Genomic DNA, 56,850 nt, shown 5'->3' with positions numbered 1-56,850 from the left:
GCGCCGTGGCCGTGTTGCAGTTCCCGAGCGTGACGAGTCCGGCGGGCGGGTGGTACGTACCCGCGAAGCCCGGCAGGTCGACCCGGAGCGAGGGCAGCGTGATGCCGTGCAGGGCGAGCGCGGCGCGGAGTTCCTCGACGCAGAGGGTGACGTCGTAGGCGGTGGGGGAGCGGTCGGACATGAGCGGCGGCACCTTCTGTGCGGTGTGTGACGAACGCCTCACAGACTGTCGCCGCGCTCGCTACCGTGGAAGAGGTTTCGCGTTCGCGACCAGGGCAGCGGAGGAGAGTGAGCGGTGGCTCGGGGCAAGGACATTGACGGCTCGATGAGCGTCCCGACCTTCTACGGCAAGGAGTTGCGGTGGAAGCGGGAGGCGGCCGGCCTGTCGTTGGAGGCGTTCCTTGAGGGCAGCTTCTACGGCAAGACGTACCTCAGCGACATCGAGCACGGGGAGCGGAGGATGCCCATCGATCTGGCTCGCCACGCGGATCGTGTGCTCCGGACCGACGGCTTCTTCGAGCGCCGTTGCGAGGATGTGCGCATGGCCAAGAGGGGCGGGCATGCCGCGTACTTCGAGAAGGTCTTGGAGGCCGAGAAGTATGCCCTGACCATCGAGGAGTGGTGCCCGATCCTCATTCCTGAGCTGCTTCAAACTGCGGCCTATGCGCAAGCCGTGATCTTGGCGGGCTTCCCGCTGTCCCTTGACGAGGAGGTCGAGGAGAAGGTCAGCGGCCGAATGGCCCGTGCCGAGCTTTTCGATCTGGATCACCGCACCCCCGGGTACTGGGCGATCCTGCACGAGTCGCTGATCACCGACCCGATCCTGCCGCCGCCCGAGATGGCGGAGCAGCTCGACCGCATCGTGGAGTTGGCTGAACGTCGTCGGATCACTCCGCAGCTCATCCTGCGGAAGGTCGGTGCACATCCGCTCATGACTGGTCCGGCGAAGATCATGACCTTTGCCGATGCCCCGCCGCTGTTCTACACGGAGGCGCTACACAGCGGTGACACCATCGATGATCCGACCCTCGTGGCGCAGTACCGCTGGTCGTACGATCAGCTCAGGGCCGTCGCACTATCGCCGAAGGCGTCCCTGGCCATGATCAAATCAGCGGCAGAGGATTACCGAAATGGCAAGCAAGCGGATCGACTTGAGTGACGCGCTCTGGGTGAAGAGCAGCTACAGCAACGCGGGCGGCGGGGACTGCGTCGAGGTAGCCGACAACATCCCCGGAGTCATCCCCGTACGTGACTCGAAAACCCCCCGCGGCCCCGTCCTCCTCCTCGCCCCCGCCGCCTGGACCCCCTTCGTCGCCGCGCTCAAGTCCGCGTAACCAGCGACGCGAACGGGGCGTGGGGTGCCCGGCACCCCACGCCCCGTCAGCGGGACGACGAATCCGGCGACTTACCGCTGCCGGAACGACTCCACGTACCCGTTGGCCGGCGAGCCGACCCCCGTCACGTCGTCGTAGCCCTTCACCGCGGACAGCGAGCTGTCCTTGCCCAGGCTGCGGACCGACGTGAGAAGACCGTCCGCGGCGTCGAGGCCGTTGGCGAAGTCCACGCGCGCCACGGCCAGGCCCGACCCCGTCGGGTTGTCCGTGACGTCGTGGAAGACGCCCTTCTTGCCGTACTTGGCGTAGATCACCGGGTTGGCGAAGCCGAGGGGCTTGCCGCCGCGGGCCTCCTGGGCCAGGGCCTGGACCGCCGCGATGACCGGCGCGGCCAGCGAGGTGCCGCCGATGCGGTACTCGCTGTACTGCTCCGTGCCGTCGGGGAAGGTCTGGGTCTGGCCGACCAGGAAGCCGGTGTTCGGGTCGGCGATGGCCGCGATGTCCGGGACGACGCGGTTGCCGGCGGCGTTGTTGGCCGTGGCCAGCGCGTTCGGGACGACGCCCTTCTGGTAGTACGGCTGCGGCACCGTCTTGCTGGTGCCGCCGCCCGCGCCCGAGGTGAACGCGCCGGGGAAGCCGACCCAGCTCTTGCCGTCGGGGGACAGCGACGCCTTCTCGGTGCCCCAGCCGGTCTCCCACTGGTACTTGTCGCCCTTGCCGACGGCCAGTGAGGTGCCGCCGACCGCGGTGACCCAGGCGGAGTTCGCCGGGGTGTCGACCTGCTTCACACCGGTGTTGGCGACCTCGTCGCCGTTGTCACCGGACGAGAAGTAGAAGCCGATGCCCTGGACCGCGCCCAGCTGGAAGACCTGGTCGTAGGCGGCGGCGAGGTCCGGCGTCTGGTTGGCCTCGATGTCGCCCCAGGAGTTGGAGACGATGTCGGCCAGGTGGCTGTCGACGACCTTGCTGAGGGAGTCCAGCAGGTCGTCGTCGTAGCAGGAGGCCGCGCCCACGTAGGTGACGTCGGCGTTCGGCGCGACCGCGTGGACCGCCTCGACGTCCAGGGTCTCCTCGCCGTACCAGCCGGCGGCCCCGCACTCGTCGGTCTTGGTGTAGTTCTTCGGCAGCACCTGGTGCAGCTGGCCGGTCTTCCAGGCCGCGTCGCCGTTCTTCACGGCGTACTTGCCGGCGTCGTAGGCGATCGTCGGGGAGGCGTACGCGTCGGTGATCGCGACGCGGACGTTCTTGCCGGTGTACGTGCCGGCGCCGTACGCCGCGCGCAGCTGCTCGCCGGTGTAGCCCTTGATCGCGTACGGGATCTTCCGGCCGTAGGCGTCCGGGAGCGTCGTCGCGACGTTCGAGCCGTAGTACGACGAGAAGGGGCCCGCGTTCTTGAAGACCGCGTCCGGGGGCGGCAGCTGGTCGTCGTGGTTCGCCTTGTGCGGGGCGTTGTCCAGGCCGGTGACGGTGAGGACCGCGCCCTTCAGGGCGGCCGGGGCGGAGGCCGTGCGCGCCGGGGCGCGGTAGGTCTTGGAGCCCTTGGCGTAGTTGTGCAGCTGGGTGCCGAACGCCTTCTCGGCGGCGGCCACGTCACCGGAGACGGCGACGTAGTGCGGGGTGACCGCGGTGACCGTCAGGCCGGCCGACTTCAGCCAGGACGTGACGGCGGCCACCTGGGCCTTGGTGGCCCCGAAGCGGGCCTGCGCCTTCTTGGCGCTGAGGTACTTGCCGTACAGGGGCGAGCTGGGGTCGGACACCGCCTTGGCGTAGGCGGCGAGTCCGGCCGCGTCCCGGCCGGCCAGGTAGACGCGGGCCTTGACCTGGGCCTTGTCCGAGGTCGCGCCCTTGTCCGCCTTGGCCGTGGCCCACAGCGGCTTGGTGCCCTTCAGTACGTCACGAGCGGGGCTGTCCGCGGCGTGTGCCGCGGGTATGCCCAGCGCCAGCGCACCGGCGATCATGGGCAGTGTCGCTGCCATGCTCACACCGGCGCGCACGGTGGCGCGGTTGGATCTCATAGAACCCCCTGCGATGCGGTTCGCATGCATGTAGTGGTTGGCACGTCGTGGAGGCGCGCGCCGGCCCGCGGCGGTGTCGGCCGACGAGTGGATCACACGATGGGGGCCACTCTTGCGATGAACCGTTCATGCAAGGGGAACGTAAAAGTCAAGAGAAGCTCAAGTAACCGCCCTGCGGGGCGGTTTGACCGATTCATCCTTACGGCGGTGTTACGAACGGGCTTGCGCGCCCCGTTCCTTGAGCATTCCGGCCATCAGCTCGATCTCCGACTGCTGCGCGTCGACCATGCCCTGCGCGAGCCGCTTCTCCACGCCGACCGTGCACTTGGCGACACAGCCCTCGGCCATGTGGATGCCGCCCTTGTGATGGGCCGTCATCAGCTGGAGGTAGAGCACCTCGGCCTGCTTGCCGCTGAGCGACCCGAGCTTCTTCAGCTCGGTGTTCGTGGCCATCCCCGGCATCAGCGCGCCGTCCTTGCCGGAGGCCATGCCGCCCATGCCCATCCAGGTCATCGGCGGGTCGGCGGACACCTTGGGCAGGTTCCACAGGTCCAGCCAGCCCAGCAGCATGCCGCGCTGGTTGGCCTGCGTCTGCGCGATGTCGTAGGCGAGCCGCCGCACCTCCTCGTCCTTCGTGCGGTCGCGCACGATGTACGACATCTCGACGGCCTGCTGGTGGTGGACGGCCATGTCCCGGGCGAACCCGGCGTCCGCCGACTGTGCGCCCGGCGTCTTCGCATCCGGTCCGCCGGCCTCCTCGGCGACCGCGTAGGTGATCGCGCCGGCCGCGACGAGCACCGCCGCCGCGGTTCCGGCGACCCAGCCCACGTGCTGCCGCCTCACTTCATGACCCCGCCGGTGCACGAGGCGCCCGGCTCGGGCGTCTGCTGCCCCTGCACGTACGTGGCGAAGAACTTGTCCACTTCCGGGTCCTTGGCGCTCTTCACCGCGACCTGGTGGCCCCACGCCGACAGGATCAGCGGGGCCTCCTGGTTCTCGTACGGGCTCATCAGCGAGTACGGGGTCTTCTTCACCTTCGCCGCGAGCGCGTCGACGTCGGCCTTGGCCGCCTTGCCGGTGTACGTCACCCAGACCGCGCCGTGCTCCAGCGAGTGCACGGCGTTCTCCTCGGGCACCGCCTTGGTGTAGACGTCGCCGTTGCAGTTCAGCCAGACCGGATTGTGGTTGCCGCCGACCGGCGGGTGCATCGGGTACGACACCTTGGTCGTCACGTGCGTCCGGGACAGCTTGCCCGACCAGGTCTTCACCCCGTCCGCGCCGGTGGTGAACTTCCCGGAGTCCCCGGAGCCCTTGGCGTCGCCGCTCGGCGTGGCCTGGTCCTTGCCGGAGTCGTTCTGCGTCTTCACCAGGACCACACCGCCGACGACGAGACCGACGACGACCACCGCGCTGGCGGCGATGGTGAGCACCCGGTTGCGGCGCTCGCGGGCACGCTCGGCGCGCCGCATCTCCTCGATGCGCGCCTTGCGCGCCGCGGTGCTGCTGTTCTTGCCGGAACCCATGAGGCGTGTCCTTCTGCGGAAGGGGACGTGGACGGTGGGGCCCGCTGATCGTAATGCGGCGGGGCCGCGCTTGACGTGGGCAGGGCACAGGAACCGGAAATTTGAAGCGGGGATGCGCATTATCTACCCTCGCGGTATGCGGCTGCTGCGCTCCACCGACCTGGCCCTGCGCGTCCTGATGCGACTCGCGGTCGCCGACGCCACGCCCACGACCCGTCAGGTCGCCGCCGACATGGACGTGCCCTACACGCACGCCGCGAAGGTCGTCGCCGAACTCCAGCACCTGGGCCTGGTCGACGCCCGGCGCGGGCGGGGCGGCGGGCTTGCGCTCACGGAGCGGGGCCGCACCGCGTCGGTGGGCGCGGTCGTGCGGACCTTCGAGGGCGAGGGCGACGTGGTGGACTGCGAGGGGACGCAGGGGACGGCGGCCTGCCCCCTGCGCTCCGGCTGCCGCCTGCGGGGCGCTCTGCGGGGGGCCCAGGAGGCGTTCTTCGCCGCGCTGGACTCCGTCACCATCGGGGAGCTCGTCGCCGAGCCGACGGGGCCTTTGCTGCTGGGGATCTCCCGGCGGCCGGGGCCGGACTGAACGCGGTGCGACCGGTCGCGTGAGGTTGTCGGGCGTGTGCCGCGCCGTCGTGGCGGGTCGCGCAGTTCCCCGCGCCCCTTCGGGGCGCTCAGCCTTGGGATGGCCGCCAGGTCGGGGCCGTACGTCTCGTGGTGGGTGCCGGCCGGGGCTGGGCTGAACGCGCGCGCGACCGACCACGTGGGGTGGTCGGGTGTGTGCCCCCCGTGGCCGGTCGCGTCTCGCGGATGCTCAGCCCTGGGCCAGCCAGAGGTCGGGGCCGAAGACCTCGTAGTGGATGTCGGCCGGGGCGACGCCCTTCTCGATCAGCTGGGCGCGGATCGCGCGCATGAAGGGGAGGGGGCCGCACAGGTACGCGCGCGTGCCGGGGCGGACGTCGATGCCGGTCAGGTCGACCAGGCCGGTGCGGGTGCCGGGCTCGGCGTCGCGCTCGTAGAAGAAGTGCGCGGCGGCCTCGGGCAGCTTCTCCGTGTACGCCGTGTGGTCGGCGCGCAGGGCGTGGTCGGCGGGGGAGCGGTCGCCGTGGACGACGGTGACCGGGGCGCGGTGGCCGCCGGCGGCGAGGCCGGCCAGCATGGCGATCATCGGGGTCACGCCGATGCCCGCGGAGGCGAGCAGCAGGGGCGTGTCCGGGTCGCCGGCCGGCACGAGGTCGCCGTACGGCTCGGACAGCTCCAGGACGTCGCCGGGCCGCACGCGCGCGTGGAGGTGGTTCGAGACCTCGCCGTCCGGCGTCGCCCCGCCCCGCACGCGCTTGACGCTGATCTGGCGCACCGTCTCGCCCGGCGCCCCGGTCAGGCTGTACTGCCGTATCTGCCGGGCGCCGTCGGGCAGGGTGACGCCGACGGAGACGTACTGCCCCGCGCGGAAGCCGGCCACCGCGCCGCCGTCCGCCGGGCGCAGCCGGAAGGTGACGACGTCCGGGGTCTCCTCGAAGCGCTCGACGACCTCCCAGGCGCGCAGACCGGGGCCGCCGCTCTCCTCGTACAGCCGCTTCTCGATCGCGATGAGGGCGTTCGCCATCAGCCAGTACACCTCGTCCCAGGCGGCGGCCACCTCGGGGGTGACGGCCTCGCCGAGGACCTCGGCGATGGCGGCGAAGAGGTGCTCGTGGACGACGTCGTACTGCTCGGGTGCCACGCCCAGGGAGGCGTGCTTGTGCGCGATGCGGCCGAGCATCGCGTCCGGCCGCTGGTCCGGGCGGTTCAGCAGGTGCGTGGCGAAGGCGGCGATCGACCCGGCGAGGGCCTGCCTCTGGGTTCCGGCGGCCTGGTTGCCGCGGTTGAAGAGGTTGCGCAGCAGGTCGGGGTGGGCGTCGAAGAGGCGGGCGTAGAAGCGCTCGGTGATCTCGCCGATCGCCGCGCCGACGGCGGGCAGGGTGGCGCGGACGGTGGTTGCGGACTGCTCGGTCAGCATCGGGACCCCTCGGAGAACTCGGCTGATCAACACGCTATGAAAAGTTGCATCTGGAATGCAAATTTAACGGGCGTGGTGTCGGTCACGGAGGAAGCGGACCGGCCATTACGGATGCCGGCCCGAGCAGGCAAGATGGGGCGAGAGCGCACTACACCTGCCGTACGGGAGGCGTTCAGGGCGAGGACGCCCGGGCGATCAAGGTCCGCAACGCGCGTGAAACCGTGTTGTGGTGGGATGCTCAGGTGCCCGACCGCCTCCCGTGATACGGGGGACAGGCGGCCTGACCAGCAAGGATGGGGAAGCGGAAGATGGACAAGCAGCAGGAGTTCGTGCTCCGGACCTTGGAGGAGCGCGACATCCGGTTCGTACGCCTGTGGTTCACGGACGTGCTGGGCTTCCTCAAGTCCGTCGCCGTGGCCCCCGCCGAGCTGGAACAGGCCTTCGACGAGGGCATCGGCTTCGACGGCTCCGCCATCGAGGGCTTCGCCCGGGTCTACGAGTCCGACATGATCGCCAAGCCGGACCCGTCCACCTTCCAGGTCCTGCCGTGGCGCGCGGAGACCCCCGGCACGGCCCGCATGTTCTGCGACATCCTCATGCCGGACGGCTCCCCCTCCTTCGCCGACCCGCGGTACGTCCTCAAGCGCGCCCTCGCCCGCACCTCCGACCTGGGCTTCACCTTCTACACCCACCCGGAGATCGAGTTCTTCCTGCTGAAGGACCGCCCGCTGGACGGCTCCCGCCCCACCCCCGCCGACAACTCGGGCTACTTCGACCACACCCCGACCAACGTCGGCATGGACTTCCGCCGCCAGGCGATCACCATGCTGGAGTCGATGGGCATCTCGGTGGAGTTCTCCCACCACGAGGGAGCGCCGGGCCAGCAGGAGATCGACCTGCGCTACGCCGACGCGCTCTCCACGGCCGACAACATCATGACGTTCCGGCTGGTCATGAAGCAGGTGGCGCTGGAGCAGGGCGTGCAGGCGACGTTCATGCCGAAGCCCTTCTCCGAGCACCCCGGCTCCGGCATGCACACCCACCTGTCCCTCTTCGAGGGCGACCGCAACGCCTTCTACGAGTCCGGCGCCGAGTACCAGCTCTCCAAGGTCGGCCGCTCCTTCATCGCGGGCCTGCTGCGGCACGCGGCGGAGATCTCTGCGGTCACCAACCAGTGGGTGAACTCCTACAAGCGCATCTGGGGCGGCTCCGAGCGCACCGCCGGCGCCGGCGGCGAGGCCCCCTCCTACATCTGCTGGGGCCACAACAACCGCAGCGCCCTGGTCCGCGTCCCGATGTACAAGCCCGGCAAGACCGGCTCGGCCCGCGTCGAGGTCCGCTCCATCGACTCCGGCGCCAACCCGTACCTGGCCTACGCCGTCCTGCTCGCCGCCGGCCTGAAGGGCATCGAGGAGGGCTACGAGCTCCCGCCGGGCGCCGAGGACGACGTCTGGGCCCTGTCCAACGCCGAACGCCGCGCCATGGGCATCGAGCCCCTCCCGCAGAACCTCGGCGAGGCCCTGACCCTCATGGAGGGCAGCGACCTCGTCGCCGAAACCCTCGGCGAACACGTCTTCGACTTCTTTCTCCGCAACAAGCGGCAGGAGTGGGAGGAGTACCGGTCCGAGGTGACGGCGTTCGAGCTGCGGAAGAACCTGCCGGTGCTGTAGGCCCGGTCCGGGAGGGGCCGGCGGTCATCGATCGTCGGCCCACGGTCGTGAACACGCACCCGGGGTCGTCGATCCGGCGTTCGCCCGGTCCTAGCATGCGCCTGTGGCACCGCTGCTCGCCGTGTGCGCCGGGTACTTCATGGTCATCCTGGACGTCACGATCATCAATGTCGCCGTGCCCGCGGTGGGCCGTGAGCTGGCGGCCTCGCTCACCGGCATCCAGTGGATCACCGACGGCTACACCCTCGTCCTCGCCGGGTTCCTGATGACGGGCGGTGCGCTCGGTGACCGGCTGGGCAACCGGCGGGTCTTCTGCTCGGGAGTGGCGCTGTTCACGGTGGCGTCGGCCCTGTGCGCGGGCGCGCCCAGTGCCCCGGCCCTCGTCACGGCCCGGCTGGTGGAAGGGCTCGGCGCGGCACTGATCGTTCCCAGCTCGCTCGCCCTGCTCCAGGAGGCCTACCCCGAGCCGGCGGCGCGTTCGCGCGCCTTCGGGCTGTGGGGGTCGATGGCGGGGATCGCCGCCTCCGCGGGGCCCCTGCTGGGCGGGCTCCTGGTGTCCACCGTCGGCTGGCGGTGGGTGTTCCTCGTCAACGTGCCCGTCGGCGCGGCCTCCCTGGTCCTGACGGCGCGGTTCGTCGCGCCCTCGCCACGGCACCCGGACCGGGCCGTGGACTGGCCGGCCCAGGCCGCCGTGGCGGCGGCCGTCACCTTGCTGACAGCCGCCCTGAACGAGGCTGGACGGCGCGGCTGGTCCGACCCGGCCGTCCTCGCCGGACTGGGGCTGGCGGCCCTGGCCGTGGCCGGGTTCGCGCTGCGTGAGCGGCTCGCCCGGGCGCCGGCCCTGCCTCTGCGGCTGCTGCGCTCACCGGCGATGGGCGGAGCGGCCGTCGTAGGGCTCCTGTTCAACTTCGGCTTCTACGGCATGGTCTTCACCGCCAGCCTGTACTTCCAGCACCAGCGCGGCTTCAGCGCGCTGCGGACCGGGCTGGCGCTGTTCCCGGCCGTGGCGGTGACCATGTTCGCCTCCGTCCTGTCCGGGCGGCTGACCCGCCGTACCGGAGACCGGCCGCTGGTGGTCACCGGCATGCTCCTGGGCGCACTGGGGCTGGCCGGCTGGGCCGCCGCCGGGGCGGATGCGGCCTACCCGCTGCTGGTGGCGCCCATGATGGCCGCCGGGTTCGGTACCTCCTTCGCCCTGACCGGCTCGACCGCCACGGTGATGGGCGCCGCGCCGCGGGCGTACGCGGGAGCCGCCTCCGCCCTGTTCAACACCACCCGGCAGATCGGCGGCGCCACCGGCGTCGCACTCGGCGGCAGTCTGCTGGCGACCAGTGCCGGCTACGGCTCCGGGGTGCGCCTCGGCATGGCCGTCGGCGCCCTCGCCTACCTGCTGGCGGCGGGCCTGGCGTGGCGGTGCGTGCCGGCCGAGACGGCTCGGGCCACCGCCCCGTGACGCGTTCGACGGCCGGCTCAGTGCTCGCGCAGGCACTCGATCCCGTAGTCCCCGCTGTCCTCGTCGATCGTCACCCCGTGGGTCTCGCTGCGGAAGCCCGGGAAGTGGCGGTCGAAGGTCTCCAGGGCCGTCAGATAGCGCAGGAGGGGGCCGTCGGGGGCGCCCGTGGACTCGCCCGGCATGAGGACCGGGATGCCGGGCGGGGTGACCGTGACCATCGCCGCCGCCACCCGGTGCGCCGCGTCGGCGATCCGCACCCGTTCGGTACCGCCCCGCACCAGCCGCTGGTAGCAGTGCTGCGGCGGGTGGACCGGCTCCGGGAGCTGCTGGAACGCGGTGTCCAGCAGCTCCACCAGGCGCGCAGAGCGCAGCTGCTCGTGCATCTGCCGGCACAGCTCGCGCAGGGTCAGGCCCGAGTAGCGGCGAGGGTGCGCGGCGACCGCCCCGGGCAGGACCCGGACGAGCGGGGCGTCGGCGTCGTACAGGGCCTTGAAGTCCATCAGGGCGTCCAGCAGCGTGCCCCACTTGCCCTTCGTGATGCCCATGGAGAACAGGATCAGGGCGGTGTAGCTGTCGGTCTTCTCGACCACGATGTTCCGGGTGGCCAGATACGCGGTCAGCACGCGCGCCGGGATGCCCTCCTCGGCCATCTCCCCGGTCGCGGTGACGCCGGGGCAGGTCAGCGTGACCTTGACCGGGTCCAGCATGCAGTGGCCCTCGGTCAGCCCGGGGAAGCCGTGCCAGGCGGCGCCCGGCTCCAGCAGCCAGCAGGACTGCTCCGTGCGCAGCAGCTCCGGCGGGGCCTCGTCGAAGGGCAGGCGTGCGCCGGTCGCCGGGTCGGTGACCTCCTCCGGCTGCCAGACGCCGAAGAACCACGGCGGCCGGTCCCCGGCGCCCTCCACCCGCCGGCGCAGCCGGACCATCTCCTGCCGGAAGCGGACCGCCTCCGTCACCGCCTCGTCCACCAGCCACTCGCCCTGCGGGCCGTCCATCATCGCCGTCGCCACGTCCAGCGAGGCGATCATCGGGTACAGCGGCGAGGTGGTGCCGTGCATCATCAGGGCCTCGTTGAACCGGTCGTGCTCCACCGGCGCCCGGGGCGCGGGCCGTACGTGCACCATCGCCGACTGGGACAGCGCGGCCAGCAGCTTGTGCGTGGACTGGGTCGCGAAGACCGTCGGCCGGTCCGGCCCGGGGAAGGCGTCCGCGTCCACCGACATGCCGTACCGGCCCCGGTACAGCGGGTGGAACCGGGCGTACGCGAACCACGCCTCGTCGAAGTGCACCCGGGGCGTGCTGGCCGCGAGCGCCCGCGCGGCCGGTACGGCGGCGTAACTCAGGCCGTCGTAGGTGGAGTTGGTGAACACCGCGTACTGCGGCTCGCGGGACACGGCCCCCTCGGCCAGCGGGTGCGCGGCGATCCGGGCCGCGATCGAGTCCGCCGCCAGCTCCGCCGGGGGCAGCGGCCCGGCGAGGCCGTACCCGTTGCGGGTGGGCACCAGGTAGACGGGCCGGGCGCCGGAGACCACCAGCCCGTGCAGCACCGACTTGTGGCAGTTGCGGTCCACCAGCGCCAGTTCGTCACGGGTGACGCTGAAGTGGCCCACCAGGCGGTTGCAGGTGGAGTCGCCGTGCAGCACGAAGTAGCTGAGGTCGGCGCCGAAGACGCGGGCCGCGTTGCGCTCCGCCTCCCCGATCGGGCCGGTGTGCTCGAACAGCGAGCCCAGCTCCTCCACCGAGATCGACAGGTCGGAGCGGAGCAGCCGTTCGCCGAAGTAGTCGTGGAAGGCGCGCCCCGCGGGCGACTTGAGGAAGGCGACGCCGCCGGAGTGGGCCGGGGTGTGCCAGGAGTACTCGTGGGCGTCGTCGAAGCGCCGCAGCGCCCGGAAGAACGGCGGCAGCACGTCCTCCCGGTAGGCGCGGGCCGCACTGGTGATCCGGCCCGCGATGAACCCCGGGGTGTCCTCCAGCGGCCACACGTACCCGACGACCGTCTCCGACACCCACAGCGGCAGCTCCCGCACGCCCTCCTCGGCCATGACCAGGAACACCGGCAGGTCCCTGAACCGCCGCCCGATCCGGCGCAGTACGGCGGCCCCGCCCGGGTCCCCGCCGGGGGTGCCGCCCGCCGGGGCGGGCACGGCGCCGGGCAGGTCCCACGCGACCACGGCGGCGGCGAGGCCCGCCTCGGTCCGCAGCACCGCCTCGGCGTCCTCGGCGGTGACCGCCCAGCGCACCTCGAAGCCGTCCGCCTCCACGGCGTCCCGGATCTTGCGCAGCTGCTCGGCCCCGGCGCCCTCGGCCCGCGGGTGCTGCGGTACCGCGACCAGGATCCTGCTGTCGGCCATGGCGTGCCCTCGCCTCCCCGGCGGCCACCCGGCCACCCCGCCGGAAAGTCTCGGGCGCGACCGCGGACGACGACGGGGGCGGCGTACGGCAAACCACCTGGACGACGGAAAACCCGGGCTGCCGCGTTGACCCCGGCGCGGCTAGCCGAGGTACGCCGGTGACACCGCCGCCGAGCTGATCCGGTGGGGGCGGCCGGAGCCGTCCGCCGGGACCTCGTACAGGTCGGCGCCGTAGTCCCCGGGCAGCGCGTACACGAGCGTGCGGGCGTCCTTCCACACCGCCTGGTCGTCCACGCTGCGGGGCTCGGCGAGCGGGGTCTCGCGCAGCGTGCGCAGGTCCAGCACGTACAGCCGCCAGGGCGCGTCCTTCGGCAGCCCCGCGACCCGTTTCTTGTACGCGACCCGGGTGCCGTCCGGTGACAGGGACGGGCACTCCACGTTGGCGTGCAGCGTGGTGACGGTGCGGCGGCGCAGGTCGCCGCGGACCAGGTACGTCCGCCCCTTGGTGGCCAGCGTCGCGTAGAAGGTGCGGTCGTCGGCCGCGAACGTCACCCCCCAGAAGTTGACGTCCGCCGCCCGGTACGGACGGCCGTCCTTGACGATCCGGAAGGCCTCCAGGGACGGGATCAGCTTCCCGGTGCGGGTGTCCACGATGGACGCGCGCGTGGAGAAGTCCGTCCCGGCGTACGAGTCGCCGCCCACGAACGCCGTCCAGGCGGCGAAGTGCCCGGTGGGGGAGACCCGGGCGCGGGAGGGGATGCCCGGCACGTCGTAGCGGTCCACGGTCCGCAGGCGGGCGTCCAGGATCAGCGCGCGGTAGGTGTCCGAGACCGGCCCGTGCACGGCCTGGAGGCACACGCCGGTGCCCGAGGCGGCGTAGAACCGCAGGCACTTGAGGCCGGAGGCGGTGCGCGGCGCGTCCGGGGCGGAGGCCGGGACGCTGGTCAGCTCGTCGCGGTGCGGCCCCCACGCCATGTTGCGGAACACCAGCCGCCCCGGTTCGCGCAGCGTCACGGTCCCCGGCGTGACGCTCGGCCCGCCCGCCTGTACGCGGTCGCGGCGGTCCGCCCGCGCGGAGGCGTGCAGCACCGACGCCAGCCCGACCGCCGCCAGCACGCAGACCGCCGAGACGAGGATCAGGACGCGGGTGCGTACGGTCGTCATGCGGGCACCGTTCCCTTCGGGCGCAGGGTGAGGGAGGACGCGGCGCACACGGCCAGCGCCACCGCCGCGCCCGCCAGCGCCGCCCGGTCGCCCCACACCGTCCAGGCCGCGCCGAACAGCAGGGAGCAGGCGAACCGGGTCAGCGCCTGTCCGGTCTGCACGACGGCCAGCCCGGAGGAGCGCAGCCGTTCCGGCACGCTGTCCGAGGCGGCGGCCATCAGCACGCCGTCGGTGGCGGCGTAGAAGCAGCCGTGCAGGGCGAGCACGAGACACGGCAGGCCGGTGCCGTGCCAGGAGGTGAGCAGCAGCGCGTACACGACGAGCAGCGCGCCGTGGCCGGCCAGGAACACCGTCCAGCGGCCCACCCGGTCCGCGAGCCGGCCGAGCGGCACCGCCAGCAGCAGGAAGGCGGCGGCCGTGCCCAGCGGCAGCAGCGCGAACCAGCGGTCCGGGACGCCGAGGCGGTGCTGGAGCAGCAGGTAGACGAAGGAGTCGCTGACCGTGGCGAGGCCCAGCAGCAGCGCGCACACCGTGATCCGGCGCAGATCGCGGCCGCGCAGCAGGGCGAGGGCCGCCCGGACCGTCGGCCGTTCGGCCGGGACCGCGCCGCCCCGCCCGCCCGGCACGAAGAGCACCAGCACCAGGACGCCCAGCACGGCGACGCAGAAGCTCACGGTGAACACCGCGTCGTACCCGTCGACGGTGGCCCGCAGGATCAGGAACGCCGCCAGCGGCCCGAGCAGGGCCCCGGCCGTGTCCATCGCCCGGTGCACCCCGAAGGCCCGTCCGCGCGTCTCCGGCGTGCTGGCGAGCGAGATCAGCGCGTCCCGGGGCGCCGTGCGCAGCCCCTTGCCGGTCCGGTCGGCGGCGAGCACCAGCCCGATCGGGGTCAGCGTGTGCGCCACCAGCAGCAGCGGTTTGCACACGGCCGAGATGCCGTAGCCGAGCCCGGCGACCCACTTGTGCCGCCCGCCGCCCCGGTCGGCGAAGTGCCCGCCCACCAGGCGCACGAGCGCCGAGAACCCGTTGTAGACGCCGTCGAGCAGGCCGAAACCCAACGGCGACAGACCCAGGCCGGTCACCAGGTACAGCGGCAGCACCGCCGTCACCATCTCCGACGAGACGTCGGTGACCAGGCTCACCGTCCCCAGCGCGAGCACGGTCGGCGCGACCGCCGCACGGCGCCGCCCGGCCGCAGGCCGGACGGCACCCTGAGCGGACGTGCTCGCACGGCTGTCCGCTACGTACACGTCAGGACGCCCAGATCCCGGTGATGTCCTGGGCGGAGGCCGCGTTGCCCGCGTGCGTGGTCAGGCCCTGGGAGTCCTCCAGGGTGCGCAGCAGGTCATAGTGGTTGTACGTGGTCGAGGAGCTGGACCCGGCGGCGACGGGCTGCCCGTAGAACACGGTCGGGATCTTGTTCCCGCTCAGCCGGTTGTCCTCGTCGAAGGTGACGACGAGCAGGCTGTTGTGGGTCTTGGCCCAGGTCGCGTAGGCACCCAGGTTGTTCTTCAGCCAGGTGTCACCGGTGGACACCGAGCAGTCGTGCATGTCGCTGCACAGGTTCGGGACCACGAACGACACCTGCGGCAGCGTCGAGTAGTCCGTCGGGAACTGGGCGAACGTCTTCGCGGTCGAGGTCGGCACGTTGCTGAACCCGAACCAGGGGTTGTGCTTGCGCGCGTAGTTGCCGCTGCTGCACGTCGTGGAGCCCTGGCTGGGCAGGGTCTCGTTGTAGCTGGCCCAGGTGCGGCCGGCGGCGATCAGCTCGGACGCGAGGTTGCGCGCCGAGGAGAACCCCGGGGTGTAGCAGCTGTCGTCGGTGATGCCCTGCGTCGACCCGGAGAACAGCGCGAAGTAGTTCGGCTGGCTGGGGTGGGTCTCGGCGTACGACTGGGTCAGGTTGGCACCCCCCGCCTTCAGCGAGTTGATGTACGGCGCGCTGGAGGAGCCGATGACCTGGCTGTAGGCATGGTTCTCGAAGACCACGACGACCACGTGGTCCGGGCTGGGCACGGCGCCCGCGGCGTGCGCGGACCCCTCCCCGAGCCCCGTCCACAGCCCGACCGCGGCCGCGGCGAGGGCGGCCGCGGACGCCACGACGGCGCGGGCACGGCGGTACGCCGAACGAGCAGAACTGCCGGACACATCAACCTCCGGGTAAGGATGGGCGGCTGGCGGTGCGGACAGAGCATGCTCATGCCGACAAGCCCGTGGCCCACGCCCGCCAACCCCGCGGGTGAAGACCCGATGAACGCCGGGTACTCGTGTCCGCATGGCGGACATCCTCATCGGCACCTGCGGCTGGACCGACCCGGCGCTGCTCCGGAGCGGCTGGTACCCACCCGGCCACCGGGACGCCGAGAAGCGGTTACGCCACTACGCCACGCGCTTCCCCCTCGTCGAGGCGGACTCCCCGTACTACGCCCTCCCGGCGCCGCGCACCACCGCCCTGTGGGCCGAACGCACACCTCCCGGTTTCCGTTTCGACGTCAAGGCGTTCTCCCTGCTCACCGGCCACCGTACCCGCCCCGCCGCCCTGCCGCCCGACCTGCGCGACCACCCCCGCGACGAGGCCCTGCGCACGGAGGTCTGGGCCCGCTACGCCGAAGCGCTGGCCCCGCTCCGCGACGCCGGCCGCCTGGGCACCCTGCTCTTCCAGTACCCGCCCTCCCTCACCCCCGGCCCGGAGGCCGAGGCCTTCGTCCGCGCCGCCCGCGAACGCGCCCACGACTGGCCGTTCGCCGTGGAGTTCCGCGACCCCGCCTGGTGGCACCCCGACCGGGCGAGCCGTACGGCGGCGTTCCTCGGGGACCTGGGCGCGACGGCGGTGGCCACGGACACCCCCGACGCCCCGCCGCCCGCCCCCGTCACCACGCCCCGCCTGCACCTGCTCCGCTTCCACGGCCGCAGTCCCCACTGGGGAAAGGGCACGAAGGAGGACCGCTTCCGCCACAGCTACACCGAGCGGGAACTCGCCACCTGGCTGCCCCCCATCCGGCAGGCAGCCGCCCAGGCCGAGGAGGTGCACATCCTCTTCAACAACTGCTGCGGAGACGCGGCCCCGACGGCGGCCCAGACCCTGCGCGACCTGCTGGCGACGAGCCTCCCCCACCAACAGCGCCGATCCGCCCCGCACGAGGCAGGACGGACAGAGGCCGGAGGGCACGCGGGAACCCACGAGGGCCCGCACTGGCGCACGGCGTGACAGGGAACGCGACGGTCCACGGCGGCCCATGGCGGGGCCTGGCGAGCCGGCACCGGCAGAAACCGGAGGGCACGCGGGACCCGTGACGGCCCGCACTCGCGCACGGCGGGAAGGGGACGTGTCGGGTGGTGTCCGCCCGCAGCGGCCGGCGAGAACCCCGGCACCTCGGCAGCAACAGCCCGCCGGACCGAGGACGGACACCACCCGGCGCGGCACCGACCCCCACCCCACGGCAGGCGCGACCCGAGCCACGACTCACCCGAACGGGCCGCCGCAGGCACAGGACCGCCCACCCGGCACGGACGCACCCGGCACGGACGGGCACCCGGCACGGACGGGCACCCGGTACGGACAGGCGCCCGGTACGGACGGGCCGCCGGCACGGGCGGGCAGCGGCACGGACAGGCACCCGACACGGACAGGCGCCCGGCACGGACGGGCACCCGGCACGGGCGGGCACCCGGCACGGGCGGGCAGCGGCACGGACAGGCACCCGACACGGACAGGCGCCCGGCACGGACGGGCACCCGGCACGGGCGGGCAGCGGCACGGACAGGCGCCCGGCACGGACAGGCGCCCGGCACGGACAGGCGCCCGGCACGGACGGGCACCCGGCACGGACAGGCGCCCGGCACGGACGGGCATCCGGCACGGGCGGGCAGCGGCACGGACAGGCATCCGGCACGGACAGGCACCCGGCGCGGACAGGCACCCGGCGCGGACAGGCGCCCGGCACGGACAGGCACCCGGCACAGGGCTGGTGGCGCCCGCCGGGGCGGCGGTGCCGCAGGCATCGGGGTGTGCCGAAGAGGGGGCGGGGCCCCCTACGGACGGGGCTCCCGGGCAGACGGCGGCGGCTCCCACAGGCGCGGCTTCCGCCCCCTCGCCCCCAACCGCCGGACGGCACCCGCTCCGGTTAGGCTCTGGCCAGGACGACAGCGGATCCGAGGGGAGACCACGGACATGACGCCGGGGCGCAGGAGCAGCACTTTCACCCGTCTGCTGCGGCACGGCTTCACCGACCCGTCCGCCGCCGAACGCCTCCTCGACGGCCCCGAACTGGCCCCCGTCCGCGACGACCCCGTCCTCCTCGAAGCCCTCGGCGCCACCGCCGACCCCGACCTCGCCCTGCACGGCCTGGTCCGCCTCCTGGAGGCCCAGCCCGGCCCCACCGCCCACCGGGAACTGCTGGACACCCTCATCGCGGCCAAGCCGCTGCGCGACCGCCTGCTCGGCATCCTCGGCGCCTCCGCCGCCCTCGCCGACCACCTCGCCCGCCACCCCGGCGACTGGCACGCCCTGGTCACCTACGAGCCGCACGACCTCCACCCGGGTGTCGCGGAGTTCGAGCGCGGCCTGGCGGAGGCCACCGACCCGGTCTCGCTCCGCGTCGCCTACCGCCGCTGCCTGCTCTCCATCGCCGCCCGCGACGTCTGCGGCACCACGGACGTCGCCGAGGCGGCCGCGGAGCTCGCCGACCTGGCCACCGCGACCCTCCGCGCGGCCCTGTCCCTCGCCGAACGCGCGGCGCCGCAGGACGCCGCCGCCTGCCGCCTCGCGGTGATCGCGATGGGCAAGTGCGGCGGCCACGAGCTGAACTACGTCTCCGACGTGGACGTCATCTTCGTGGCGGAACCGGCCGAGGGCACCCCCGAGACCGAGGCGCTGAAGTCCGCGACGAAACTCGCCGCGCACCTGATGCGGATCTGCTCCGAGACCACCGTCGAGGGCTCCATCTGGCCGGTGGACGCCAACCTCCGCCCCGAGGGCCGCAACGGCCCCCTCGTGCGCACCCTCAGCAGCCACCTCGCCTACTACCAGCGCTGGGCGAAGACCTGGGAGTTCCAGGCCCTGCTCAAGGCCCGCCCGGTGGCGGGCGACGCGGCGCTCGGCGAGGCGTACATCGAGGCCCTCGAACCCCTCGTGTGGCAGGCGGCGGACCGTGAGAACTTCGTGGCGGACGTGCAGAAGATGCGCCGCCGGGTGGTCGAGAACATCCCGGCGGCCGAGATCGACCGCGAGCTCAAACTGGGCCCCGGCGGCCTGCGGGACGTCGAGTTCGCCGTGCAGCTCCTGCAGTTGGTCCACGGCCGCACCGACCCCGCCCTGCGCAGCGGCACCACCCTGGACGCCCTGACGGCGCTCGCCGCGGGCGGCTACGTCGGCCGGGAGGACGCCGCCCGCCTGGACGAGGCGTACCGCTTCCTGCGCTCCATGGAGCACCGCATCCAGCTGTACCGCCTGCGCCGTACCCACCTCGTGCCGGAGGCGGAGCCGGACGTGCGCCGCCTCGGCCGCTCCCTGGGCCTGCGCGCCGACCCGGTGGCCGGGCTGAACCGCGAGTGGAAGCGGCACACCGGCGTCGTGCGCCGGCTGCACGAGAAGCTCTTCTACCGCCCGCTGCTCGACGCGGTCGCCCAACTCGCCCCCGGCGAGGCCCGGCTGCGCCCGGAGGCGGCCCGCGAACGCCTGGTGGCGCTCGGCTACGCCGACCCGGCCGCCGCCCTGCGCCACCTGGAGGCCCTCGCCTCCGGCGTGTCCCGCAAGGCGGCGATCCAGCGCACCCTGCTGCCGGTCCTCCTCGGCTGGTTCGCGGACTCCGCCGACCCGGACGCCGGCCTGCTGAACTTCCGCAAGGTCTCCGACGCGCTCGGCAAGACCCCCTGGTACCTGCGCCTGCTGCGCGACGAGGGCGCGGCGGCCGAGAACCTCGCCCGCGTGCTGTCGGCGGGCCGCCTCGCCCCCGACCTGCTGATGCGCGCCCCCGAGGCGGTGGCCCTGCTCGGCGACGGCAGCGGGGCGGGCCCCGCGGCGGCCGGCGGCGGACTCGCGCCGCGGCAGCGGGCCGGGCTGGAACAGGAGATCCTGGCCGCCGTGGGCCGCGCGGAGAACGCCGCGCAGGGTGTCGACGCGGCCCGTGGCGTCCGCCGCCGCGAGCTGTTCCGCACCGCCGCCGCCGACATCGTCGGCTCCTACGGCACCGAGACCAGCCCCGCCGAGGCAGACCAGGGCGCCCTGGTGGACCGGGTCGGCGCGGCCGTCTCGGACCTCACCAAGGCGACCCTGGCCGGCACGCTGCGCGCGGTGGTCCGGGAGGGCTGGGGCGACACCCTGCCCACCCGGTTCGCGATCATCGGGATGGGCCGCTTCGGCGGGCACGAGCTGGGCTACGGCTCCGACGCGGACGTGCTGTTCGTGCACGAGCCGCAGGACGGTGTGGACGAGCACGAGGCGTCCGCCGCCGCGAACAAGGTGGTCGCCGAGATGCGCCGCCTGCTCCAGCTCCCCAGCGCCGACCCGCCGCTGCTCATCGACGCCGGCCTGCGCCCGGAGGGCAAGTCGGGCCCGCTGGTGCGCACCCTGAAGTCGTACGAGGCGTACTACCGCCGGTGGTCCCTCGTCTGGGAGTCACAGGCGCTGCTGCGGGCGGAGCCGGTCGCCGGCGACGCGGACCTGGGCCGCCGGTTCGTCGAGCTGGCCGACCCGCTGCGCTACCCGGCCGAGGGCCTCACCGAGGACGGGGTCCGCGAGATCCGCCGGCTGAAGGCCCGCATGGAGTCAGAGCGGCTGCCGCGCGGCGCCGACCCCAAGCTGCACACCAAGCTGGGCCCCGGCGGTCTGTCCGACGTCGAGTGGACGGTCCAGCTGATCCAGATGCGCCACGGCCACCAGGAGGCGGGCCTGCGCACCACCCGCACCCGCCAGGCCCTGGCCGCCGCCCGCGAGGCCGGGCTGCTGTCCGCGGAGGAGGCGGAGATCCTGGACGAGGCGTGGGTGCTGGCCACCCGGGTGCGCAACGCGGTCATGCTGGTCCGCGGCCGGGCCGGGGACACCTTCCCGACCGAGCCGCGCGAGCTGGCCGCCGTCGGCCGCTACCTGGGCTACGGCGCCGGGCACGCCGGCGACATGCTGGACGCGTACCGCCGCACCACCCGCCGGGCGCGCACGGTGGTGGAGGAGCTGTTCTACGGCGACAGGGCCTGAGCCGGCGCGGGGGTCCGGGCCGGGACCCGCCGGGGCAGCGCGTGCGGCAGGCTGCCGTACCACACCCGGGCCACCGAGAACCCGAAGGCGAGACAGAGCACACCGCCCACCGCGTCCAGCCAGAAGTGGTTGGCGGTGGCGACGATCACCAGCAGGGTGGTCGCCGGGTACAGCAGCCCCAGCACCCGCACCCACGGCACCGACGCCAGCGCGCAGACGGTCAGCCCGCACCACAGCGACCAGCCGATGTGCATCGACGGCATCGCGGCGTACTGGTTGGACATGTGCTTGAGGTCGCCGGAGGCCATCGAGCCCCAGGTGTGGTGCGCCATCACCGTGTCCACGAAGTGCCCGCCGCGCATCAGCCGGGGCGGCGCGAGCGGGAACAGGTAGTAACCGACGAGGGCCACGCCCGTGGTCGCGAACAGCACCAGCCGGGCCGCCGCGTAGCGGCCGGGGTGCCGGCGGTACAGCCACACCAGCACCCCGATGGTGACGACGAAGTGCAGTGTGGCGTAGTAGTAGTTCATCCCGATGATGAGCCAAGTCACCGAGTTCACGGCGTGGTTGACCGACTGCTCGACACCGATGCCCAGCGCGTGCTCCACGCGCCAGATCCAGTCCGCGTTGCGCAGTGCCGCGGACCGCTGCTCCGGTACGGCGTTGCGGATCAGCGAGTACGTCCAGTAACTCACCGCGATCAGAAGGATCTCGAACCACAGCCGGGGCCGCCTGGGCCGCCGCAGCCGGCCCAGCGGACCACCTGGGACCTCGCCCGTGACGGCCCGCGGAACGGCCGCCTCCGCGCGACCTTCCGGCTCTGTCACGGTCGAGTCACTCATAGGCACAGAGTCTGCCAGACAAGCCTTCCCTCGGCCGATCATCCCAAGGTCGGGTCCGCGGCGCACCTCCTACGACGTACGGAGGACATGCGGCGCCGAAGCGGTGGAACCGCGCACCACCAGTTCCGGCATGAACACGAACTCGCTGTGCGGCGCCGGCGTCCCGCCGATCTCCTCCAGCAGCGTGCGCACCGCGGCCTGCCCCATCGCCGGGACCGGCTTGCGGATCGTGGTCAGCGGCGGGTCGGTGAAGGCGATCAGCGGGGAGTCGTCGAATCCGACCACCGACACGTCCCGGGGCACTTCCAGGTCCCGCTGCCGGGCCGCCCGTATCGCGCCCAGCGCCATCATGTCGCTGGCGCAGACCACGGCCGTGCAGTTCCGGTCGATCAGCGCCGCCGCGGCCGCCTGACCGCCCTCCAGGGTGTACAGCGAGTGCTGGATCAGCTCCGTCTCGACGGTCTGGGCGGCCAGCCCCAGCTGGTCCTGCACCGCGCGGACGAAGCCCTCGATCTTGCGCTGCACGGGCACGAACCGCTTCGGCCCGAGCGCCAGCCCGATCCGCGTGTGCCCCAGTGACACCAGGTGCGTCACCGCCAGCGACATCGCCGCCCGGTCGTCGGGGGAGATGAACGGCGCCTGCACCTTCGGCGAGAACCCGTCCACCAGCACGTACGGCACGCCCTGGGCGCGCAGCCGCTCGTAGCGCTGCATGTCGGCGGTGGTGTCCGCGTGCAGTCCGGAGACGTAGATGATCCCGGCGACCCCGCGGTCCACCAGCATCTCGGTCAGCTCGTCCTCGGTCGACCCGCCCGGGGTCTGCGTGGCGAGCACCGGCGTGTAGCCCTGGCGGGTCAGCGCCTGGCCGATGACCTGCGCCAGGGCGGGGAATATCGGGTTCTCCAGCTCCGGCGTGATCAGGCCCACCAGGCCCTCGCTGCGCTGCCGCAGCCGAACCGGGCGCTCGTAGCCCAGCACGTCCAGCGCGGCGAGCACGGACTGGCGGGTGGTGGCGGCGACTCCCGGTTTGCCGTTGAGGACCCGGCTGACGGTCGCCTCGCTCACCCCCGCCTGCGCAGCGATGTCGGCAAGCCGTGTGGTCACGCCACTGGACTGTACCGGTCGTATCTTCCCTTGCACACCGGCGGGACGCCGGGCGCGGGCGGGCGCACGGCCTGCCGTGGGTTGCTGCGTCATCGCGCTCCCTCGGGAATCTGGGTGGCAAGAGCTTGCAAGTCTTGCACAAGTGCCGTCACCGCCGCTCAGCGCCCGCGCCATTGGGTCGCGCCACGGTCGACGGCTGGTCACGACGGGGTAACCATCGTGTCGCCTTGCACTTTTTTTCTGCAAGGTCTTTCGAAACGCTTACATGGCTGTTACGTTCCCAGTCGCCCGGCCGCGGCAACGGCGCAGTCGGCAAGTCGCAGGGGCGGACGGGACCGTCCCCTGTACCACTCGGGCTTTACCCTCAAGGAGAACTCATGCGGCGTGGCATAGCGGCCTCCGCGCTGGTGGCGTCCCTCGCCCTGACGGCGACGGCGTGCGGCGGGAGCGACAGCGACAGCGGGAAGTCGGACGGCCCGGTCACCATCACCTGGTGGGACACCTCCAACGCCACCAATGAGGCGCCGACGTACAAGGCCCTGGTCCAGCAGTTCGAGGCTGCCCACAAGGACGTCAAGGTCAAGTACGTCGACGTCCCCTTCGACCAGGCGCAGAACAAGTTCGACACCGCGGCCGGCGCCAAGGGCGCCCCGGACGTGCTGCGCTCCGAGGTCGGCTGGACCCCCGCCTTCGCCAAGAAGGGCTTCTTCCTGCCCCTCGACGGCACCGAGGCCCTCGCCGACCAGGGCAAGTTCGAGCCGAACCTGATCAAGCAGGCCCAGTACGAGGGCAAGACCTACGGCGTGCCGCTCGTCACCGACACCCTCGCGCTGGTCTACAACAAGGCCCTGTTCAAGAAGGCCGGCATCACCGAGGCCCCCAAGACCTGGGACGAGCTGAAGGCCGACGCCGCCAAGATCAAGGACAAGGCCAAGGTCGACGGCTACTGGGGCTCCACCCAGGCCTACTACGCCCAGACCTTCCTCTACGGCGAGGGCACGGACACCGTCGACGTCGCCGCCAAGAAGATCACGGTGAACTCGCCGGCCGCCCAGAAGGCCTACGGCACCTGGCTGAGCCTGTTCTCCGGCAAGGGCCTGCACAAGGCCGACGCCACCGCCGACGCCTACGCCCACATCCAGGACGCGTTCGTCAACGGCAAGGTCGCCGCGATCATCCAGGGCCCCTGGGAGATCACGAACTTCTACAAGGGCTCGGCCTTCTCGGACAAGTCCAACCTCGGCATCGCCACCGTCCCGGCCGGCTCCGCCGGCAAGGCGGGCGCCCCGACCGGCGGCCACAACCTCTCGGTCTACGCCGGCTCGGACAAGGCCCACCAGGCGGCGGCCCTGAAGTTCGTCAAGTTCATGACCTCGGCGCAGGCGCAGGAGACCATCGCCCTGAAGAACTCCACCCTGCCCACCCGCTCCGACGCCTACACCGACAAGGTCAAGGCCGACCCGGGCATCGCCGGCTACCAGGGCGTCCTGGCCGCCGCCCAGCCGCGCCCGGCGCTGCCCGAGTACAGCTCCCTGTGGGGTCCGCTCGACACCGAGCTGCCCAAGGTCGCCAGCGGCAAGGAGTCGCTGGACAAGGGCCTCGGCAACGCCGAGCTGGCCATCTCCAAGCTGGTGAACGGTTTCAGCAAGTAGCCCGCGTGGCCGTCGGATCCCTCCCGCGGGAACGGGGGGGAAGGATCCGACGGCCACCGCCCTGTACCCGGCCCAACCCCTTGATCTTTGAAGGTGTCGAACCATGACAGTCGCCATCGACCGCGCGACCGGCAAGCGCCGCGGTGACCGCGCGCCTCGGCCCGGGCTGGGGCAGCGCGTCAAAAACGGTGTGCAGAAGTACTGGTACGCCTACGCGATGATCGCCCCGGTGGTCGTCGTGCTCGGCGTCCTGGTGGGCTACCCGCTGGTCCGTGGCTTCTACCTCACCCTCACCGACGCCAACAGCCTGAACTCGGCGCGCACGATCGGCGTCAACCACATCGACGCCACGTACAAGTTCATCGGCCTGGACAACTACCACGACATCCTCTTCGGGCCGACGGCGTACGACCGGTTCTGGTCGCACTTCCTGTGGACCGTGTTCTGGACGGCCGCCTGCGTCGCCCTGCACTACGGCATCGGTCTCGGTCTCGCGCTCATGCTCGACCAGAAGCTGCGCGGCCGTACCGTCTACCGGCTGCTGCTCGTCCTGCCGTGGGCCGTGCCGACCTTCGTCACCGTGTTCTCCTGGCGGATCATGCTCGCCGACTCCGGCGTGCTCAACCAGATCCTCGGCTCCCTCCACCTGCCCCAGCCGGAGTGGCTGGAGGACACCTTCTGGCAGCGGTTCTCCGCGATCATGGTCAACACCTGGTGCGGTGTGCCGTTCATGATGCTGTCCCTGCTCGGCGGCCTGCAGTCCATCGACTCCTCGCTCTACGAGGCCGCCGAGATGGACGGCGCCAGCGCCTGGCAGCGCTTCCGGCACGTGACCCTGCCCGGCCTGCGCTCGGTCAGCTCCACCGTCGTGCTGCTCGGCATCATCTGGACCTTCAACCAGTTCGTCATCATCTTCCTGCTGTTCGGCAAGAACTCCGCCCCGGACGCCCAGATCCTCGTCACCTGGGCCTACCAGCTGGGCTTCGGCCAGCAGCCGCGCGACTTCGCCCAGTCCGCCGCGTACGGCGTACTGCTGCTGTCGATCCTGACCGTCTTCACCTCCTTCTACTTCCGCTGGCTGAAGCGCAATGACCAGCTCGCCGTCTGACGCCGCAGGAGCCGCCGCCATGAGCACCACCACTCTGGACAAGACCGAGACCGCCCCGGCCCCCGCACCCGCGCCCCGGCGCCGCGTGCGCCGGCGCGGCGAGCGCGGCCCGGCCGGCGCCGCCCTGCTGCACGGCGGGCTCGTCGTGGCGAGCCTGATCGCCCTGGCCCCGGTGGCCTGGCTGTTCTACCTGTCCCTCGGCCCGGACAAGGAGGACTACCTGCACCCGGCCGGCATCGCGGGCAAGTTCAGCTTCTCCAACTACAGCTTCGTGCTGGAGCACACCGGGTTCCTCGACTGGTTCAAGTCGACGATGATCGTGGCCCTCGGCACGACCCTCATCGGTGTCTTCGTCGCCGCCACCACCGGCTACGCGGTCTCCCGCATGCGCTTCCCCGGCTACAAGCAGCTGATGTGGGTCCTGCTGCTCACGCAGGCCTTCCCGATCGCCATCCTGATCGTGCCGATGTACGAGATCTTCAGCGAGCTCGGCCTCATCGACACCTACTGGGCGCTGATCATCATCAACTGCTCCACCGCCGTGCCGTACAGCGCCTGGCTGCTCAAGGGGTACTTCGACACCATCCCCTTCGAGATCGACGAGGCCGGCCGCGTGGACGGGCTCAGCCCCTTCGGCACCTTCTTCCGGCTCATCCTGCCGCTGGCCCGCCCGGGCCTGGCCGTGGCCGCGTTCTACAACTTCATCACCGCCGTCGGCGAGGTCGCCTTCGCGACCACCTTCCTGCTGGACGACTCCAAGTACACCTTCGCCGTCGGCCTGCAGACCTTCGTCAGCGAGCACGACGCCCAGTGGAACTACATGGCCGCCACCGCGGTGCTGATCGCGATACCCGTGACCGTGTTCTTCTACCTCGTGCAGAAGAACCTCGTCACCGGTCTCACCGCCGGCGGCACCAAGGGCTGACGCCCGCACCGACCAGGCGGGCCGCGGTATCGACCCGACCCCGCTGTCACCGCGGCCCGCCTCGCCGCCGCACCCACCGACTGCCCACCACGCCCCAGTTACGTATCAAGGACGCCATGAGCCAGCAGCACTCCGCCGCACCGGCCCGCCACTCCGCCGTCTCCGTCGCCGACCGCCGCGACTGGTGGCGGGACGCGGTCATCTACCAGGTCTACCCGCGCAGCTTCGCCGACAGCAACGGCGACGGCATGGGCGACCTGGAGGGCGTACGCTCCCGCCTGCCCTATCTGCGTGACCTCGGCGTCGACGCCGTGTGGCTCAGCCCCTTCTACGCCTCCCCGCAGGCCGACGCCGGCTACGACGTCGCCGACTACCGCGCCGTGGACCCGATGTTCGGCTCGCTGCTGGACGCCGACGCGCTCATCCGCGACGCCCACGCGCACGGCCTGCGCATCATCGTCGACCTGGTCCCGAACCACTCCTCCGACCAGTACGAGTGGTTCAAGCGCGCCCTCGCCGAGGGCCCCGGCTCCCCGCTGCGCGAGCGCTACCACTTCCGCCCCGGCAAGGGGAAGAACGGCGAACTCCCGCCCAACGACTGGGAGTCCATCTTCGGCGGCCCGGCCTGGACGCGTGTGGCCGACGGGGAGTGGTACCTGCACCTGTTCGCCCCCGAGCAGCCCGACTTCAACTGGAACCACCCGGCCGTCGGCGACGAGTTCCGCTCCATCCTGCGCTTCTGGCTGGACATGGGCGTGGACGGCTTCCGCATCGACGTCGCCCACGGCCTGGTCAAGGCCGACGGCCTGCCCGACCTCGGCGCCCACGACCAGCTCAAGCTGCTGGGCAACGATGTCATGCCGTTCTTCGACCAGGACGGCGTGCACGAGATCTACCGCCAGTGGCGAAAGATCCTCGACGAGTACGCCGGGGAGAAGATCTTCGTCGCCGAGGCGTGGACCCCGACCATCGAGCGCACCGCCCACTACGTCCGCCCCGACGAGCTGCACCAGGCCTTCAACTTCCAGTACCTGAGCGCGGAGTGGGACGCGGAGGAACTGCGGGCGGTCATCGACCGCACCCTGGAGGCCATGCGCCCGGTCGGCGCCCCCGCCACCTGGGTGCTGTCCAACCACGACGTCACCCGGCACGCCACCCGCTTCGCCAACCCGCCCGGCCTCGGCACCCAGATCCGCACCGCCGGGGACCGGGAGTTGGGCCTGCGCCGCGCCCGCGCGGCCACCCTCCTGATGCTCGCCCTGCCCGGCTCGGCGTACATCTACCAGGGCGAGGAACTGGGCCTCCCGGACGTCGTGGACCTGCCCGACGAGGTGCGCCAGGACCCGGCGTACTTCCGGGGCGCCGGCCAGGACGGCTTCCGCGACGGCTGCCGGGTCCCGATCCCGTGGACCCGCGAGGGCTCCTCCTACGGTTTCGGCAGCGGCGGCAGCTGGCTGCCGCAGCCCGCCGACTGGGCCGGGCTGAGCGTGGCGGCGCAGACCGGCGTCCCCGGCTCCACGCTGGAGCTGTACCGGGCCGCACTGCGCGCGCGCCGGGCCCACCCGGACCTCGGCGCGGGGGAGGCGGTGGAGTGGCTGCGGGCGCCCGAGGGCGTCCTGGCCTTCCGGCGCGGCGACTTCGTGTGCGTCGCGAACACCACGGGCGAGTCGGTGACGACCCCGTCGTACGGCCGTGTCCTGCTCACCAGCGGCGAGGTGACCGAGGCGGACGGCGAGACCAAGGTGCCCGCCGACACCACCGTCTGGTGGACGACGGCGGACTGACGGCCGTACGCGGGGCCGGTTCTGAGGCCCCGTCTGAAAGTTCTTGCATCAAGTTCACAACGGCCCGCTGCGCTTCGGCCAGCGGGCCTTTAACATCTGCGTCACCGCAAGCTTGCTGAAATATTTCAGCAAGCGCCTTCAGCGGTCCCGTCGCCTTCAACGTCGAAGGAACCCCACATGGCACGCAGAACCCTCCCCACGGCGGTCGCCCTCACAGCCGCCGCTCTGGTTGGCATGACCCCGACGGCCGCCGAGGCCTCCCCGCCCGGCACCAAGGACGTCACCGCTGTCCTCTTCGAGTGGAACTACGCGTCGGTGGCCAAGGAGTGCACCACCGCCCTCGGCCCCGCCGGCTACGGATACGTCCAGGTCTCCCCGCCCGCCGAGCACATACAGGGGGCGCAGTGGTGGACGTCGTACCAGCCCGTGTCGTACAAGATCGCGGGCCGCCTCGGCGACCGCACGGCCTTCCGGAACATGGTGAACACCTGTCACGCGGCCGGGGTCAAGGTCGTCGTCGACACCGTGATCAACCACATGTCGGCGGGCAGCGGCACCGGCACCGGGGGCTCGTCGTACACGAAGTACGACTACCCGGGCCTGTACTCGGTCCACGACTTCGACGACTGCACCTCCCAGGTCTCGAACTACTCCGACCGCTGGAACGTCCAGCACTGCGAACTCGTCGGCCTCGCCGACCTGGACACCGGCGAGGAGTACGTCCGCAAGACGATCGCCGGGTACCTGAACGACCTGCTCGGCCTCGGCGTCGACGGCTTCCGCATCGACGCGGCCAAGCACATCCCGGCCGATGACCTCGCGAACATCAAGAGCCGCCTGACCAACCCGTCCGCCTACTGGAAGCAGGAGGTCATCTACGGCGCGGGCGAGGCCGTCCAGCCCTCCGAGTACACCGGCAACGGAGACGTCCAGGAGTTCCGCTACGCCTACGACCTCAAGCGCGTCTTCACCAGCGAGAAGCTCGCCTACCTCACCAACTACGGCGAGGGCTGGGGCTACCTGAACAGCTCGGTCGCCGGTGTCTTCGTCGACAACCACGACACCGAGCGCAACGGCAGCACGCTCAACTACAAGAGCGGCGCCGACTACACGCTGGCCAACGTCTTCATGCTCGCCTGGCCCTACGGCGCCCCCGACGTCAACTCCGGCTACGAGTGGTCGGACGCCGACGCCGGCCCGCCAAACGGCGGCCAGGTGAACGCCTGCTGGCAGGACGGCTGGAAGTGCCAGCACGCCTGGCCCGAGATCAAGTCCATGGTGGCCTTCCGCAACGCGACCCGCGGCCAGGCGGTCACCAACTGGTGGGACAACGGCAACAACGCGATCGCGTTCGGCCGGGGCGGCAAGGGCTATGTGGCGATCAACCACGAGTCCTCGTCCCTGACCCGCACCTACCAGACGTCCCTGCCGGCCGGGACGTACTGCAACGTCCAGAACAACACCCCGGTGACCGTGAACTCCAGCGGACAGTTCACCGCCACCCTCGGCTCGAACACGGCCCTGGCGCTCTACGCCGGCAAGTCGAGCTGCTGAGACCTCGCCTGACGGAGCGTGAAACCTCTTGCCGGAGGTTTCACGCCCCTTGCAGCAAGCATCCAGCGACCCCCGCAAGGAGTCATCCCCTGTGATACCGAGATGGCCGGCGCCGCGCAGGCGCCGTACCCCGCACCGCGGACGGGCCGCGGCCGTCACCGTCGCCGCCCTCGCCGCCGCACTGCTCCAGCCGCCGGCCGCCCACGCGGCCACCCCGCCCGCGCCCCCCTCGGACGCGAAGCTCGCCGCCGTGCCCGCCCGGCACGACGACACCCGCGAGCAGTTCTACTTCGTCCTGCCGGACCGCTTCGCCAACGGGGACGCCTCCAACGACAGGGGCGGCCTGACCGGCTCCCGCCTGTCCACCGGGTACGACCCCACCGACAAGGGCTTCTACCAGGGCGGCGACCTCAAGGGCCTGACCCGGCGGCTGGACTACATCAAAGGCCTCGGCACCACGGCCATCTGGCTGGCGCCGATCTTCAAGAACCGCCCGGTGCAGGGCACCGGCAGCAACGCCTCGGCCGGCTACCACGGTTACTGGATCACCGACTTCACCCAGGTCGACCCGCACTTCGGCACCAACGACGACCTCAAGTCCCTCATCTCCAAGGCCCACGCCAAGGGCATGAAGGTCTTCTTCGACGTCATCACCAACCACACCGCCGACGTCGTGGACTACGACGAGAAGTCCTACGGCTACCTCTCCAAGGGCGCCTTCCCCTACCTGACGAAGGACGGCAAGCCCTTCGACGACGCCGACTACGCCGACGGCGGGCGCGCGTTCCCGGCCGTCGACGCCGGCTCCTTCCCGTACACCCCGAGGGCCACGAGCGGGAGCAAGGTCCCGGCCTGGCTCAACGACCCGGCGATGTACCACAACCGGGGCGACTCGACGTACGCCGGCGAGTCCACCACCTACGGCGACTTCTCCGGCCTGGACGACCTGTGGACCGAGCGTCCCGAGGTCGTGCGCGGCATGGAGAAGATCTACGAGCGGTGGGTGCGGGACTTCGCCGTCGACGGCTTCCGGATCGACACCGTCAAGCACGTGAACATGGAGTTCTGGACCCAGTGGGCCACCGCGCTGGACCGGTACGCGGCCGGGCGCGGACGGAAGAACTTCTTCATGTTCAGCGAGGTCTACTCCGCCGACACCGCCGTCACCTCCCCGTACGTCACCCAGGGCCGCCTGGACGCCACCCTCGACTTCCCCTTCCAGGACGCGGCCCGCGCCTACGCCTCCCAGGGCGGCAGCGCGCGCAAGCTGGCGGGTGTCTTCGGTGACGACTACCGGTACACGACCGACAAGGCCAACGCGTACGAGCAGGTCACCTTCCTCGGCAACCACGACATGGGCCGCATCGGGTACTTCCTGAAGCAGGACAACCCGAAGGCGACCGACGCCGAGATCCTGAACAAGGACAGGCTCGCCAACGAGCTGATGTTCCTCAGCCGGGGCAACCCGGTCGTCTACTACGGCGACGAGCAGGGCTTCACCGGCTCCGGCGGCGACAAGGACGCCCGCCAGACCATGTTCGCCTCCAAGGTCGCCGACTACCTGGACGACGACGAGATCGGCACCGACCGCACCCACGCGAGCGCCGCCTACGACACCAGGGCCCCGCTGTACCGGCAGATCGCCGCGCTCGCGAAGCTCCGCAAGGCCAACCCGGCCCTGACCGACGGTGTGCAGACCGAGCGGTACGCGGCCGACGGGCCCGGCGTCTACGCCTTCACCCGTACGGACGCCGGGAGCGGCCAGGAGTACGTCGTCGCCCTCAACAACGCCGACGAGGCGAGGACGGCGACGTTCGCGACCGGATCCGCGGACATGCCCTACCGGGGGATCCACGGCGCCACAGGCTCCGTCCGGTCGGACGGCGACGGCAAGGTCACCGTCACCGTCCCGGCCGGCGCCGCCGTCGTCTACAAGGCCACCGGCGCCCTCGCCGAGCCGGCCGCCAAGCCGGTGATCACCCTGACCGCCCCGGCCGCCGGGGCCACCGGGACGGCCGTGCTGAAGGCCGACGTCGACGGCGGGCAGCTCAACCGGGTCGTCTTCGCCGCCCAGGTCGGCGACGGCGCGTGGAAGACGCTCGGCTCCGCCGACCACGCCCCCTACCAGGTCACCCAGACCCTCGGCAGGGACGTGCCCGCCGGCACCGCCCTGCGCTACAAGGCCGTCGTCGTCGACTCCGCCGGGCACACCGCGAGCGCCACGGCGAGCAGCACCACCGGCACCCCGCCCGCGCCCGAGGTCCCCACGGCCTCCTCCCGGGACTACGCGGTCGTCCACTACAAGCGGACGGACGGCGACTACGCCGACTGGGGCCTGTACGCCTGGGGCGACCTCGCCGACGGCGAGGCCACGGACTGGCCCGCCAGCCACCCCTTCGTGGGCCGGGACGCCTACGGCGCCTTCGCCTACGTCAAGCTCAGGCCGGGCGCCTCGAACGTCGGCTTCCTGGTCATCGACAAGAACGGCGACAAGGACGTCTCCGCCGACCGGTCCATCGACGTCACCAGGACGGGTGAGGTGTGGATCGAGCAAGGCAAGGCCGACGTCCTGACCACGAAGCCCGACTACCCGGCGCAGGACGAGACCAAGGCGGTCCTCCACTACCACCGGGCCGACGGGGACTACGACGGCTGGGGCCTGCACGTCTGGACCGGCGCCGCGCACCCCACCGACTGGCCGAACCCGGTGAAGCCGGTCAAGACTGACGCCTATGGCGCGGTCTTCGAGGTGCCGCTCAGCGCGGGTGCCACCAGTCTCAGCTACATCATCCACAAGGGCGACGACAAGGACCTGCCCACCGACCAGTCCCTCGACCTCACGTCGAACGGCCACGAGGTGTGGCTGTTGAACGGCCAGGAGAAGTACCTGCTGCCGCAGCCCGCGGGCAGCGCGGCCGCACTCGACCCGACCACCTCCAAGGCGATCTGGATCGACCGCGGCACCGTCGTCTGGAACGGCGTCGACGGCGCCGCCTCCACCCAGCTGCTCTCCTCCCACGACGGCTCGATCACCGTCAAGGACGGCGCGCTGACCAGCGACGACGAGCGCTGGCTGCGACTGGCCAAGACCACCCTGACCGACGCCCAGAAGGCGAAGTTCCCGCACCTGAGGGACTACACCGCCTGGTCCGTCGACCCCCGCGACCGGGAGCGGGTGCGCGGCGCGCTCGCCGGGCAGCTCGTCGCCACCCAGCGGGCCGCGAACGGCGCGGTCCTGGCCGCGACCGGCGTGCAGACCGCCGGCGTGCTGGACGACCTGTACCCCGGCGCGACGAAGGCCGCCCTCGGGCCGACGTTCCACGACGGCAGGCCGACCCTCGCCGTATGGGCGCCGACCGCGCAGAGCGTCCGCCTCGACCTCGACGGCACGTCCGTGAGGATGCACCGCGACGACACCACCGGCGTCTGGTCCGTCACCGGCCCGGCCTCCTGGAAGGGCAAGCCCTACCGCTACGTCGTGCAGGTCTGGGCGCCCAGCGTCCGCAAGGTGGTCACCAACAAGGTCACCGACCCCTACTCGGTCGCCCTGACCGCGAACTCGGCGCGCAGCCTCGTCGTCGACCTGAACGACAAGTCGCTCGCCCCCAGCGGCTGGGCGGCCCTGAGCAAGCCCAAGGCCGTCCCGCTGAAGGACGCGCAGATCCAGGAGCTGCACATCCGGGACTTCTCGGTCGCCGACAAGACCGTCCCGGCCAAGGACCAGGGCACCTACCTGGCCTTCACCGACAAGAACAGCGACGGCTCGAAGCACCTGCGGGCGCTGGCCGAGGCCGGCACCTCCTACGTGCACCTGCTGCCCGCCTTCGACATCGCCACCATCCCCGAGAAGAAGGCCGACCAGGCGACGCCGGACTGCGATTTGGCCTCCTACCCGGCCGACTCCGACAAGCAGCAGGAGTGCGTGGCGAAGACCGCCGCCAAGGACGCCTACAACTGGGGCTACGACCCGTACCACTACACGGTCCCCGAGGGCTCCTACGCCACCGACCCGGACGGCACGGCCCGTACCGTCCAGTTCCGCCAGATGGTGCGGGCGCTCAACCAGGACGGGCTCCGGGTCGTCATGGACGTCGTCTACAACCACACGGCGGCGAGCGGTCAGGCGGACACCAGCGTCCTGGACCGGATCGTGCCCGGCTACTACCAGCGGCTCCTCGCCGACGGCTCGGTGGCCACCAGCACCTGCTGCGCCAACACCGCGCCCGAGAACGCGATGATGGGCAAGCTGGTGGTGGACTCCGTCGTCACCTGGGCGAAGCAGTACAAGGTCGACGGGTTCCGCTTCGACCTCATGGGCCACCACCCGAAGGCCAACATCCTGGCCGTCCGCAAGGCCCTGGACGCGCTGACCCTGAAGAAGGACGGCGTCGACGGCAAGAAGATCATCCTGTACGGGGAGGGCTGGAACTTCGGCGAGGTCGCGGACGACGCCCGGTTCGTGCAGGCCACGCAGGCCAACATGGCCGGCACCGGCATCGCCACCTTCTCCGACCGCGCCCGTGACGCGGTGCGCGGCGGCGGCCCCTTCGACGAGGACCCCGGTGTCCAGGGCTTCGCGTCCGGGCTCTACACCGACCCCAACTCCGCCACGGCCAACGGCACGAAGGAGGAGCAGAAGGCGCGCCTGCTGCACTACCAGGACCTCATCAAGGTCGGCCTGACCGGCAACCTGGCCGGGTACCGCTTCACCGACACCGACGGCAAGGAGGTGACCGGCGCCGGGGTCGACTACAACGGCGCGCCCGCCGGGTACGCGCACGCGCCCGGTGACGCCCTGGCCTATGTGGACGCCCACGACAACGAGTCGCTGTTCGACGCGCTGACGTACAAGCTGCCGAAGGACACCTCCGCGTCCGACCGGGCCCGGATGCAGGTCCTCGCGATGGCCACGGCCGCCCTCTCCCAGGGCCCCGCGCTCTCCCAGGCGGGCACCGACCTGCTGCGCTCCAAGTCGCTGGACCGCAACTCCTTCGACAGCGGGGACTGGTTCAACGCCATCCACTGGAACTGCGCCGACGGCAACGGCTTCGGGCGCGGGCTGCCCCCGGCGGCCGACAACCAGTCCAAGTGGCAGTACGCCAGGCCGCTGCTGAGCACGGTGAAGGTCGGCTGCGAGCAGATCACCGGCGCCTCGGCCGCCTACCGGGACCTGCTGAGGATCCGCACGAGCGAGAAGGCGTTCTCCCTCGGCACGGCCGCGCGGGTGCAGCAGGAGCTGTCGTTCCCGCTCTCGGGGAAGGACGAGACGCCGGGCGTGATCACCATGCGCCTCGGTGACCTGGTGGTGGTGTTCAACGCGACGCCCGGAGCGCAGGAGCAGCGGATCGCCTCGCTGGCCGGGGAGCGCTACCGGCTGCATCCGGCGCAGGCGTCGGGGGCGGACCCGGTCGTGAAGACCGCGGCGTTCGTCCCGGACTCGGGGACGTTCGCCGTCCCCGGCCGTACCGTGGCGGTCTTCACCCGGCGGTGACGCGCGGGTACCGGTGAGGTGGGGCGGACCCCGCCCGGGGTCCGCCCCACCTCACCGCAGGGAGGCGCCAGGACGGGGCGGCGGCACCCGGGCTAGGGTGACACCGTTGCCCGGGAACAGGAGTGAGCTTCATGCCGCAGATCACCGTCGACTACTCCGCCGTGATGACTCCGGCCTTCGACCGTGTCGGCTTCGCCCGCGCCCTGCACACGGCGACCGTCGAGATCGCGGACGCGAAGCCGGAAGCGTGCAAGACCCAGTACCGGCCCAGCGCGCTCACGGCGTTCGGTTACGAGGACCCCGAGGAGCAGCGGCACGCCGTCGTCCACGTCACGATCGGCCTGCTCACCGGCCGTACGGAGGAGACCAAGGCGCGCCTGACCGAGGCCGTCCTCGAACTGCTGCGCGAGCACGTGCGCGACGACGGGTTCGTCCTGCACGCCTCAGCCGAGGTGCGCGACCTCGCGGCCTCCTACCGGAAGTTCGAGCGCTAGGGCCTCTCGTTCGGATCATGCCGGGCTCGCGGGCCCTGGCACCGCGCCAGACCCCGCTCCCTGATCCGGCCTGATCCGAACGAAAGACCCCAGGTTCGCCGCCCGCCGGTGCTCACAGGCCCGTGGCCAGGTTCGCCCAGACCGCGTTGCCCCCGGTGAGCGGCGAAGGGACGACTCCCCAGCTGTCCGCGATCTCCTGCACGAGCAGCAGTCCTCGGCCGCACTCGTCGTCGGGACCCGGCACGCGGCGGGGCAGGCGGCGGCCCGAGTCGTCCCGGTCGTGCACCTCCAGGCGCAGGCCGGCGTCCGACAGCAGACGGATACCGCACAGGATGCGCAGGCTGAAGGTGTGCAGTACCGCGTTGGTGGCCAGCTCGGACACCAGGAGCACGGCGTTGGCGCAGGCGTCTTCGGGCACCCGCCAGGAGAACAGCCGTGCGCTGACGAAACGCCGCGCCGTTCTGACGCTCGTGCGGTGACCCGGCAGTTCGAGCCAGTGCGCGCGGTCGGTGTTCGCTCCGCCCAGGTGCCGGAGTGAGGAAGTCGTGTGGGGGGACACGGCGGTCGCCTTCCATGGAGGGGCGCGATAAACGACGCGTTCACCAACTCGCCTATTCAGTACGGCTGTTGGCGCGCCTGCGTCTCATGTGACGGGGGCTTCGTCACACAAGTAACTATGCTCGCGGACTAGTTCACACTGCAACCGACTCCCTGATAATTTCAGCCGGACGTGATCCGGTCCGATCGACTCGGCAAGTCGCCATATCCTCGGTCCTGGTGACGGACTCTCAGGAGGCAGGGCAGCATGAACGAGGTACGCGCGGGCGCCGGCAGCAGTGCACCCACCGTTCTCCGCATGATCCTCGGCCGGCGGTTGCAGGACATGCGCCTCGGCGCGGGCGTCTCCCTGGACGACGCGGCCAGGGCCCTGCGGGTGAAGCCCCTGACCATCCGCCGGCTGGAGAAGGCCGAGGTCGGCCTGAAGATCCTCTACGTCGAGAAGCTGCTCCAGACCTACGGCGCCGACCAGCAGGAGATCGACGAGTTCGTCGCCCTCGCCGAACGGGCCAACGAGCCGGGCTGGTGGCACCCGTACCGCGATGTGGTACCCGCCTGGTTCACGGCCTACGTGAGCCTGGAGACCGGTGCGAAGGTGCTGCGCACCTACGAGCCGCACTACGTCACCGGGCTGCTGCAGACGCCCGCCTACGCCCGGGCGACCCTGGGCGGCGGTTTCCCGAACGACACCACCGAGGACCTCGATCGGCGCGTCGACCTGCGGCTGCGCCGCCAGAGCCTGCTGGAGAAGCCCGACGCGCCCACCCTCTGGGTGGTGATGGAAGAGACCGTGCTGCACCGGGTCGTGGGCGGGCCCGAGGTGATGCGGGAGCAGATCGACCGGCTGCTCGAAGTCTCGGAACTGGAGCACGTCAGCCTCGACATCGTGCCCTTCTCGGCGTGCGCGCACGTCGGGGCGTGCGCCCCCTTCACCTACTTCCGGTTCGAGGAGCCGGAACTGCCCGACATCGTCTACAGCGAGCTCCTCTCCGCCGCCGTGTACCTCGACCAGCGCTCCGACGTCGTGGCGCACCTGGAGGCGCACAACCGCATGTCGCTGCTGACCTCGTCCGCGGACAGCAGGGCGCTCTTGGACCGCATGCGCAAGGAGTACTCATGACCATCGCCGGGAGCAGTGTGTACAACGGGATGCCCGCCTCGGACCTGGGGGACCAGGGCTGGGAATGCCCGTGGAGCGGCCCCAACGGGGGCCAGTGCGTGGAGACGAAGCGACTCGCCGACGGACGCGTGGCCGTGCGGCAGTCGACGGACCCCGACGGTCCCGCGCTGATCTACACGCCGGAAGAGATCACGGCGTTCGTCACGGGGGTCAAGAGAGGCCTGGCCGACCACCTGACGGCCCACTGACCCGGACAGCCGACGCACCCCCCACCGAAAGGGACAGGATGACCAGCTCGCAGCCCACACGGAGTATCGACACCAGCAGGCCGCACTCCGCCCGCATGTACGACTACTACCTCGGCGGCAAGGACCACTTCGAGGTCGACAAGCAGGCCGCCGAACGCGTGGCCGAGGCGTATCCCGCCATCTTCGTGTGCGCCCGTGAGAACCGGGCCTTCATGCACCGGGCCACCCGCGTCCTCGCCCGGGAACACGGCATCCGCCAGTGGCTGGACATCGGCACCGGCATCCCCACCGAGCCCAACCTGCACCAGGTGGCCCAGTCCGTGGTCCCCGACGCCCGGGTGGTCTACGCCGACAACGACCCGCTCGTCCTCAAGTACGCCGAGCGCCTCATGCGCAGTACCCGCGAGGGCCGTACGACGTACATAGAGGCGGACGTCAACAACGTCGACACGCTGCTGGACTCCGCCGAGCTCACCGCGGTACTGGACCTGAGCCGGCCCGTGGCGCTGTCCCTGAACGCCCTCATGCACTTCGTCACCGACGCCCAGGACCCGTACGGCATCGTCCGTCGCCTGCTCGCCATCCTGCCCTCCGGCAGCGCCCTGGCGCTCAGCCACTGCACGCCCGACTTCGACCCGGACACCTGGCAGAAGGTCACCGACATCTACACCTCCGCCGGCACCCCGGTGCAGTTCCGCTCCCGTGCCGAGGTCACCCGCTTCTTCGACGGGCTCGAACTCCTCGACCCGGGCGTCACCGTGGGCCACCACTGGCGCCCCGACCCCACCCGGCCCGGCTCCGACACCCCGACGGACGCCGAGGTCAGCCTGTGGACGGGGGTGGGCATCAAGCCCTAGGAGGCGAGCGCTATCAGCCGGCCGACCAGTTCGCCGAACGGACTCTCGGCCGGCTCCTCCCCCAGGGCGCCGCGCAGGACCGCCGCCATGTCCTCGTCGTAGGCGGCGCTGACGGCGGCCAGCGCGGCGAAGTCCTGCACGAGCTGCTTCTCCAGCTCGGCGCGCGGGATGTGCCGGCCGTCGAGCCAGATCAGCGCCGTGGACTCGGCGAGCGAGATCCAGGAGCGGACGACCAGCTCCAGGCGCGGGGAGGCTTCGGTCACGCCCAGGTGTGACAGGATCTGGTCGAACGCGGCCTGCCGGACGGAGTCGACGAGCGCGTTGGTCGTGGTGGAGCCGACGGCCGGGCCGCCGCGCATCAGGGCCGAGAAACCGGGGCCGTGGTCGTCGACGAAATCGAAGAAGCGGCCCATCACGCGATGCAGCCGGGCGCCCAGCGGGCCCTCGTGCGGCTCGGTGAAACGGCTCGCGAGGTCCTCCGACGCACGCTTCAACGCGGCTTCGTACAGGCTGAGTTTGCCCGGGAAGTAGTGGTAGACGAGCGGCCGCGAGATGCCCGCCGCCGCGGCTATCTCGTCGATGGAGACCTCGTCGGGCGAGCGTCGGCTGAACAGGTCGAGGGCGACGCCGATCAGCTGCTGCCGACGTTCCTCGACACCCATCCTGCGGCGAACCCCGGTACTCATGCGAACACTTTACCGATCGATTCCGGCCGCCCGTGATCACCTGTCGGGAACCGGGTGATCACTCCGCGTCGGGGAGCCGCGGACGGGCGCGGACCACCCCGGCCGGCTAGTGCAGCCCGCTGATCTCCCGGCCGTCCGTCAGGGTGCCCTCCAGGTCCGCCCGCGCCCCCTGCTCGGCCTTGACGGCGAGCAGCCGCCCCTGCCCGGACGCGGTCACCCCGCCCGTCGCGGAGACCGACGACGTCCCCTCGCTGCCCGCGGCCAGCAGGTACCAGCTCCCCGCCGCCGACTTCCACAGCACCCCGGCCAGCACATGGGGATCACGCGGCCCGCAGGCCGGCACGTCCGTGGCCTTGGCGACGACCGCCCCGGCCGCCCCGCCCGGCGTGCGGAACTGGGCCAGCACGGCCGTGCCGTCGCCCCGCCAGGTCTCCGCCCGCGTGCACACCCACGCACCGGTCCCGGTGCCTTCCGGCAGCGGCTGCTCGGCGTACGCCCAGGCGTTGACGCTGCGGACGCCCGACGAGCGCTCGGCCGCCAGGGAGCAGGCGAACGGCGCCCAGGCGCGCAGGCCGCGCGCGCCGGACGCCTCCCCGGCCGCTCCGGGCCGGCCGGCCGTGAGGTGGGCCGGGACCAGCTCGCCGAGGTCGGTGGTGAGCCGGGTGCCGAAGGCGTCGGTCAGCTGGAGCACGGTCCACGAGGTGCAGCCGCCGGTCCGCACGGCGGGGCTGGCCAGCGGCGCGGTGACGCCGTCGGCGAGGGTGAGCGGCGTCGCGGCAGCGTCCGGCTTCGTCAGGTCCCGCTGCGCCGCCTTCGTCACCCACGGGGCGGTCAGGTAGCGGACGTTGCCGTCGGAGCGGCCCAGCACCAGCGCGCTCGCCCCGGCGCCCGTGGCCCCGTCGACCCGGGCGAAGTCCAGGGCCGCGCCCCGCGTGCCGTTCTTCGGCTCGGCGTAACGGGCGATGCGCAGACCGTCGTAGAGGATCACCACCCGGGCGGCGTCGACCTCGCCCGCGTACAGCAGCTGGGGCGGGCCGGCCGGGCCGCCGGTCTGGGTGCCCGGGGTCGCCGAGACGCGGACCGCCTCCCCGGGGCGGGCCCAGACGGCGAGGGCGCGGCGCAGCAGGGCCCGGTCGCCGGTGAGCGGGCCGCGCGCGGGCCACACGGAGAAGTCGGTACGGGCCGAGGTCCGCCAGGCGGTGGGGGCGGCCCGGACCACCTTGCCGGGGTCGAGGGCGGCCTCGGCGGCCGGGTTCTCGGCGTAGGAGGGCGCGGCGGCGCCGTCGGGGCCCCAGCCGCCGCCGGGCAGGGCGACCAGCGCGCCGCACACCGCGAGCGCCGCCGCCGCGGCGAGGGCGGCCTTGGTGTGCTGGCGGCGGCGCATCAGATCGGTGGGCCGGGCCTGGAGCGAGCACGGGTCGAACTCGGGGGAGGCGAGCAGCCCCGGCTGCATGGGCACGCTGTTCGCCGAGGCCAGCGCGCCCCCCGGGTCGGAGACCCCGGCGGCGTCGAGCAGGTCGCGGATGTCCGGGTCGGGCAGCTTCTCCAGGCCGCGCAGGACGTAGGCGGCGCGGGCCGGGCCGGACAGGGCGGACAACCGCTGGTCCAGGGCGAGTTCGTCGGCGCCGCCGGAGCGCGGGAACAGCTTCAGGCCCCACACCTGGGGCAGCGGCGGCGGCAGCTGGGCGAGCCGGGGCAGGCCCGTGCGGGGGCGGGCCGCCGCCAGGGCCGTGCACAGGACCCGCTCGCGCAGATAGGCGTACCGGGGGTCGGCCTCCCGGCCGGTGGCCTGGGCCGGGAGCACGGACGGCTGCTTGCGGCCCCGGGGCAGGGCGCGCTGGACGAGGGCGTGTGCGGTCAGGACCCGGCGGCTGCGGCCGAGGCCCGGCGGCAGCACCAGGTAGGCGAGCCGGACCAGCCGGGGGTAGTGCTCGACGAGCGCGGCCTCGGCCTGCTCGAAGCCGACCGGGCCGGCGTTCCCGCCGGGGGAGGGTGCGTGACGCTGGGATACATCCTGTGACTGCACGTCCGGGAGAACGAGCGAGCCGGCGGTTGGTCACCGCCGGACGAGTGGTTCACACCCCGGGTTCGACCAGGGCGCGCGCGTAGTTCGCCATCGACCGCTGGTAGCGCGGCAGATGGGGGGCGAGCGCGCCGAGCACCAGGGACAGGCCCTCGCGGTCGCGGCCCAGGCTGGACAGGCACAGGGCGAGCGCTGCCCGCACCGCGTCGTCCAACTCGTCGGACGGTGCGTCGAGTTCGGGCGTGAGCAGCTTGACGCCCTCCTCCGCCTGACCGGTGTTCCGCAGCGAACTCGCCAGCTGGATCCTGGCCCGGCGGCCCTTGTACCCGTCGAGTCCGCGGGCCAGCGCCTCCCGGTACAGCGGCACCGCCTTGTCGGAGTGCCCGGTGGAGTCCCAGGCGCAGGCCCGCTCGAAGGGCCCGAGCGGGCTGCCGTCCGGCAGTTCGGCGACGAGGGAGTCGATCAGGGCCCGGAACTCGGGCGCGCGCTCCTCCGGATACTCGTCGAAGGCGGCCCAGGCCGCGGTCACGCGGTCTTCCCAGTTCTGGTTCACCGCGTCACCATCGCACACCCGTGCCCGCCAGGTCACCGGATTTGAGCGCAGCGCGCGCGGGAGCCGTATCCGAGGGCGCTGGGGCACGCTCGGCACACCCGACCGGAGGAAACAGATGAGGTTGACAGGACTGCTGCTCGGCGCCGCGGCCGTACTGACGCTGGCGGGCTGCGGCTCGGGCGGCACTACGGAGTCCGTGCCGCCCACCGCGACCGGCAGCCTGGAACACCTGGCCGCCGAGGTGAAGTGCGAGCCGAACATGCAGACCGACGCGGACGAGATCCGCCAGGCCATCTGCGGCAGCGGGAAGGGCAGGTTCATCCTCGCCACCTTCGCCACCGACCGCGGCCAGCGCGAGTGGATCAACGACGCCAAGGACTACGGCGGTCACTACCTGGTCGGCCGCAAGTGGGTCGCCGTCGGCGACGACGGGGTGGTCAAGACGCTGCGCGGCACGCTCGGCGGCGACCTGGAGGACGGCGCCGACCACCACGCGCACAGCGGCTGACGAGCGCGTCCGGGCGCGGCGAAGGCCGGTGACGGGAGGGGGGTTCGTCACCGGCCTTCTGTCCTGCGCCCGCTAGGGCATCACGAGCAGTTCTGACCGCGGTTGACGCAGTTGGCGATCTTGTTGGCCAGGCCGTTCTTCGTGACGCTGATGAAGTCGTCGTGGTCCGTGGCCGCCTTGTGCAGCTGCTCCGGGAACCCGTCCACCGCGTAGGCGTTCTTCACCTGGCCGTTCTGGAGGACCGGGGGCGTGATGTCGTACACCAGGCGCATCGTCAGCTGCGGGATCGCCTTGAAGCCGTTCTGGCAGTTGCCGCTCGCGTCGGCGAACGCGACGTGCGTGCGGTGGTTGGCGCTGTCGGTGTTCTGGCCGTCCCAGCAGCTCTGGAAGGCGAACGTGCGCACCACCTTGCTGCCTTGCGGGCAGATCGGGTACTGCGTGGTCAGCTGCACCTTGTTCTCGAAGCCGGTGCAGCTCCAGTGCGCGTTGGCGTTGGCCAGACCGTTGGTGGTGGTCTTGGCGTCACCGGTGATGATGCGCAGGAACTGCGGCATCGCCACGACCTTGCCGCGCGGGCTGCCCACGTACTTGATCTGCGCCTGCACCGGGGTCAGGATGCGGCCGACGTTGCCTTCCTTGCCGCCGCCGTCGGCGTTCTGGTCGAAGTCCTGGGTGCCGTCCTGGACGCGGACCACCGGCCAGTAGTACGACGACAGGTCGCTCTGGTTCCGGCAGCTGGTGGCGGCCTGGAGGAACGTCTGGTTGCTGGAGAAGGCGTTGACCTTCTGGTTGCCGACGTAGTCGTGCAGGTGGTGCGCGCCGTTGGCCACACCGGGGGCCACGATCACGTTGTCGGTGTTGTGGTTCTTGTTGGCGTTCACACCGCAGCGCGTGGTGAAGGAGCCGGTCGAGGCGTTGCGGCCGGCGCGCGGCTTGGCCTTGACGTTCGGCTGGACCTTGGTGATGTCCACGAAGTCGGCCGCGACCGGGCCGTTGCCGGCCTGCCCGCCGATGTTGCCCTGCTGGCCGTTCTGACCCTGCTGGCCGCCCTGCTGCTGACCGCCGTTCTGCTGGCCGCCTTGCTGCTGGCCGCCGTTCTGCTGGCCGCCTTGCTGCTGACCGCCGTTCTGCTGGCCGCCTTGCTGCTGGCCGCCGTTCTGCTGCTGGCCGCCGGCGGTGGTCTGGTTGGCGTTCTGCGCCGTGCAGTTGGCCAGGGTGTCCAGGCTGCCGGGAGCGGTGCCGCCGACACGGGTGATCTCCAGCCTGATCCGGTCGAGGATCACCTTCCGCCGGTCCTGGAGCGGCTGGAGGATGGAGTTCTGCACGAAACTCGCGTCCCTGGCCTGGGCGTCCCGCGTCGTCGCCAGACGCTGGTAGGCGTCGGTGATCTGGCGGTCGAGGTTGGCCAGTTCACCGGCGACCTCGGTGCGGGCCTGCGCCGGCACGTTGGTGAGCTGCTGGCCCACGTCCGGGCAGGAGATGGTCGCGACCTGCGCCGTCGCGGCCTTCGTCTGGTTGCCTCCCCACGACTGGTTGTCCGACTCGTGAGCCGAGGCGTAGAAGTTCGCCCAGATCAGCCCGCCCCCACCGAGCGCTAGGGCCGCCGATGCGGCTATGGCCTTGGTGGCCAGCGGCGTACGGCGTTTTCGTGTGTTGCGTCCCATGGAACTCCTCTGACTTCCTTGCGGGGCAGCATCGAGGCGCCCGACAGGAGTGAAGCGGCGCCCTTCCATACGGACGCCGCCCCGGAGGCGTTCAGCGGTCGCACAAATTCTTCGCGCAACAAGGGAGTTGACAGGTCAGCGGTCCCGGTCCAGATGGGCGAGGACGGCCAGGACGCGCCGGTTGTCGTCATCCGACACCTCGAGTCCCAGCTTGGCGAAGATGTTCGAGGTGTGCTTGGCGATCGCGCGTTCCGTGACCACGAGCTGTGCCGCGACGCCCGCGTTGGACCGGCCCTGCGCCATCAGCTCCAGCACCTCCCGCTCGCGCGGGGTGAGCCGGCCGAGCGGCGTCGTGCCGGCCGACCGCCGGGACAGCAGCTGCTGGATCACCTGCGGGTCCATCGCCGTACCGCCCGCCGCCACCCGCCGTACGGCGTCGACGAACTGCTCCGCGTCGAACACCCGGTCCTTCAGCAGATAGCCGATCCCGCCGTCGCCGTCCGCGAGCAGCTCGCGCGCGTAGAGCTGCTCCACGTGCTGGGAGAGGACCAGCACCGGCAGTCCCGGCCGCGCCCGCCGGGCCGCGAGCGCGCACTGCAGGCCCTCGTCGGTGTGCGTCGGCGGCAGGCGTACGTCGACCACGGCCACGTCCGGCTCCACCTCTGCGAGCGCGCGGGCGAGTTCGGGCCCGGACTCGACGGCGGCGGCGATCTCGAAGCCGTAGGCCTCCAGCATCCGCACCAGTCCGTCGCGCAGCAGGAAGAGGTCTTCGGCTAGGACAACACGCACGGGATCTCCATGGTGACCATGGTGGGACCGCCGGCGGGGCTGCTGACGGCCAGGACGCCGTCGAATGTACCGAGCCGGCGCTCCACCCCCGCGAGCCCCGAGCCGGCCCCGACCGCCGCCCCGCCCCGGCCGTTGTCGGTGACGGTGACCCGCAGCCGGCCGTCGGCGTGGTGCACGTCGACCCACACCCGGTCGGCGCCGGAGTGCTTGACCGCGTTGGTGAGCAGCTCGTTCACCGCGAAGTACGCCGCCGACTCGACCGGCGCGTCCGCGCGGCCGGGCAGCTCCACGGCGACCTCCGCGGCCAGCGGCAGCCGGAGCGCCAGCGCCCGCACGGCGTCGCCGAGCCCGCGTTCGGCGAGGACCGGCGGATGGATGCCGCGCACCAGGTCGCGCAGCTCCTCCAGGGCGTCGGCGGAGTTCCGGCGGGCCTGGGCGATCAGCTTCTTCGCCTGCGCCGGGTCCCGCTCGACCAGCATCTCGATGGTGCCGAGGTCCATGCCCATGGCGACCAGCCGGGCCTGCGCCCCGTCGTGCAGGTCCCGTTCGATGCGGCGCAGTTCGGCGGCCGAGGTGTCGACCGCGTCCCGCCGGGTGTCGGTCAGCACCTGGACCCGCTCGGCGAGTGCGGCGTGGGAGGCGCCGATCATGGCCCGGGTGAGCGTGAAGTGCGCGGTGAGCAGGCGCGGCGGGAGGCGCCAGGTGGCGGCGAGGACCACGGCGCCGAGCGCGGCCGCGCCGAGGGCCGTCGCCTGGCCGGTGACCGGCACGAAGCCGTACCAGTAGACGTCGCCCGGTCCGCGGACGTCCGTCCGCCACAGCCCGGCGCCCACCAGGCACCCCTGGACCGGGAAGAACACCAGCACCGCCGGCAGCAGCGCGGTGAAGAAGCCCGCGGTCATGTCGGCCGGCAGCCACAGTACGTCGCGCCGTACCTGCGGGTCCCCGAGCAGCGCCACGGTGCGCGTCCACGGGTTGGCGCCCGCCGGGAGCGGCCGGTACACCGCCGGGATGCGGACCCCGCACCACTCGGCCGCGAGCCTCCTGCGGGCGTCCGCCAGCGCCCTCACCCCCGTGAGGACCGCCGGGGTGGTGACGAGCCCGATGCCGAGCGGGACGAGCGCCACGGACAGGAGGGTCAGGGCGAGGAACGCCACCCCGCACGGCAGGACCACGAGAGCCAGCACCAGCCCCCGCACGGCGGCCAGCAGCGTCTCCCTCACCTGGGCGCGCAAGCCGGCCCTGTCTTCGTCGGTGTTCATGCCGCCAGTCTTGCCGAAGCCCGCGCCGGGGTCAGTCGTCCGAGGACCCCTCCTGGAGGGTGGTGCCAGGTACACCCCCGGTCCGTGCCAGCAGCTCCGCCTCCACCTCCGGGTCCAGGCCGACGCGGGCCCGGTCCGGGCGCCGGGGCGCCGTGCCGCCGATCTCCGTCAGCCACCGCCAGGTGTCCGCGACGGTCTCGCCCACCGGCCGGCACACCAGCCCCGCCGCCACCGCCCGCGACACGTCCGCGCCGTGCACGGCGTCGTACGTCTCGCCGCCCGGCGGCACCCACACCGGCAGCTCGGTCCACGGCTCGATCCCGGCCCCGAGGATCACCTCCGGGCCGGTCCAGCGCAGCTCCGCGTCCGCGCCGGTGACCCGCAGGCACGCCCGGAGCAGCCCGCCCATGGTGGTGTGGCCGGGCGGGCTCACCAGGTCGTAGGGCCCGGACAGTCCGCGCTCCAGCGCGCCGAGCAGCCACTCGGCGAGGTCGCGCACGTCGACGTACTGCACGGGCAGGTCGCGCGGGCCGGGGGCCAGGACCGGGCCGCCGCGGGCGATCCGGGTCAGCCACCAGGGCAGCCGGCCGACGTTCTCGTACGGGCCGAGGATCAGCCCGGCCCGGACCAGCAGCGAGTCCGCCGCGCCGAAGGCCCCGACGGCGGCCAGTTCCCCGCCGCGCTTGTCCCGCGCGTAGTCCGTCGCCCCGGCGTCCGCGGCGGCGCCCCCGACCAGCGGGGCGTCCTCCGCGCCGCCGCGCGGACAGGGCCAGGCGTACACCGACCGGCTGGAGACGTACGCGTACCGCCCGGCCCGGCCGCGCAGCAGCCGGGCCGCCTCGTGCACGGCACGCGGGGCGGCCGACCAGGTGTCCACCACGGCGTCCCAGCCCTCGCCGCCGTCCGCCGCGAGGGCGGCGAGGCCGTCGGGCGCGGTGCGGTCGCCGTGCAGCGACCGCACCCCGGCCGGGGGCCGGTGCCGTCCCCGGTGGAAGACGGTCACCTCCCAGCCGCGTCGGAGCGCGGCCTCCACCACGGCCCGCCCCACGAACTGTGTTCCGCCCAGCACGAGAAGTCTCATGCCGGGATCGTGCCCGGTCCGGCCGGTGCCGGTGCGGGGCTCTGCCGAGGGCGGAACGGCCGACGGGACGCGGATGCGGGGACCCCGGCGCCGGGCGCGCACCGGAACCGCGGGGCGGGCGGCCGGCACCGGCTCGGGTGGGAGCAGGGCGGCCGCGACGGGGCCGTACGGCCGCCTCCGTCCCCGCCCTGGCCGTGTGCGGCTTCGGGGCGGCACCGGTTCGGGCCGGACCGTCAGCGGGCGGTCGGCGGGGTGTACTTGTAGCCCACCCGGCGCACCGTCTGGATCGCCTGGCGGTGCTCCGCGCCCAGCTTGCGGCGCAGCCGGGCGATGTGGACGTCGACGGTGCGGCCGTCGCCGACGTGGCCGTAGCCCCATACCGTGGTGACGAGCTGGTCGCGGGTGTGCACCCGGTGCGGGTGCGCCACCAGGTGCGCCAGCAGCTCGAACTCCAGGTAGGTGAGGTCGAGTTCGCGTCCGTCGACGCTGGCGGTGCGCCGCACGGAGTCGATCCGCACCAGCGGCTCGGTGCCGGGGACCGGCTCGGTCTCCGGCTGGTCCGGGACCGCGACCGGCAGGAACGGGGGCCGCTGGTCGGCCGGGACCAGCACCAGGTAGCCGACCATCGGCGGCTGGCCCGGCAGGGTCGGCAGGGTGTGCTGCGGCGCGGGCAGCCAGGTGGCGCCGGGCGGCAGGAAGTCCGCGACGTCCACCACCTCGTCCCGGTCGACGGCGCGCAGCCGGTGCCGGGTGCCGTTCGAGGCGGGGGCGGACAGGGCGGCGGTGGAGAGGGAACGGGAGGTCGCCATGAGAGGTCAGCTCTTTCGCGCGAGGAGTTCGTCGGAAGGTGCGGCGGCCGCGATTCGTGGTCGGGCGCGCCGGAGGACGTACGTCGTTCCGCGCTGGCCGAAGGCCGGGGTGTACGGCTTTAGAGGGCCCGCGCGTTCCTCGCGCGGCGACACACACGGTCGAAGTCGTGGTGCTGACGGGAAGGCCAGAACGGCTCAAGGTCGTGGCGACCCGTCGCGGTGATCTGCTGGAAGCCGTTCATGCGCCCATTGAAGCAGAGGCGTGCGCCGGGCAGGAGTCTCCTCTCACTGCTTGGACGCTTCCTTGGCGTGAAGTTGACGTCGCGTCCACCCGCGGCCCCGGCTTTCCGCCCTGGTCAGCGCCTTGGCATGGCCGTTCGGCGGCCGGATCCCCGTCTCACTCCTCGGACGGCGGCGGGGCGGGGGCGGGGCGTGCGCGCGCGAGAGGGGCGCCCGCCTCACGGCGGGCGCCCCTCGGACGCGTCGGTACGGATCAGACCTGGCCGGCCTTCTCCAGCGCGGTGCAGCAGGTGTCCACCAGCAGGCGGGTCACCACGTAGGGGTCGACGTTGGCGTTCGGACGGCGGTCCTCGATGTAGCCCTTGCCGTCCTTCTCGACCTGCCACGGGATACGGACGGAGGCGCCGCGGTCGGAGACGCCGTAGGAGAACTCGTCCCAGGGGGCGGTCTCGTGCAGGCCGGTCAACCGCTCGTCGATGCCGGCGCCGTAGCTCTTCACGTGGTCCAGCGGCTTCGAGCCCTCGCCGAGCGACTCGCACGCGGTGATGACGGCGTCGTAGCCCTCGCGCATGGCCCTGGTGGAGAAGTTGGTGTGCGCGCCCGCGCCGTTCCAGTCGCCCTTGACCGGCTTCGGGTCCAGGGTCGCGGAGACGCCGAAGTCCTCGGCGGTGCGGTACAGCAGCCAGCGGGCCACCCACAGCTGGTCGGAGACCTCCAGCGGGGCGAGTGGGCCGACCTGGAACTCCCACTGCCCCGGCATGACCTCGGCGTTGATGCCGGAGATGCCGAGACCGGCCTTCAGGCAGTTCTCCAGGTGGGCCTCGACGATCTCCCGGCCGAAGATCTCGTCGGCGCCGACACCGCAGTAGTAGCCGCCCTGCGGGGCCGGGAAGCCGCCCTCGGGGAAGCCCAGCGGCCGGGAGCCGTCGAAGAAGGTGTACTCCTGCTCGATGCCGAAGACCGGCTCCTGCGCGGCGAACCGTTCGGCGACCTCGGCCAGCGCGGCACGGGTGTTGGACGGGTGCGGCTCCATGTCGGTGTCGAGCACCTCGCACAGCACCAGCACGTCGTCGCCGCCGCGGACCGGGTCCGGGCAGGTGAAGACCGGCTTGAGCACGCAGTCCGAGGAGTGGCCCTCGGCCTGGTTGGTGGAGGAGCCGTCGAAGCCCCAGACCGGCAGCGCGTCGAGACCGGCCGGGGCACCCGTGATGATCTTCGTCTTGGACCGCAGCTTGGCCGTCGGCGCGGTGCCGTCGATCCAGATGTACTCAGCCTTGAAGGTCACGGGGCCACATCCTTCGGGGGTGGGTCGGGTGCACGCGCGGGTGCTGCGGCGCGGCGGCACCGGTGCGCCGCTCGATCTGCCGGGCAGCTTGTCAACAGGCCGTTTCCCGTCCATTGCCCGTCCGTGAACCCCGTGTTACCTGGTCGTTCCGCGTCCGGGCCCACCTGGTCACCCGGCCCGACCTGGTCACCCGGGCCCACCTGGTCGCCCGCCCCGGCCGGCCCGCCAGGAGGCCGGCGCCGGTCCTGCTGCCCGTGGCCGCGAGCAGCAGGACCCTTGTCCCTCACGAGGCGGTGGCGCGGGCCGGTGCGCTGCCGCCACGGACGGCACCACCGGCCCCGGTCCGCCACCTCACCGGTTTCCTGTCGGTTTCCCGGGCCTCACCCCACCTTCTCGATCACCGCGCGCCGGATGAGGAACTTGCCCGGTTCCCGGACCTGTTCGAAGGCGGCGTTGTTGAGCAGGACGCAACTGCCGGAGACGGACGTCACCTTCACCGTGGTGGACTTGTCGTTGTCCAGGTTGGTGACCTTCAGGGTCGTCCCCGCCGGGAACTGGTTGCTGGACGCGGCCGGGGCGCCGCCCTCGCCGGAGAGCGTCACGGTGGAGCCCTTGCACACCTGCTGGCCCGCGCCTTGCGGGGCGCCTCCGGCGTGCTGGCCCGCGCCCTGCTGGCCCGCGGTCTGGCCGGTGCTGCCGCCCTGCGCCGCCTGGGAGCCCTGAGCCGACTCCCCAACGGTGCAACCGGACGCCTTCTGCTGGACCTTGATCTGCTCGACGACCGCCTGCCGGTTGGCGATCCGGGCCGCCGACTGCGCGTCCGGTTTCGCCTTCTGGTCCGCGATGAACCTCTCGTTGTTGCCGAGGGCCGTGGCCAGCCCCTGGCAGACGGTCGAGTCCCCGGCGGACAGCGTCCTGGCGCCCTGCGGGCTCTGCGCGGCGTCGGAGGTGGCCGCCAGGGCGAAGGCCCCGCCGCCCGCCACCGCCGCGGCGCTGACGAGCAGCGCGAGCTTCTTCTTGGTACCGAGGGTTCTCCTGCGCGACATGCGCGCCTCCTGAAGAGGTAGGGGAGCGTACGCCGCTATGTACGAGATACCGAACGTGGTTACTCAGCGGTTACAGGAGTCGGTGAAGTGGCCTGCGTCACGCGGGAGTTGCCCCGGTCTCAGCCCTTGCCGCTGTGGGAGATGGCCTCCCGTACGGCTTCCTCGCTGCGGGCCACCAGCGTCGTACCGTCGTCCGCGGTGATGATCGGGCGCTGGATCAGCTTGGGGTGCTCGCTGAGCGCGGCGATCCAGCGGTCCCGCGCGCTCGCGTCCCGCGGCCACTCCTTGAGCCCCAGTTCCTTGGCGGCCGGCTCCTGGGTGCGCGTGATGTCCCACGGTTCGAGGTGCAGCCGGTCCAGTACGGCCCTGATCTCGTCGGCGCTCGGCACGTCCTCCAGGTAACGGCGGACGGTGTACTCGGCCCCCTCGGCGTCCAGCAGGCCGACCGCGCTGCGGCACTTGGAACAGGCGGGATTGATCCAGATCTCCATGCCGGACACGGTACGCGAAAACCGTTGGGCACCCTCGTCACTGGAGCCCCGAAAACCCTTGTGGCCAGGGGATTTTGTCAGTGGTGGCCCGTAGAATAGAAGCAGTGTTCGAGGGTGCGCGCCGGGCCCCGGTGCGTGCCCTGACCGCGACAGGAGGATGCCTGTGCCCGCTGCCGCCCTGAAGCCGAAGCCGTTGCCGACCCAGTCCACCGCCCAGCGTTCCGTGCTGTTCGACTCGCCCTACGAGCCCGTGGCGAAGCGGCCGCTGCCGGCCGGACGGCCGCGCGAGTGGTACGTCACGCACAACCGGCGTCTGAAGGCCATGCGCCTGGCCATAGCCCTGCTCGACTCCGGCGTGTACCTGCCGGACCAGGCCCGGAACGAGACGATCCGCGACACGGCGGAGCGGATCGGGATGCGCCCGCCGTCCGACACCACGTGCCACATGGTGCGGGCGCTGATGCGTTACTCGCGCTGAGCCGGCCGTGCTGCCGGGTGCCCCGCGTCACCGGCGCGGGGCACCCGGCGCCGTCACGCCGTCAGTTCCCGCTCCAGCGGGGTCCTGAAGCGCGGGGTGATCCGGGTCGCGCCCAGCCAGCCGCGCAGCCGCTCCGCCTCCGCCGCGACCTCGGCCGCGGCCTCCCGGCGGACGCCCTCCTCGGGAATCCGCCAGACGATCCCGCCGTCCGCGCGCTGGGCCCAGCCGCCCACCACACGGCCGTTCCACCACACCGTCGGACCCACGTTGCCGCTGCGGTCGAAGAGCAGGGGGCGCAGCGCCGGGTCCAGGTACCAGTCGCGCTGCTGCCAGGCCATGGCCGTGGGGTCCAGGGCGGGCAGCAGCGCCGCCCACGGCACGCCGGGTCCCGTCACCGGCTCCGCGTCCCCGGCGTCGACGTATCCCGTGCCCTCGTCCAGGGCGACCTCCTCCGCGCCGATCGCGGCCAGCGCCCGGCGGACCTCCCGGAGCGTCCAGCCCGTCCACCACTTCAGGTCCGCCTCGGTCGCCGGGCCGCACGCGCGCAGCCAGTGGCGCAGCAGGTCCGCCTGGGCCGCGGCCGGGTCCAGCTCGGGGTGGGGCGGCGCCGGCGCCCAGCGGAACTGGCTCGACGTCCAGGAGCCGAGCGGGCGGCCGCGGACGACTTTGCCCTCCACGCCGAGCACGCGCAGCAGGCGGGTCGAGACCGTGTGGACGCCCTCGTAGTTCTTCCCGGCCGCGTAGACGAACCGCTCGCGCAGGCGCGGCTCGTCCGCCGCCAGCTCCGCCGCGGTCGCCTGGCCGCGCCGGGCCAGCGCGGCGAGCGTGGCCTCCTCGACCTCCGCCAGCCACGCCGCGTCCGGCGCACCGGCCAGCGCCATGTCCCGGAGCAGGGCCGCGCGCTCCCGGGCGGCCACCGTGAGGCCCGTCGAGGCGTGGACGACGGCCGTCAGGGCCGCCGGGAACACGAACACCGTGTGCCGCATGCCGTGCATCCGCACCAGCGTGCGGTCCTCGTACAGCGCCCGCTCCGTCTCCGGCACCGCCTTCGCGGGGTCGGTCAGCCGGGCGGCGACCGCCAGGTGCACGGTCGCCGGGTCAGAGCCGTGCAGGGCGACCAGGGAGGCCGCGACCTCCTCGGGCGTCACCGCCCGCGCCGCCCCGGCCAGCCGGTGCCGCACGGCCAGCCGGGCCCGCCGCTCCACCCCGTCGACGTACCGCCGTCCCTCCGCCATACCGGCCTCCCCTTCGGCTCAACGATCCGTTGCCGCCATGGTCGCCGGTGCCACTGACAACGCGCGCGGGGACGGGGCTGCGGAGCCGCGCGCCGGGCTCAGCAGGGTCTTCACGAACTCCCGGCGGTCCCCGGGGTGGTCGTGGAGCCACCGGCCCAGCATGTGGCCGGCGTCGGGGAGGCCGAGGCGGGTGCAGTCGGCGCGGGTCGAGAGCGCCTCCCGGACGGCCCGGGTCACGCGAGAAGCGTCCCTCGCCGGTGTCGAACGGCACGTCCCAGGCCGCGGGCGGGCAGACGGCGGGCGCGCACAGGCCCACCACGACCGCCCGGCGCCCGTAGTGCCGTACCAGGTCCGCCACCGTCTGCTCGTACCGCCGCCGCAGGCTCGACTCCGCGAGAGTGCGTGCATGGCGTCGCGGGGCAGACGGGAGTTTGACGACAGGACCTGGCGGCCGCCCGCGCCCCGGAAAAAGGGATGCACGGACCGTCATCGACTCCCTACGCTGAGCGAACGAAGCGCGTCCCCGCGACCCACCCAGGAGGTCCGTCATGCGTGGCATTCTCGCGGCCGGGACCGTCGTCCTGGTGCTCCTCGGAACCGGTGACCACCTGTGGTGGCTCGCCGCCGTCGTCCTGCTGTACCTGTACGCGACGCACGGCCGCGGCTCGCCCGGCACCACCCCGCCGGCCGGCCCCGGCCCCCCGCCCGACAGCTACCGGGCGTACCGGGACCGCCGGGACCGGCAGGCCAGGTGGGAGCGCCGCTACCGCCGTGAGCGGCCCTTCGACGCCCGGCGGCAGGAGCGGGAGAAGGGCGGGAAGTGAGCGGGGCTTGCCGGCCGTCACAGGCCGGGGGCGCCCCACACCGGGAACCAGCGCCCGAGGTCCTGCTCGATCCGCAGGTCGTTGTCGAGCGTGGCCTTCAGCTGGAGTTCCAGCGCGGTGTCCCGCCGCTCGGCGGCGCCGGGCAGCGGGGCGAACGGGTAGAACGTGCCGCGCTTGTAGAGGTAGACGAGCGCCAGCTTCCGGCCGGTGCCGTCGGTGAACCCGGCCAGCGAGCACAGCAGCTGCGGGCCGAAGCCGTTGACCTCCAGCGAACTGTTCACGGCGTGCAGATCGTTGACCAGCTCGGGCAGCTGGCCGGGGGAGCGCCGGGACACCAGCCAGGAGTAGCCGTAGCCGTCCCGGCGCAGTTCCACCGGCGGACCGGTCCGGTCGGTGTCCGCGTCCAGCAGCGCCTGCACCTCGCGGTGCGTCTGCTCGAAGGCCGCGCCCTCCACCGTGGCGAAGCACACCGCCCCCTGTCCGGTCGGCGTGAAACCCGCCGCCGCCTCCAGCGTCACGGCCGCCGACGGCAGCGCGAAGAGCCGGTCGAGATCGGGCGCGACCGGTTTCGTACGGCCCAGCAGGATGTCCAGCAGCCCCACCGCTCAGCCCGCCTTCCCCGGGGTGGCGGCCTCGCCCAGCTCCGCCGAGATCCGGCCCAGCTGCTCCAGCCGCTGCTCCAGGGTCGGGTGCGTGGAGAAGAACCGCTCGATGCCGGGCTCCCGGCCGGTCGCCGGGGTGAAGTAGAAGGCGTTGAACGCCTGTGCCGTGCGCAGGTCCTTGGTCGGGATCCGCGCGATCTCCCCGGAGACCTTGGTGAGCGCCGCCGCCAGCGCCGAGGGCCGGCCGGTCAGGTGCGCCGCGGCGCGGTCGGCCGCCAGCTCCCGGTACCGGGACAGCGACCGGATCAGCAGGAAGCTGATCGCGTACACGGCCACCGAGACGCCCAGGACCGCGGCGAAGACCGCGGCCGTGTTCTGGTCCCGGCGGCCCGAGCCGAAGACCTGGGAGTAGAAGGCGAACCGCACGATCAGGCCCGCGAGCACCCCGAGGAACGACGCGACCGTGATCACGGCGACGTCCTTGTGCCGCACGTGCGACAACTCGTGCGCGAGCACGCCCTCCAGTTCCGCCGGCTCCAGCCGGCGCAGCAGCCCGGTGGTCACACAGACGACCGCGTGCTCGGGGCTGCGCCCGGTCGCGAACGCGTTCGGCATGTCCATCGCGGACACGGCGACCACCGGCTTGGGCATGTCCGCGATCGCGCACAGCCGGTCGACGACGGCATGCAGCCCGGGATACTCCTCCCGCTCCACGACCCGCCCGCGCATGGCGAACATCGCGATCCGGTCGGAGAACCAGAACTGCGCCACGAACAGCGCCCCGATCAGGGCGGCGACCAGTATCCAGGACTTCAGCAGCACGATCAGTGCGGCGACGAAGCCCACGTACAGCAGCCCGAGCAGGAACAGCGTCAGACCCATGCGCACGGTCAGCCGCCGATCGCTCCGGAACCGGCTCCGCATCATGCATCACCCCGAAAGTCAGGCACTCGTCCCGCTGTCCAGTGTGCACCTGCGGATGCCCATGAAGCGGTCCGGAACCCCTCTAGGCGGGGCAAAGGGTCAGCGGGGCGAAGCGTCAGTAGGGGGAACGTATCTGGGCGTACCCCAGCAGCACGATGACCGCCGCCACGCAGCCGAGGACCACGGCCGTCGAGACCCAGGAGGACCGGCGCGGGACCGGGTCCGGGTCGGCGCGGAACGGCGCCGGGTCCGGGGGGTTCTCCTTCCAGCGGGCGGCGAGCATCCGGGCCCGGGCGGAGGGCTCCTTGTGCTCGGCGGAGTTCGCCCACCGGTGATCGAACTCGCGCTCCCAGTCGTCCTGTTCCGGCATCCCCGTTCAACCTCTCTCGTCCGACACGATCCGGAGGGATGATCCCCCGACAATAGGAAGTCTGAGAAGCGGGAAAGGTTGCACGGGCCGGGACATGGTCAGCCGCAGTGGCGGAAACGGCTGCGGTACTCCGTGGGAGTGGTGTCCAGCTTGCGGCGGAACGCCCTGATCAGGGTGTCGGTCGTACCGAAACCGCACGCGGTGGCGATCCGGTCGAGGGTGTCGTCCGTGGTCTCCAGGCGGTTGCGGGCGGCTTCGACGCGGGCCGCCTCCAGGTAGGCGGCCGGGGTCATGCCGAGTTCCGCCTTGAAGACGCGGGCCAGCTGGCGCTCGCTGACGTGGGCGTGCCGGGCGAGGTCGGCGACGGTCAGCGGCCCGGTGAGGTGCTCCGCGACGAAGTGGCGCAGGACGGCCATGCGCCGGGTGGTCGAGACGGGCTCGACGGGCACGCTGAACTGGCTCTGCCCGCCCGGCCGCTTCAGGTACATGACCAGCTGACGGGCGACCCGCAGGGCGACGGCCTCCCCGAAGTCCTCGGCGACCAGCGCGAGCGACAGGTCCAGGCAGGCGGTGATGCCCGCGCCGGTCCACACCCCGCCGTCCCGGATGAAGATCGGGTCGGCGTCGACCTCGACCGAGGGGTGCTCGGCGGCGAGCTGCCCGGCGGTCGACCAGTGGGTGGTGGCCCGCCTGCCGTCCAGCAGACCGGCGGCGGCGAGCAGGTGCGCGCCCACGCAGACGGAGGCGACGCGCCGGCTGCGGGCGGCGAGCGCGCGCACCCGGGCGACGACGCCGGGATTGGCGAGGGCGCGCACCCGGCGTTCCCCGTCGACCTCGACCGAGCCCGGCACCAGCAGGGTGTCGATGGCGCGCCCGGACACCTCCGCGAAGGTGCGGTCGGGCAGCACCCGCACCCCGGCGGCGGTCGTGACGGGCTCCATGGTCTCGGCGGCCAGCACCGCCTCGTACCCGCTCTCGCCGCCGGTCTCCCGCCGGAGCAGGGCGAACACCTCCGGCGGGCCGGTGACGTCCAGCAGGTCGACGCCGTCGAACAGCATGATCACCACGAATCGCCGGCCGTCGCCCACGCCTCCCCCTCCGGATGTCCGGATCTGCAAGTTACCCGACATTGCCGCCATCCGGGGCGGCTCCTAGCGTGGTCGCCGTACCCACGCCGCCACCCGAGAAGGGGCCGCCATGCCCAGCACGACCCTGCGCGACCTGAACGGCTTCGACCAGACCCCGGCCTCGCTCGCCGCCTCCACGCTGATCCTGGTCGACTACCAGAACACCTACACGCGCGGCGTGATGGAGCTGGACGGCTGGCGGGCCGCCCTCGACGCCGCGGCCGGCCTGCTGGCCACAGCCCGTGCGGCGGGCACGCGGATCGTTCACGTGGTCAACGACGGCGGCGAGGGCACCCCGTACGACATCCGCGCCGAGATCGGCCGCATCCACCCCCGCGTCGCCCCCCTCGACGGCGAAGCGGTCGTCGTCAAGACCGCCCCCGACGCGTTCCACGGCACCGGCCTCGCCGAGCACCTG

Annotated in this window: 50 protein-coding genes (2 of these 50 running past the window's edge); 21 read left to right on the top strand and 29 right to left on the bottom strand. The window is 72.3% G+C overall.

Going from position 1 to position 56,850, the window contains the following annotated elements; genetic code table 11:
- Window positions 1-181: the 5' portion of a hypothetical protein gene (locus ACZ5DC_RS06780; RefSeq protein WP_468650133.1), read on the bottom strand. 41 nt of this gene lie to the left of the window's left edge; 181 of the gene's 222 nt are visible here — the first part of the coding sequence; it begins with the start codon at window positions 179-181; the stop codon falls past the left edge of the window.
- Window positions 182-295: 114 nt separating this feature from the next.
- Between ACZ5DC_RS06780 and ACZ5DC_RS06775 the strand changes: the two genes are divergently transcribed.
- Window positions 296-1,159, top strand: a complete 864-nt coding sequence (locus ACZ5DC_RS06775; protein WP_468650131.1) for a helix-turn-helix domain-containing protein — start codon at window positions 296-298, stop codon at window positions 1,157-1,159.
- Window positions 1,131-1,334, top strand: a complete 204-nt coding sequence (locus ACZ5DC_RS06770) for a DUF397 domain-containing protein (protein WP_468650129.1) — start codon at window positions 1,131-1,133, stop codon at window positions 1,332-1,334. Before ACZ5DC_RS06775 ends, ACZ5DC_RS06770 begins: the two co-directional genes overlap by 29 nt.
- 71 nt (window positions 1,335-1,405) lie before the next feature.
- On the opposite strand, the gene ACZ5DC_RS06765 is transcribed toward ACZ5DC_RS06770, so the two are convergent.
- From ACZ5DC_RS06765 to ACZ5DC_RS06755, 3 genes are all read right to left on the bottom strand, one after another.
- Entirely contained in the window at window positions 1,406-3,349 is a 1,944-nt protein-coding gene (locus tag ACZ5DC_RS06765; RefSeq protein ID WP_468650127.1) for a S53 family peptidase, read from the bottom strand.
- Window positions 3,350-3,559: 210 nt separating this feature from the next.
- Window positions 3,560-4,192, bottom strand: coding sequence for a DUF305 domain-containing protein (locus ACZ5DC_RS06760; RefSeq protein ID WP_468650125.1), 633 nt, complete (start codon window positions 4,190-4,192; stop codon window positions 3,560-3,562).
- Complete coding sequence (locus tag ACZ5DC_RS06755) at window positions 4,189-4,872, bottom strand: DUF3105 domain-containing protein (RefSeq protein WP_468650123.1); 684 nt, start codon at window positions 4,870-4,872, stop codon at window positions 4,189-4,191. Before ACZ5DC_RS06755 ends, ACZ5DC_RS06760 begins: the two co-directional genes overlap by 4 nt.
- A 136-nt stretch (window positions 4,873-5,008) precedes the next feature.
- Between ACZ5DC_RS06755 and ACZ5DC_RS06750 the strand changes: the two genes are divergently transcribed.
- Complete coding sequence (locus tag ACZ5DC_RS06750) at window positions 5,009-5,458, top strand: RrF2 family transcriptional regulator (RefSeq protein WP_468650121.1); 450 nt, start codon at window positions 5,009-5,011, stop codon at window positions 5,456-5,458.
- Window positions 5,459-5,686: 228 nt separating this feature from the next.
- Here the strand turns inward: ACZ5DC_RS06750 and ACZ5DC_RS06745 are convergent, their stop codons facing one another.
- Window positions 5,687-6,871 (bottom strand): globin domain-containing protein, encoded by a 1,185-nt coding sequence (locus tag ACZ5DC_RS06745; RefSeq protein WP_468650119.1) that lies wholly within the window; start codon window positions 6,869-6,871, stop codon window positions 5,687-5,689.
- 308 nt (window positions 6,872-7,179) lie between these two features.
- On the opposite strand from ACZ5DC_RS06745, the gene glnA reads away from it, so the two are divergent.
- Together glnA and ACZ5DC_RS06735 are read left to right on the top strand one after the other, a co-directional pair.
- Entirely contained in the window at window positions 7,180-8,541 is a 1,362-nt protein-coding gene (gene glnA / locus ACZ5DC_RS06740; RefSeq protein ID WP_030653337.1) for a type I glutamate--ammonia ligase, read from the top strand.
- A gap of 103 nt (window positions 8,542-8,644) precedes the next feature.
- Window positions 8,645-9,994 (top strand): MFS transporter, encoded by a 1,350-nt coding sequence (locus ACZ5DC_RS06735; protein ID WP_468650116.1) that lies wholly within the window; start codon window positions 8,645-8,647, stop codon window positions 9,992-9,994.
- Between the two features lie 17 nt (window positions 9,995-10,011).
- Here the strand turns inward: ACZ5DC_RS06735 and ACZ5DC_RS06730 are convergent, their stop codons facing one another.
- From ACZ5DC_RS06730 to ACZ5DC_RS06715, 4 genes are all read right to left on the bottom strand, one after another.
- The gene (locus ACZ5DC_RS06730) at window positions 10,012-12,342 is read right to left on the bottom strand and encodes an Orn/Lys/Arg family decarboxylase (RefSeq protein ID WP_468650114.1); all 2,331 of its coding nucleotides are present in this window, start codon (window positions 12,340-12,342) and stop codon (window positions 10,012-10,014) included.
- 141 nt (window positions 12,343-12,483) lie between these two features.
- Window positions 12,484-13,506: a TolB family protein gene (locus ACZ5DC_RS06725; RefSeq protein ID WP_468650112.1), complete on the bottom strand. Its 1,023-nt coding sequence runs from the start codon at window positions 13,504-13,506 to the stop codon at window positions 12,484-12,486.
- Window positions 13,503-14,756 (bottom strand): MFS transporter, encoded by a 1,254-nt coding sequence (locus tag ACZ5DC_RS06720; protein WP_468650110.1) that lies wholly within the window; start codon window positions 14,754-14,756, stop codon window positions 13,503-13,505. The genes ACZ5DC_RS06725 and ACZ5DC_RS06720 overlap by 4 nt, the downstream gene beginning before the upstream one ends.
- A 1-nt stretch (window position 14,757) precedes the next feature.
- Complete coding sequence (locus ACZ5DC_RS06715; protein ID WP_366749265.1) at window positions 14,758-15,654, bottom strand: alkaline phosphatase family protein; 897 nt, start codon at window positions 15,652-15,654, stop codon at window positions 14,758-14,760.
- A 127-nt stretch (window positions 15,655-15,781) separates the two neighbouring features.
- Here ACZ5DC_RS06715 and ACZ5DC_RS06710 point away from each other — a divergent pair, with 127 nt between their 5' ends.
- Entirely contained in the window at window positions 15,782-16,714 is a 933-nt protein-coding gene (locus tag ACZ5DC_RS06710) for a DUF72 domain-containing protein (RefSeq protein ID WP_468650107.1), read from the top strand.
- A gap of 963 nt (window positions 16,715-17,677) precedes the next feature.
- Entirely contained in the window at window positions 17,678-20,698 is a 3,021-nt protein-coding gene (locus ACZ5DC_RS06705) for a bifunctional [glutamine synthetase] adenylyltransferase/[glutamine synthetase]-adenylyl-L-tyrosine phosphorylase (RefSeq protein ID WP_468650105.1), read from the top strand.
- On the opposite strand, the gene ACZ5DC_RS06700 is transcribed toward ACZ5DC_RS06705, so the two are convergent.
- Both ACZ5DC_RS06700 and ACZ5DC_RS06695 read right to left on the bottom strand, forming a co-directional pair.
- The gene (locus ACZ5DC_RS06700; protein ID WP_468650103.1) at window positions 20,680-21,540 is read right to left on the bottom strand and encodes a phosphatase PAP2 family protein; all 861 of its coding nucleotides are present in this window, start codon (window positions 21,538-21,540) and stop codon (window positions 20,680-20,682) included. The genes ACZ5DC_RS06705 and ACZ5DC_RS06700 overlap by 19 nt on opposite strands.
- A gap of 69 nt (window positions 21,541-21,609) precedes the next feature.
- The gene (locus ACZ5DC_RS06695; RefSeq protein ID WP_468650101.1) at window positions 21,610-22,644 is read right to left on the bottom strand and encodes a LacI family DNA-binding transcriptional regulator; all 1,035 of its coding nucleotides are present in this window, start codon (window positions 22,642-22,644) and stop codon (window positions 21,610-21,612) included.
- Between the two features lie 377 nt (window positions 22,645-23,021).
- On the opposite strand from ACZ5DC_RS06695, the gene ACZ5DC_RS06690 reads away from it, so the two are divergent.
- From ACZ5DC_RS06690 to ACZ5DC_RS06660, 7 genes are all read left to right on the top strand, one after another.
- Window positions 23,022-24,296 (top strand): extracellular solute-binding protein, encoded by a 1,275-nt coding sequence (locus ACZ5DC_RS06690; RefSeq protein ID WP_468650099.1) that lies wholly within the window; start codon window positions 23,022-23,024, stop codon window positions 24,294-24,296.
- A gap of 103 nt (window positions 24,297-24,399) precedes the next feature.
- Entirely contained in the window at window positions 24,400-25,404 is a 1,005-nt protein-coding gene (locus ACZ5DC_RS06685; protein WP_468650097.1) for a carbohydrate ABC transporter permease, read from the top strand.
- Window positions 25,405-25,423: 19 nt separating this feature from the next.
- A complete protein-coding gene (locus ACZ5DC_RS06680; RefSeq protein WP_366749258.1) occupies window positions 25,424-26,329 on the top strand; it encodes a sugar ABC transporter permease in 906 nt (301 codons plus the stop codon).
- Between the two features lie 116 nt (window positions 26,330-26,445).
- A complete protein-coding gene (locus ACZ5DC_RS06675; protein ID WP_468650094.1) occupies window positions 26,446-28,113 on the top strand; it encodes a glycoside hydrolase family 13 protein in 1,668 nt (555 codons plus the stop codon).
- A 177-nt stretch (window positions 28,114-28,290) separates the two neighbouring features.
- Window positions 28,291-29,667 carry an alpha-amylase gene (locus ACZ5DC_RS06670; RefSeq protein ID WP_468650092.1) on the top strand — a complete coding sequence of 459 codons (1,377 nt, stop codon included), beginning with the start codon at window positions 28,291-28,293 and terminating at the stop codon, window positions 29,665-29,667.
- Between the two features lie 91 nt (window positions 29,668-29,758).
- Window positions 29,759-35,158, top strand: a complete 5,400-nt coding sequence (gene pulA / locus ACZ5DC_RS06665) for a pullulanase-type alpha-1,6-glucosidase (RefSeq protein ID WP_468650090.1) — start codon at window positions 29,759-29,761, stop codon at window positions 35,156-35,158.
- 131 nt (window positions 35,159-35,289) lie between these two features.
- Entirely contained in the window at window positions 35,290-35,652 is a 363-nt protein-coding gene (locus tag ACZ5DC_RS06660) for a 5-carboxymethyl-2-hydroxymuconate Delta-isomerase (RefSeq protein ID WP_468650088.1), read from the top strand.
- A gap of 112 nt (window positions 35,653-35,764) precedes the next feature.
- On the opposite strand, the gene ACZ5DC_RS06655 is transcribed toward ACZ5DC_RS06660, so the two are convergent.
- Window positions 35,765-36,211, bottom strand: coding sequence for an ATP-binding protein (locus tag ACZ5DC_RS06655; RefSeq protein ID WP_468650086.1), 447 nt, complete (start codon window positions 36,209-36,211; stop codon window positions 35,765-35,767).
- Between the two features lie 246 nt (window positions 36,212-36,457).
- Here ACZ5DC_RS06655 and ACZ5DC_RS06650 point away from each other — a divergent pair, with 246 nt between their 5' ends.
- The 3 genes from ACZ5DC_RS06650 to ACZ5DC_RS06640 are packed head-to-tail and all read left to right on the top strand — an operon-like array spanning window position 36,458 to window position 38,435.
- Window positions 36,458-37,330, top strand: a complete 873-nt coding sequence (locus tag ACZ5DC_RS06650) for a helix-turn-helix domain-containing protein (protein WP_171156931.1) — start codon at window positions 36,458-36,460, stop codon at window positions 37,328-37,330.
- Window positions 37,327-37,578: a DUF397 domain-containing protein gene (locus tag ACZ5DC_RS06645; protein WP_468650085.1), complete on the top strand. Its 252-nt coding sequence runs from the start codon at window positions 37,327-37,329 to the stop codon at window positions 37,576-37,578. Before ACZ5DC_RS06650 ends, ACZ5DC_RS06645 begins: the two co-directional genes overlap by 4 nt.
- A 38-nt stretch (window positions 37,579-37,616) precedes the next feature.
- The gene (locus ACZ5DC_RS06640) at window positions 37,617-38,435 is read left to right on the top strand and encodes an SAM-dependent methyltransferase (protein WP_468650083.1); all 819 of its coding nucleotides are present in this window, start codon (window positions 37,617-37,619) and stop codon (window positions 38,433-38,435) included.
- Here the strand turns inward: ACZ5DC_RS06640 and ACZ5DC_RS06635 are convergent.
- The 3 genes from ACZ5DC_RS06635 to ACZ5DC_RS06625 form a co-directional block, all read right to left on the bottom strand.
- Entirely contained in the window at window positions 38,432-39,121 is a 690-nt protein-coding gene (locus ACZ5DC_RS06635; protein WP_468650081.1) for a TetR/AcrR family transcriptional regulator, read from the bottom strand. The genes ACZ5DC_RS06640 and ACZ5DC_RS06635 overlap by 4 nt on opposite strands.
- Before the next feature lie 106 nt (window positions 39,122-39,227).
- A complete protein-coding gene (locus tag ACZ5DC_RS06630; RefSeq protein WP_468650079.1) occupies window positions 39,228-41,147 on the bottom strand; it encodes a hypothetical protein in 1,920 nt (639 codons plus the stop codon).
- Window positions 41,148-41,196: 49 nt separating this feature from the next.
- Window positions 41,197-41,697: a tetratricopeptide repeat protein gene (locus ACZ5DC_RS06625; RefSeq protein WP_468650077.1), complete on the bottom strand. Its 501-nt coding sequence runs from the start codon at window positions 41,695-41,697 to the stop codon at window positions 41,197-41,199.
- A 115-nt stretch (window positions 41,698-41,812) separates the two neighbouring features.
- On the opposite strand from ACZ5DC_RS06625, the gene ACZ5DC_RS06620 reads away from it, so the two are divergent.
- Window positions 41,813-42,205, top strand: a complete 393-nt coding sequence (locus ACZ5DC_RS06620; RefSeq protein ID WP_468650075.1) for a hypothetical protein — start codon at window positions 41,813-41,815, stop codon at window positions 42,203-42,205.
- 80 nt (window positions 42,206-42,285) lie between these two features.
- Here the strand turns inward: ACZ5DC_RS06620 and ACZ5DC_RS06615 are convergent, their stop codons facing one another.
- The 8 genes from ACZ5DC_RS06615 to ACZ5DC_RS06580 all read right to left on the bottom strand — a co-directional run bounded on the left by ACZ5DC_RS06615 (window position 42,286) and on the right by ACZ5DC_RS06580 (window position 50,872).
- Window positions 42,286-43,869, bottom strand: coding sequence for a DUF1996 domain-containing protein (locus ACZ5DC_RS06615; RefSeq protein WP_468650073.1), 1,584 nt, complete (start codon window positions 43,867-43,869; stop codon window positions 42,286-42,288).
- A gap of 135 nt (window positions 43,870-44,004) precedes the next feature.
- Window positions 44,005-44,658: a LuxR C-terminal-related transcriptional regulator gene (locus ACZ5DC_RS06610; protein WP_468650071.1), complete on the bottom strand. Its 654-nt coding sequence runs from the start codon at window positions 44,656-44,658 to the stop codon at window positions 44,005-44,007.
- Complete coding sequence (locus ACZ5DC_RS06605) at window positions 44,643-45,920, bottom strand: sensor histidine kinase (RefSeq protein WP_468650069.1); 1,278 nt, start codon at window positions 45,918-45,920, stop codon at window positions 44,643-44,645. The genes ACZ5DC_RS06610 and ACZ5DC_RS06605 overlap by 16 nt, the downstream gene beginning before the upstream one ends.
- 31 nt (window positions 45,921-45,951) lie before the next feature.
- Window positions 45,952-47,001: an NAD-dependent epimerase/dehydratase family protein gene (locus ACZ5DC_RS06600; RefSeq protein ID WP_468650067.1), complete on the bottom strand. Its 1,050-nt coding sequence runs from the start codon at window positions 46,999-47,001 to the stop codon at window positions 45,952-45,954.
- Window positions 47,002-47,234: 233 nt separating this feature from the next.
- Window positions 47,235-47,810 carry a winged helix-turn-helix domain-containing protein gene (locus ACZ5DC_RS06595; protein WP_468650065.1) on the bottom strand — a complete coding sequence of 192 codons (576 nt, stop codon included), beginning with the start codon at window positions 47,808-47,810 and terminating at the stop codon, window positions 47,235-47,237.
- Window positions 47,811-48,303: 493 nt separating this feature from the next.
- Window positions 48,304-49,335: a glutamine synthetase gene (glnII, locus tag ACZ5DC_RS06590; RefSeq protein ID WP_366749244.1), complete on the bottom strand. Its 1,032-nt coding sequence runs from the start codon at window positions 49,333-49,335 to the stop codon at window positions 48,304-48,306.
- Between the two features lie 380 nt (window positions 49,336-49,715).
- Window positions 49,716-50,381 carry a hypothetical protein gene (locus ACZ5DC_RS06585; protein ID WP_468650063.1) on the bottom strand — a complete coding sequence of 222 codons (666 nt, stop codon included), beginning with the start codon at window positions 50,379-50,381 and terminating at the stop codon, window positions 49,716-49,718.
- A gap of 119 nt (window positions 50,382-50,500) precedes the next feature.
- Entirely contained in the window at window positions 50,501-50,872 is a 372-nt protein-coding gene (locus ACZ5DC_RS06580; protein ID WP_468650061.1) for an ArsC/Spx/MgsR family protein, read from the bottom strand.
- Window positions 50,873-51,035: 163 nt separating this feature from the next.
- Here ACZ5DC_RS06580 and ACZ5DC_RS06575 point away from each other — a divergent pair, with 163 nt between their 5' ends.
- Window positions 51,036-51,350, top strand: a complete 315-nt coding sequence (locus ACZ5DC_RS06575; RefSeq protein WP_468650059.1) for a hypothetical protein — start codon at window positions 51,036-51,038, stop codon at window positions 51,348-51,350.
- 53 nt (window positions 51,351-51,403) lie between these two features.
- On the opposite strand, the gene ACZ5DC_RS06570 is transcribed toward ACZ5DC_RS06575, so the two are convergent.
- Both ACZ5DC_RS06570 and ACZ5DC_RS06565 read right to left on the bottom strand, forming a co-directional pair.
- Window positions 51,404-52,585 (bottom strand): winged helix DNA-binding domain-containing protein, encoded by a 1,182-nt coding sequence (locus tag ACZ5DC_RS06570; RefSeq protein WP_468650057.1) that lies wholly within the window; start codon window positions 52,583-52,585, stop codon window positions 51,404-51,406.
- Window positions 52,586-52,603: 18 nt separating this feature from the next.
- Window positions 52,604-52,822 carry a hypothetical protein gene (locus ACZ5DC_RS06565; protein WP_468650056.1) on the bottom strand — a complete coding sequence of 73 codons (219 nt, stop codon included), beginning with the start codon at window positions 52,820-52,822 and terminating at the stop codon, window positions 52,604-52,606.
- A gap of 311 nt (window positions 52,823-53,133) precedes the next feature.
- Here ACZ5DC_RS06565 and ACZ5DC_RS06560 point away from each other — a divergent pair, with 311 nt between their 5' ends.
- On the top strand, window positions 53,134-53,409 hold the full coding sequence (locus tag ACZ5DC_RS06560) for a hypothetical protein (RefSeq protein ID WP_468650054.1): 276 nt from the start codon (window positions 53,134-53,136) through the stop codon (window positions 53,407-53,409).
- A gap of 17 nt (window positions 53,410-53,426) precedes the next feature.
- Here ACZ5DC_RS06560 and pspAB read toward each other — a convergent pair whose 3' ends face one another.
- The 4 genes from pspAB to ACZ5DC_RS06540 all read right to left on the bottom strand — a co-directional run bounded on the left by pspAB (window position 53,427) and on the right by ACZ5DC_RS06540 (window position 56,435).
- On the bottom strand, window positions 53,427-54,011 hold the full coding sequence (pspAB, locus tag ACZ5DC_RS06555) for a PspA-associated protein PspAB (RefSeq protein WP_468650052.1): 585 nt from the start codon (window positions 54,009-54,011) through the stop codon (window positions 53,427-53,429).
- A gap of 3 nt (window positions 54,012-54,014) precedes the next feature.
- Window positions 54,015-54,935 (bottom strand): zinc metalloprotease HtpX, encoded by a 921-nt coding sequence (htpX, locus tag ACZ5DC_RS06550; RefSeq protein ID WP_468651253.1) that lies wholly within the window; start codon window positions 54,933-54,935, stop codon window positions 54,015-54,017.
- Between the two features lie 115 nt (window positions 54,936-55,050).
- Window positions 55,051-55,305, bottom strand: coding sequence for an SCO2583/SCO2584 N-terminal domain-containing protein (locus tag ACZ5DC_RS06545; protein WP_468650050.1), 255 nt, complete (start codon window positions 55,303-55,305; stop codon window positions 55,051-55,053).
- A gap of 98 nt (window positions 55,306-55,403) precedes the next feature.
- Window positions 55,404-56,435: a GlxA family transcriptional regulator gene (locus tag ACZ5DC_RS06540; RefSeq protein ID WP_468650048.1), complete on the bottom strand. Its 1,032-nt coding sequence runs from the start codon at window positions 56,433-56,435 to the stop codon at window positions 55,404-55,406.
- 67 nt (window positions 56,436-56,502) lie between these two features.
- Between ACZ5DC_RS06540 and ACZ5DC_RS06535 the strand changes: the two genes are divergently transcribed.
- Window positions 56,503-56,850, top strand: the 5' portion of a protein-coding gene (locus tag ACZ5DC_RS06535) for an isochorismatase family protein (RefSeq protein WP_468650046.1). 243 nt of this gene lie beyond the right edge of the window; 348 of the gene's 591 nt are visible here — the first part of the coding sequence; the start codon lies at window positions 56,503-56,505; the stop codon falls past the right edge of the window.

The organism is Streptomyces sp. NPDC031445, from assembly GCF_055581365.1.
The sequence above is the reverse complement of the archived record's forward strand: the minus strand, read 5'-3'. Positions and strand labels throughout refer to the sequence as shown.

Bases quoted from the DNA above. Each gene is read 5' to 3' on its own strand.
- ACZ5DC_RS06640 (WP_468650083.1), top strand. From the start codon at position 37,617: ATGACCAGCTCGCAGCCCACACGGAGTATCGACACCAGCAGGCCGCAC.
- ACZ5DC_RS06635 (WP_468650081.1), bottom strand. From the start codon at position 39,121: ATGAGTACCGGGGTTCGCCGCAGGATGGGTGTCGAGGAACGTCGGCAG.
- ACZ5DC_RS06700 (WP_468650103.1), bottom strand. From the start codon at position 21,540: ATGAGTGACTCGACCGTGACAGAGCCGGAAGGTCGCGCGGAGGCGGCC.
- ACZ5DC_RS06605 (WP_468650069.1), bottom strand. From the start codon at position 45,920: ATGAACACCGACGAAGACAGGGCCGGCTTGCGCGCCCAGGTGAGGGAG.
- ACZ5DC_RS06540 (WP_468650048.1), bottom strand. From the start codon at position 56,435: ATGTCGGGTAACTTGCAGATCCGGACATCCGGAGGGGGAGGCGTGGGC.
- htpX (WP_468651253.1), bottom strand. From the start codon at position 54,935: ATGCGGAGCCGGTTCCGGAGCGATCGGCGGCTGACCGTGCGCATGGGT.
- ACZ5DC_RS06750 (WP_468650121.1), top strand. From the start codon at position 5,009: ATGCGGCTGCTGCGCTCCACCGACCTGGCCCTGCGCGTCCTGATGCGA.
- ACZ5DC_RS06675 (WP_468650094.1), top strand. From the start codon at position 26,446: ATGAGCCAGCAGCACTCCGCCGCACCGGCCCGCCACTCCGCCGTCTCC.
- ACZ5DC_RS06600 (WP_468650067.1), bottom strand. From the start codon at position 47,001: ATGAGACTTCTCGTGCTGGGCGGAACACAGTTCGTGGGGCGGGCCGTG.
- ACZ5DC_RS06705 (WP_468650105.1), top strand. From the start codon at position 17,678: ATGACGCCGGGGCGCAGGAGCAGCACTTTCACCCGTCTGCTGCGGCAC.
- ACZ5DC_RS06710 (WP_468650107.1), top strand. From the start codon at position 15,782: ATGGCGGACATCCTCATCGGCACCTGCGGCTGGACCGACCCGGCGCTG.
- ACZ5DC_RS06725 (WP_468650112.1), bottom strand. From the start codon at position 13,506: ATGACGACCGTACGCACCCGCGTCCTGATCCTCGTCTCGGCGGTCTGC.
- ACZ5DC_RS06690 (WP_468650099.1), top strand. From the start codon at position 23,022: ATGCGGCGTGGCATAGCGGCCTCCGCGCTGGTGGCGTCCCTCGCCCTG.
- ACZ5DC_RS06545 (WP_468650050.1), bottom strand. From the start codon at position 55,305: ATGCCGGAACAGGACGACTGGGAGCGCGAGTTCGATCACCGGTGGGCG.
- ACZ5DC_RS06560 (WP_468650054.1), top strand. From the start codon at position 53,134: ATGCGTGGCATTCTCGCGGCCGGGACCGTCGTCCTGGTGCTCCTCGGA.
- ACZ5DC_RS06580 (WP_468650061.1), bottom strand. From the start codon at position 50,872: ATGGAGATCTGGATCAATCCCGCCTGTTCCAAGTGCCGCAGCGCGGTC.
- ACZ5DC_RS06585 (WP_468650063.1), bottom strand. From the start codon at position 50,381: ATGTCGCGCAGGAGAACCCTCGGTACCAAGAAGAAGCTCGCGCTGCTC.
- ACZ5DC_RS06595 (WP_468650065.1), bottom strand. From the start codon at position 47,810: ATGGCGACCTCCCGTTCCCTCTCCACCGCCGCCCTGTCCGCCCCCGCC.
- ACZ5DC_RS06645 (WP_468650085.1), top strand. From the start codon at position 37,327: ATGACCATCGCCGGGAGCAGTGTGTACAACGGGATGCCCGCCTCGGAC.
- ACZ5DC_RS06660 (WP_468650088.1), top strand. From the start codon at position 35,290: ATGCCGCAGATCACCGTCGACTACTCCGCCGTGATGACTCCGGCCTTC.
- ACZ5DC_RS06745 (WP_468650119.1), bottom strand. From the start codon at position 6,871: ATGCTGACCGAGCAGTCCGCAACCACCGTCCGCGCCACCCTGCCCGCC.
- ACZ5DC_RS06730 (WP_468650114.1), bottom strand. From the start codon at position 12,342: ATGGCCGACAGCAGGATCCTGGTCGCGGTACCGCAGCACCCGCGGGCC.
- ACZ5DC_RS06570 (WP_468650057.1), bottom strand. From the start codon at position 52,585: ATGGCGGAGGGACGGCGGTACGTCGACGGGGTGGAGCGGCGGGCCCGG.
- ACZ5DC_RS06620 (WP_468650075.1), top strand. From the start codon at position 41,813: ATGAGGTTGACAGGACTGCTGCTCGGCGCCGCGGCCGTACTGACGCTG.
- ACZ5DC_RS06615 (WP_468650073.1), bottom strand. From the start codon at position 43,869: ATGGGACGCAACACACGAAAACGCCGTACGCCGCTGGCCACCAAGGCC.
- ACZ5DC_RS06685 (WP_468650097.1), top strand. From the start codon at position 24,400: ATGACAGTCGCCATCGACCGCGCGACCGGCAAGCGCCGCGGTGACCGC.
- glnA (WP_030653337.1), top strand. From the start codon at position 7,180: ATGGACAAGCAGCAGGAGTTCGTGCTCCGGACCTTGGAGGAGCGCGAC.
- ACZ5DC_RS06650 (WP_171156931.1), top strand. From the start codon at position 36,458: ATGAACGAGGTACGCGCGGGCGCCGGCAGCAGTGCACCCACCGTTCTC.
- ACZ5DC_RS06765 (WP_468650127.1), bottom strand. From the start codon at position 3,349: ATGAGATCCAACCGCGCCACCGTGCGCGCCGGTGTGAGCATGGCAGCG.
- ACZ5DC_RS06680 (WP_366749258.1), top strand. From the start codon at position 25,424: ATGAGCACCACCACTCTGGACAAGACCGAGACCGCCCCGGCCCCCGCA.
- ACZ5DC_RS06755 (WP_468650123.1), bottom strand. From the start codon at position 4,872: ATGGGTTCCGGCAAGAACAGCAGCACCGCGGCGCGCAAGGCGCGCATC.
- ACZ5DC_RS06670 (WP_468650092.1), top strand. From the start codon at position 28,291: ATGGCACGCAGAACCCTCCCCACGGCGGTCGCCCTCACAGCCGCCGCT.
- ACZ5DC_RS06770 (WP_468650129.1), top strand. From the start codon at position 1,131: ATGGCAAGCAAGCGGATCGACTTGAGTGACGCGCTCTGGGTGAAGAGC.